At 63.1% G+C, this 57,671-nt stretch carries 46 protein-coding genes and 1 pseudogene (1 of these 47 running past the window's edge); 25 read left to right on the top strand and 22 right to left on the bottom strand.

What is annotated here, in order from left to right:
• From PQR67_RS34000 to PQR67_RS33985, 4 genes are all read left to right on the top strand, one after another.
• Positions 1-256 carry the 3' portion of an acyl-CoA dehydrogenase C-terminal domain-containing protein gene (locus tag PQR67_RS34000; protein ID WP_408467181.1) on the top strand. It extends 1,532 nt beyond the left edge of the window, so the window shows 256 of its 1,788 coding nt (coding positions 1,533-1,788); its start codon lies off the left edge, out of view; its stop codon occupies positions 254-256.
• 123 nt (positions 257-379) lie between these two features.
• Positions 380-2,815, top strand: a complete 2,436-nt coding sequence (locus tag PQR67_RS33995) for a 3-hydroxyacyl-CoA dehydrogenase/enoyl-CoA hydratase family protein (protein ID WP_408467180.1) — start codon at positions 380-382, stop codon at positions 2,813-2,815.
• Between the two features lie 118 nt (positions 2,816-2,933).
• Positions 2,934-4,133 (top strand): acetyl-CoA C-acyltransferase, encoded by a 1,200-nt coding sequence (locus tag PQR67_RS33990; protein ID WP_408467179.1) that lies wholly within the window; start codon positions 2,934-2,936, stop codon positions 4,131-4,133.
• Between the two features lie 125 nt (positions 4,134-4,258).
• Positions 4,259-5,029: an enoyl-CoA hydratase gene (locus PQR67_RS33985; protein ID WP_408467178.1), complete on the top strand. Its 771-nt coding sequence runs from the start codon at positions 4,259-4,261 to the stop codon at positions 5,027-5,029.
• Positions 5,030-5,087: 58 nt separating this feature from the next.
• On the opposite strand, the gene fdhD is transcribed toward PQR67_RS33985, so the two are convergent.
• Positions 5,088-5,927: a formate dehydrogenase accessory sulfurtransferase FdhD gene (fdhD, locus tag PQR67_RS33980; protein ID WP_408467177.1), complete on the bottom strand. Its 840-nt coding sequence runs from the start codon at positions 5,925-5,927 to the stop codon at positions 5,088-5,090.
• 158 nt (positions 5,928-6,085) lie between these two features.
• Here fdhD and PQR67_RS33975 point away from each other — a divergent pair, with 158 nt between their 5' ends.
• The gene (locus tag PQR67_RS33975) at positions 6,086-6,562 is read left to right on the top strand and encodes a nitrate reductase associated protein (protein WP_120347551.1); all 477 of its coding nucleotides are present in this window, start codon (positions 6,086-6,088) and stop codon (positions 6,560-6,562) included.
• Between the two features lie 223 nt (positions 6,563-6,785).
• Complete coding sequence (locus PQR67_RS33970) at positions 6,786-9,896, top strand: sensor domain-containing protein (protein ID WP_408467176.1); 3,111 nt, start codon at positions 6,786-6,788, stop codon at positions 9,894-9,896.
• A gap of 33 nt (positions 9,897-9,929) precedes the next feature.
• On the opposite strand, the gene PQR67_RS33965 is transcribed toward PQR67_RS33970, so the two are convergent.
• On the bottom strand, positions 9,930-10,826 hold the full coding sequence (locus tag PQR67_RS33965; RefSeq protein WP_408467175.1) for a LysR family transcriptional regulator: 897 nt from the start codon (positions 10,824-10,826) through the stop codon (positions 9,930-9,932).
• A 78-nt stretch (positions 10,827-10,904) separates the two neighbouring features.
• On the opposite strand from PQR67_RS33965, the pseudogene PQR67_RS33960 reads away from it, so the two are divergent.
• Positions 10,905-12,246 (top strand): annotated as a pseudogene (locus tag PQR67_RS33960) (MFS transporter).
• Positions 12,247-12,380: 134 nt separating this feature from the next.
• Here PQR67_RS33960 and PQR67_RS33955 read toward each other — a convergent pair.
• On the bottom strand, positions 12,381-12,995 hold the full coding sequence (locus PQR67_RS33955; RefSeq protein ID WP_408467174.1) for a glutathione S-transferase: 615 nt from the start codon (positions 12,993-12,995) through the stop codon (positions 12,381-12,383).
• Positions 12,996-13,154: 159 nt separating this feature from the next.
• Between PQR67_RS33955 and PQR67_RS33950 the strand changes: the two genes are divergently transcribed.
• On the top strand, positions 13,155-14,060 hold the full coding sequence (locus tag PQR67_RS33950) for a LysR substrate-binding domain-containing protein (RefSeq protein ID WP_408467173.1): 906 nt from the start codon (positions 13,155-13,157) through the stop codon (positions 14,058-14,060).
• A gap of 226 nt (positions 14,061-14,286) precedes the next feature.
• Entirely contained in the window at positions 14,287-14,613 is a 327-nt protein-coding gene (locus tag PQR67_RS33945; RefSeq protein ID WP_120347557.1) for a DUF4148 domain-containing protein, read from the top strand.
• A 164-nt stretch (positions 14,614-14,777) separates the two neighbouring features.
• On the opposite strand, the gene PQR67_RS33940 is transcribed toward PQR67_RS33945, so the two are convergent.
• Positions 14,778-15,173, bottom strand: coding sequence for an acyl-CoA thioesterase (locus tag PQR67_RS33940; RefSeq protein WP_120347558.1), 396 nt, complete (start codon positions 15,171-15,173; stop codon positions 14,778-14,780).
• A 270-nt stretch (positions 15,174-15,443) separates the two neighbouring features.
• Here PQR67_RS33940 and PQR67_RS33935 point away from each other — a divergent pair, with 270 nt between their 5' ends.
• On the top strand, positions 15,444-17,336 hold the full coding sequence (locus tag PQR67_RS33935) for an ABCB family ABC transporter ATP-binding protein/permease (protein WP_408467172.1): 1,893 nt from the start codon (positions 15,444-15,446) through the stop codon (positions 17,334-17,336).
• A gap of 42 nt (positions 17,337-17,378) precedes the next feature.
• Here PQR67_RS33935 and murU read toward each other — a convergent pair whose 3' ends face one another.
• Complete coding sequence (murU, locus tag PQR67_RS33930; RefSeq protein ID WP_408467171.1) at positions 17,379-18,092, bottom strand: N-acetylmuramate alpha-1-phosphate uridylyltransferase MurU; 714 nt, start codon at positions 18,090-18,092, stop codon at positions 17,379-17,381.
• Positions 18,093-18,095: 3 nt separating this feature from the next.
• Positions 18,096-19,175, bottom strand: a complete 1,080-nt coding sequence (locus PQR67_RS33925; RefSeq protein WP_408467170.1) for an aminoglycoside phosphotransferase family protein — start codon at positions 19,173-19,175, stop codon at positions 18,096-18,098.
• Between the two features lie 223 nt (positions 19,176-19,398).
• Here PQR67_RS33925 and PQR67_RS33920 point away from each other — a divergent pair, with 223 nt between their 5' ends.
• The 4 genes from PQR67_RS33920 to rsmA all read left to right on the top strand — a co-directional run bounded on the left by PQR67_RS33920 (position 19,399) and on the right by rsmA (position 25,236).
• The gene (locus PQR67_RS33920) at positions 19,399-21,765 is read left to right on the top strand and encodes an LPS-assembly protein LptD (protein ID WP_408467169.1); all 2,367 of its coding nucleotides are present in this window, start codon (positions 19,399-19,401) and stop codon (positions 21,763-21,765) included.
• Between the two features lie 67 nt (positions 21,766-21,832).
• Positions 21,833-23,197, top strand: a complete 1,365-nt coding sequence (locus tag PQR67_RS33915; RefSeq protein ID WP_408467168.1) for a peptidylprolyl isomerase — start codon at positions 21,833-21,835, stop codon at positions 23,195-23,197.
• A 5-nt stretch (positions 23,198-23,202) separates the two neighbouring features.
• Complete coding sequence (gene pdxA, locus PQR67_RS33910) at positions 23,203-24,213, top strand: 4-hydroxythreonine-4-phosphate dehydrogenase PdxA (protein ID WP_408467167.1); 1,011 nt, start codon at positions 23,203-23,205, stop codon at positions 24,211-24,213.
• Positions 24,214-24,363: 150 nt separating this feature from the next.
• Positions 24,364-25,236 carry a 16S rRNA (adenine(1518)-N(6)/adenine(1519)-N(6))-dimethyltransferase RsmA gene (gene rsmA, locus PQR67_RS33905; RefSeq protein ID WP_408467166.1) on the top strand — a complete coding sequence of 291 codons (873 nt, stop codon included), beginning with the start codon at positions 24,364-24,366 and terminating at the stop codon, positions 25,234-25,236.
• 65 nt (positions 25,237-25,301) lie between these two features.
• On the opposite strand, the gene PQR67_RS33900 is transcribed toward rsmA, so the two are convergent.
• The gene (locus PQR67_RS33900) at positions 25,302-26,240 is read right to left on the bottom strand and encodes a DMT family transporter (RefSeq protein ID WP_408467165.1); all 939 of its coding nucleotides are present in this window, start codon (positions 26,238-26,240) and stop codon (positions 25,302-25,304) included.
• 365 nt (positions 26,241-26,605) lie between these two features.
• On the opposite strand from PQR67_RS33900, the gene PQR67_RS33895 reads away from it, so the two are divergent.
• Entirely contained in the window at positions 26,606-27,715 is a 1,110-nt protein-coding gene (locus PQR67_RS33895; protein ID WP_408467164.1) for a porin, read from the top strand.
• Between the two features lie 4 nt (positions 27,716-27,719).
• On the opposite strand, the gene PQR67_RS33890 is transcribed toward PQR67_RS33895, so the two are convergent.
• Together PQR67_RS33890 and PQR67_RS33885 are read right to left on the bottom strand one after the other, a co-directional pair.
• The gene (locus PQR67_RS33890) at positions 27,720-30,701 is read right to left on the bottom strand and encodes an autotransporter family protein (RefSeq protein ID WP_408467163.1); all 2,982 of its coding nucleotides are present in this window, start codon (positions 30,699-30,701) and stop codon (positions 27,720-27,722) included.
• A gap of 330 nt (positions 30,702-31,031) precedes the next feature.
• A complete protein-coding gene (locus tag PQR67_RS33885; RefSeq protein ID WP_408467162.1) occupies positions 31,032-32,378 on the bottom strand; it encodes an MFS transporter in 1,347 nt (448 codons plus the stop codon).
• A 102-nt stretch (positions 32,379-32,480) separates the two neighbouring features.
• On the opposite strand from PQR67_RS33885, the gene PQR67_RS33880 reads away from it, so the two are divergent.
• The 6 genes from PQR67_RS33880 to PQR67_RS33855 all read left to right on the top strand — a co-directional run bounded on the left by PQR67_RS33880 (position 32,481) and on the right by PQR67_RS33855 (position 38,951).
• Entirely contained in the window at positions 32,481-33,437 is a 957-nt protein-coding gene (locus tag PQR67_RS33880) for a LysR family transcriptional regulator (RefSeq protein WP_408467161.1), read from the top strand.
• Positions 33,438-33,612: 175 nt separating this feature from the next.
• Positions 33,613-34,302, top strand: a complete 690-nt coding sequence (locus PQR67_RS33875; RefSeq protein WP_408467160.1) for a TetR/AcrR family transcriptional regulator — start codon at positions 33,613-33,615, stop codon at positions 34,300-34,302.
• 111 nt (positions 34,303-34,413) lie between these two features.
• Positions 34,414-36,234 carry an alkyl sulfatase dimerization domain-containing protein gene (locus PQR67_RS33870; protein ID WP_408467159.1) on the top strand — a complete coding sequence of 607 codons (1,821 nt, stop codon included), beginning with the start codon at positions 34,414-34,416 and terminating at the stop codon, positions 36,232-36,234.
• Positions 36,235-36,339: 105 nt separating this feature from the next.
• Complete coding sequence (locus tag PQR67_RS33865) at positions 36,340-37,992, top strand: long-chain-fatty-acid--CoA ligase (protein WP_408467158.1); 1,653 nt, start codon at positions 36,340-36,342, stop codon at positions 37,990-37,992.
• A gap of 146 nt (positions 37,993-38,138) precedes the next feature.
• A complete protein-coding gene (gene gloA / locus PQR67_RS33860) occupies positions 38,139-38,525 on the top strand; it encodes a lactoylglutathione lyase (protein ID WP_408467157.1) in 387 nt (128 codons plus the stop codon).
• A 27-nt stretch (positions 38,526-38,552) separates the two neighbouring features.
• Positions 38,553-38,951 (top strand): hypothetical protein, encoded by a 399-nt coding sequence (locus PQR67_RS33855; protein WP_408467156.1) that lies wholly within the window; start codon positions 38,553-38,555, stop codon positions 38,949-38,951.
• A 133-nt stretch (positions 38,952-39,084) separates the two neighbouring features.
• On the opposite strand, the gene PQR67_RS33850 is transcribed toward PQR67_RS33855, so the two are convergent.
• The 9 genes from PQR67_RS33850 to PQR67_RS33810 all read right to left on the bottom strand — a co-directional run bounded on the left by PQR67_RS33850 (position 39,085) and on the right by PQR67_RS33810 (position 49,214).
• Positions 39,085-39,975 carry a M48 family metallopeptidase gene (locus PQR67_RS33850; protein ID WP_408467155.1) on the bottom strand — a complete coding sequence of 297 codons (891 nt, stop codon included), beginning with the start codon at positions 39,973-39,975 and terminating at the stop codon, positions 39,085-39,087.
• Between the two features lie 44 nt (positions 39,976-40,019).
• Positions 40,020-40,778, bottom strand: coding sequence for a lysophospholipid acyltransferase family protein (locus PQR67_RS33845; protein ID WP_408467154.1), 759 nt, complete (start codon positions 40,776-40,778; stop codon positions 40,020-40,022).
• A 40-nt stretch (positions 40,779-40,818) separates the two neighbouring features.
• Positions 40,819-41,373: a D-glycero-beta-D-manno-heptose 1,7-bisphosphate 7-phosphatase gene (gene gmhB, locus PQR67_RS33840; RefSeq protein WP_408467153.1), complete on the bottom strand. Its 555-nt coding sequence runs from the start codon at positions 41,371-41,373 to the stop codon at positions 40,819-40,821.
• 10 nt (positions 41,374-41,383) lie between these two features.
• Positions 41,384-43,483 carry a glycine--tRNA ligase subunit beta gene (glyS, locus tag PQR67_RS33835; RefSeq protein WP_408467152.1) on the bottom strand — a complete coding sequence of 700 codons (2,100 nt, stop codon included), beginning with the start codon at positions 43,481-43,483 and terminating at the stop codon, positions 41,384-41,386.
• Positions 43,484-43,498: 15 nt separating this feature from the next.
• Positions 43,499-44,506, bottom strand: coding sequence for a glycine--tRNA ligase subunit alpha (glyQ, locus tag PQR67_RS33830; protein ID WP_408467195.1), 1,008 nt, complete (start codon positions 44,504-44,506; stop codon positions 43,499-43,501).
• Positions 44,507-44,714: 208 nt separating this feature from the next.
• Positions 44,715-45,566 carry an FkbM family methyltransferase gene (locus PQR67_RS33825; protein WP_408467150.1) on the bottom strand — a complete coding sequence of 284 codons (852 nt, stop codon included), beginning with the start codon at positions 45,564-45,566 and terminating at the stop codon, positions 44,715-44,717.
• Between the two features lie 161 nt (positions 45,567-45,727).
• Positions 45,728-47,338 carry an FMN-binding glutamate synthase family protein gene (locus tag PQR67_RS33820; RefSeq protein ID WP_408467149.1) on the bottom strand — a complete coding sequence of 537 codons (1,611 nt, stop codon included), beginning with the start codon at positions 47,336-47,338 and terminating at the stop codon, positions 45,728-45,730.
• Positions 47,339-47,461: 123 nt separating this feature from the next.
• Entirely contained in the window at positions 47,462-48,607 is a 1,146-nt protein-coding gene (gene mnmA / locus PQR67_RS33815; protein ID WP_408467148.1) for a tRNA 2-thiouridine(34) synthase MnmA, read from the bottom strand.
• A gap of 124 nt (positions 48,608-48,731) precedes the next feature.
• Positions 48,732-49,214 carry an NUDIX hydrolase gene (locus PQR67_RS33810; protein ID WP_408467147.1) on the bottom strand — a complete coding sequence of 161 codons (483 nt, stop codon included), beginning with the start codon at positions 49,212-49,214 and terminating at the stop codon, positions 48,732-48,734.
• Positions 49,215-49,497: 283 nt separating this feature from the next.
• On the opposite strand from PQR67_RS33810, the gene PQR67_RS33805 reads away from it, so the two are divergent.
• From PQR67_RS33805 to PQR67_RS33795, 3 genes are read left to right on the top strand one after another with little or no spacing between them, the layout of a single operon-like run.
• Positions 49,498-50,640: a Re/Si-specific NAD(P)(+) transhydrogenase subunit alpha gene (locus PQR67_RS33805; RefSeq protein WP_408467146.1), complete on the top strand. Its 1,143-nt coding sequence runs from the start codon at positions 49,498-49,500 to the stop codon at positions 50,638-50,640.
• A 12-nt stretch (positions 50,641-50,652) separates the two neighbouring features.
• Positions 50,653-50,979 (top strand): NAD(P) transhydrogenase subunit alpha part 2, encoded by a 327-nt coding sequence (locus PQR67_RS33800; RefSeq protein WP_097391320.1) that lies wholly within the window; start codon positions 50,653-50,655, stop codon positions 50,977-50,979.
• On the top strand, positions 50,979-52,433 hold the full coding sequence (locus PQR67_RS33795) for an NAD(P)(+) transhydrogenase (Re/Si-specific) subunit beta (RefSeq protein WP_408467145.1): 1,455 nt from the start codon (positions 50,979-50,981) through the stop codon (positions 52,431-52,433). The genes PQR67_RS33800 and PQR67_RS33795 overlap by 1 nt, the downstream gene beginning before the upstream one ends.
• 111 nt (positions 52,434-52,544) lie before the next feature.
• On the opposite strand, the gene PQR67_RS33790 is transcribed toward PQR67_RS33795, so the two are convergent.
• The 4 genes from PQR67_RS33790 to PQR67_RS33775 form a co-directional block, all read right to left on the bottom strand.
• Positions 52,545-53,285, bottom strand: a complete 741-nt coding sequence (locus PQR67_RS33790; RefSeq protein WP_408467144.1) for a helix-turn-helix transcriptional regulator — start codon at positions 53,283-53,285, stop codon at positions 52,545-52,547.
• Positions 53,286-53,352: 67 nt separating this feature from the next.
• Complete coding sequence (locus PQR67_RS33785) at positions 53,353-53,736, bottom strand: VOC family protein (RefSeq protein ID WP_408467143.1); 384 nt, start codon at positions 53,734-53,736, stop codon at positions 53,353-53,355.
• Positions 53,737-54,014: 278 nt separating this feature from the next.
• Positions 54,015-55,310 (bottom strand): THUMP domain-containing class I SAM-dependent RNA methyltransferase, encoded by a 1,296-nt coding sequence (locus tag PQR67_RS33780; RefSeq protein ID WP_408467142.1) that lies wholly within the window; start codon positions 55,308-55,310, stop codon positions 54,015-54,017.
• 115 nt (positions 55,311-55,425) lie between these two features.
• Positions 55,426-57,525 (bottom strand): site-specific recombinase, encoded by a 2,100-nt coding sequence (locus tag PQR67_RS33775; RefSeq protein WP_408467194.1) that lies wholly within the window; start codon positions 57,523-57,525, stop codon positions 55,426-55,428.
• Here PQR67_RS33775 and PQR67_RS33770 point away from each other — a divergent pair.
• Positions 57,409-57,671 (top strand): hypothetical protein (locus PQR67_RS33770; protein ID WP_408467197.1); only part of this gene is annotated, 263 nt, incomplete at its 3' end. The two genes, PQR67_RS33775 and PQR67_RS33770, sit on opposite strands and share 117 nt — an antisense overlap.

The raw sequence follows: 57,671 nt of genomic DNA, 5'->3' as shown, positions 1-57,671 counted from the left end.
GCAGAACCCGGACGAAGTCGGCGCTGCCGCCGTGCCGTATCTGCGCACCGTCGGCCACCTGGTGTTCTCGTACTTCTGGGCGCGCATGGCACGTATCGCGCTGGATAACGAAGCATCGGGCGATCCGTTCTACAAGGCGAAGCTGGCTACCGCACGCTTCTACTTCGCGAAGCTGCTGCCGGAAACGGCGATGACGATCCGTCAGGCGCGCGCCGGTTCGAAGTCGATGATGGACGTCGAAGAGTCGCTGTTCTAAGGCACCTACCTTACGGCAAGCGCCACGCCCTCAAGCGGCGTGGCGTCTTCCACCGCCACCAGCCACACATCGCGAACGTAAGAGACCCATTCGCGACACCGCATAACTCCCCGGAGGAACAACGTGAGCAATCTGATCATTCGCAAGGTAGCCGTGCTCGGCGCCGGCGTGATGGGCGCGCAGATCGCCGCGCACCTGATCAACGCCAAGGTGCCCGTGCTGCTGTTCGACCTGCCTGCAAAAGAAGGCCCGAAGAACGCGATTGCCCTGAAGGCGATCGAGAATCTGAAGAAGCTGTCGCCCGCGCCGTTCGGCGTGAAAGACGACGCGCAATACATCCAGCCGGCGAATTACGACGACGACATCGAGAAGCTCGCCGAGTGCGATCTCGTGATCGAAGCGATCGCCGAACGCATGGACTGGAAGCACGACCTGTACAAGAAGGTGTCGCCGCACATCGCACCGAATGCGATCTTCGCGACCAACACGTCGGGTCTTTCGATTACCGAACTGTCGAACGGGTTCTCGGATGAACTGAAGGCGCGCTTCTGCGGCGTGCACTTCTTCAATCCGCCGCGTTACATGCACCTGGTCGAACTGATCCCGACCGCGACGACGCGTCCGGAAATTCTCGATCAACTCGAATCGTTCCTGACGAGCGTGGTCGGCAAGGGCGTTGTGCGGGCGAAAGACACGCCGAACTTCATCGCCAACCGCGTCGGTATTTTCTCGATCCTCGCAGTGATTACCGAGGCCGCGAAGTTCGGCCTGCGCTTTGACGAAGTGGACGATCTGACGGGCTCGCGTCTGGGCCGCGCGAAGTCGGCAACGTTCCGCACGGCGGACGTGGTCGGTCTCGACACCATGGCGCATGTCATCAAGACGATGCAGGACACGCTGAAAGACGATCCGTTCTTCCCGGTCTATGAAACGCCGCCCGTGCTGGCCGAACTCGTGAAGAAGGGCGCGCTCGGTCAGAAAACCGGCGGCGGTTTCTACAAGAAGGAAGGCAAGGCGATCAAGGTGCTCGACCCGAAGACGGGCACGTATGTCGACGGTGGTGCGAAGGCGGACGAACTGGTCGGCCGTATTCTGAAGCGCCCGCCGGCAGAGCGTCTGAAGCTGTTGCGCGAATCGGAGCACCCGCAGGCACAATTCCTGTGGTCGATTTTCCGCGATGTGTATCACTACATCGGCGTGCATCTGGAGTCGATCGCCGACAACGCGCGCGACGTCGATCTGGCGATTCGCTGGGGTTTCGGCTGGAACGAAGGTCCGTTCGAAGGCTGGCAGACGGCCGGCTGGAAGCAGGTCGCCGAATGGGTGCAGGAAGACATCGCGGCGGGCAAGGCATTGTCGAACGTGCCGCTGCCGTCGTGGGTGCTGGAAGGCCCGGTTGCCGAGAAGGGCGGCGTGCATACGAACGAAGGTTCGTGGTCGCCGGCTTCGAAGACGTTCGTGCCGCGTTCGTCGCTCTCCGTGTATGACAAGCAGGTGTTCCGTGCGCCGCTGGTTGGCGAAACGGCAGCCGATCCGAAGACCTACGGCAAGACGCTGTTCGAAACCGACGCCGTGCGCGCGTGGGTCGACGACCGTGCAGGCGAGAACGACGTGCTGATCGTGTCGTTCAAGAGCAAGATGAACACGATCGGACCGTCGGTGATCGACGGTCTGACGCAAGCGATCGACCTGGCTGAGAAGGACTACAAGGGTCTGGTCGTGTGGCAGCCCACGTCGCTGAAACTCGGTACGCCGGGCGGCCCGTTCTCCGCGGGTGCGAACCTCGAAGAAGCCATGCCCGCGTTCATGATGGGCGGCGCGAAGGGCATCGAGCCGTTCGTGAAGAAATTCCAGCAAGGCATGCTGCGCGTGAAGTACGCGAGCGTGCCGGTCATCTCGGCGGTGTCGGGCATCGCGCTCGGCGGCGGCTGCGAACTGGCCTTGCATAGCGCGAAGCGCGTGGCGCACATTGAAAGCTATATCGGTCTGGTCGAAGTCGGCGTGGGTCTCGTCCCGGCCGGCGGCGGTCTGAAGGAAGCGGCACTGCGCGCAGCGGAAGCCGCGACCGCAGCCGGCGCGACCAACGACCTGCTCAAGTTCGTGCAGAAGTCGTTCGAAAACGCGGCGATGGCGAAGGTCTCGGCCTCCGCACTCGACGCCGGCGCCATGGGCTACCTGAAGCCGTCCGACACGATTGTCTTCAACGTGTTCGAACTGCTCGACATCGCGAAGAAGGAAGCGCGTGCGCTGTCCGCCGCGGGCTATCGTCCGCCGCTGCGTGTCACGCAGGTGCCGGTGGCCGGTCGTTCGGCGATCGCAACCATCAAGGCTTCGCTCGTCAACATGCGCGACGGCCGTTTCATCAGCGAGCACGATTACCTGATTGCCGGCCGTATCGCGGAAGCGGTGTGCGGTGGTGATGTGGAAGCAGGCAGCCTCGTCGACGAAGAATGGCTGCTCAAACTCGAGCGTCAGGCGTTCGTCGATCTGCTCGGCACGCAAAAGACGCAGGAACGGATCATGGGCATGCTGCAAACCGGCAAGCCGGTGCGCAACTAAGTGCAATAAATTGCATGGGACGGGAGTAAGAGCTTTGCATGGGACCAGAGTAACGCGCTAAAGCGCGAACTCTGGTCGACAGCTAAAGCGCTAACTCCCGTCGACAAAGGAGCTTTAAATGACAAAGCAATTGCAAGACGCATACATCGTCGCCGCGAGCCGCACGCCGATCGGCAAGGCGCCGCGCGGGATGTTCAAGAACACGCGCCCGGACGAACTGCTGGTGCACGCGATCAGGTCGGCCGTGGCACAAGTGCCGGGCCTCGATACCAAGGTGATCGAAGACGCCATCATCGGCTGCGCGATTCCGGAAGCGGAACAAGGGTTGAACGTCGCGCGCATGGGCGCACTGCTGGCGGGCCTGCCGAACACGGTGGGCGGCGTCACGGTGAACCGTTTCTGTGCTTCGGGCCTGACCGCGCTCGCCATGGCGGCTGACCGGATTCGCGTGGGCGAATCGGACGCGATGATCGCAGGCGGCTGCGAATCGATGAGCATGGTGCCGATGATGGGCAACAAGCCGTCGATGTCGCCGCATATCTTCGATCGCAATGAAGACATCGGCATCGCCTACGGCATGGGCCTGACGGCAGAGAAGGTCGCCGAGCGCTGGAAGATCAGCCGTGAAGCGCAAGACGCGTTCTCGGTCGAATCGCATCGCCGTGCCATCGCCGCGCAGCAGGCCGGCGAGTTCAACGACGAAATCGCGGCGTACACGATTACCGAACGTTTCCCCGATCTCGCCACGGGCGAAGTGAAGGTGAAGACGCGTGAGGTCGCGCTCGACGAAGGTCCGCGTGCGGAAACGTCGCTGGAAGGTCTGGCGAAACTGCGCGCGGTGTTCGCGAACAAGGGTTCGGTGACGGCGGGTAACAGCTCGCAGACATCGGACGGCGCGGGCGCGTTGATCGTCGTGTCGGAAAAGATGCTGAAGGAATTCAACCTGACGCCGCTCGCCCGTTTCGTCAGCTTCGCCGTGCGCGGCGTGCCGCCGGAAATCATGGGTATCGGCCCGAAGGAAGCGATTCCGGCCGCGTTGAAGGCCGCCGGCCTGAAGATCGAGGACATGGACTGGATCGAACTGAACGAAGCGTTCGCCGCGCAATCGCTGGCGGTGATTCAGGACCTCGGTCTCGATCCGTCGAAGATCAACCCGCTTGGCGGCGCGATCGCTCTCGGCCACCCGCTGGGCGCGACGGGCGCGATTCGTGCGTCGACGGTTGTGCACGGCCTGCGCCGCCGCAACTTCAAGTACGGCATGGTGACGATGTGCGTCGGCACCGGCATGGGTGCGGCGGGCATCATCGAACGTCTGTAAGCGTGTTTGCCCAGGTCCTGACAGTGATCCTTGCAGCGACCCCTTAAGGACCGCGGAAACGGTTCGCAGGCCACCCGGCTTGCGAACCGTTTTTTCCATTCAGCAGCAATGAGGAGTACGAGGAGATGACGATGGATATTCTGGTCGAGCGCGCCGACGGCGTGCTGACGATTGCCTTCAACCGTCCCGACAAGAAAAACGCAATCACGGCCGCGATGTATCAGACGATGGCCGACGCATTGGTCGAAGCACACGGCGACACATCGATCCGGGCGATTTTGATTCGCGGCAGCGCCGGCATCTTCAGCGCCGGCAACGATCTCGAAGACTTCATGAAGACGCCGCCCGGCGGCGAAAACTCGCCGGTATTCCAGTTCCTGCGCGCCATCAGCTCGGCGGAAAAGCCGGTGGTGGCGTCGGTGGCGGGACCGGCAGTCGGCATCGGCACGACGCTCCTGCTGCACTGCGATCTGGTTTATGCGGCCAATACGGCGAGCTTTTCGCTGCCGTTCAGCCAGCTCGGGCTGTGTCCGGAAGCGGCGTCGAGTTTGCTGTTGCAACGCGTGGCCGGTTATCAGGCCGCGGCGGAAAAGCTGCTGCTCGGCGAAGCATTCGACGCCGCCGAAGCGCAGCGCATGGGCTTCGTGAATCGCGTGCTGCCCGCGGCTGAACTCGAAGCCTTCGCCGTCGCGCAGGCGGCAAAGCTGGCTGCGCTGCCGGCTTCGTCGCTGCGGGTGACGAAGAGTCTGATGAAGCGGGCGAGCCAGCAGGAACTGCAAACGCAGATGGCCGAGGAGGCGGTGCACTTCGGCAAGATGCTGCTCGCGCCGGAAGCGCGCGAGGCGTTCAAGGCGTTCTTCGAGAAGCGCAAGCCGGACTTCCGGCAGTTCGACTGAACGGGTTGCGCGGCGGGTGGATTCAGGCGCCTGAAAATAAGTCAGGCGCCTGAGGCGCTCAAGGTTGTGCCGACAGCGCGGTGTCGTAATCGACGTAGCTGGTTTCCCGGCAGAAGCTGACAAGCCGTACGCCCGCTTTGCGGGCAATCGCAATCGCCAGCGACGACGGCGCCGAGATCGTCGCGACCATCGGCACGTCGACGCGCGCCGCCTTGCGCACCAGCTCGTAGCTGGCGCGGCTCGACAGAAACACAAAACCTTCACGGGTATCCGCGCGGTCGAGCACTAACTGGCCGATCAGCTTATCGAGCGCGTTGTGACGGCCAACGTCTTCGAACGCGTAGCGAATCGCGCCTGCCGCGTCGCACCATGCGGCGGCATGCAGGCCACCGGTCAGACGCGTGAGCGCCTGGTGTTCCGGCAACTCGCGCGCGGCACGAGCGATCGCATCCGGCGCAAGCCGTTGCAGAAAACCCGTGTCCGGCACGCGTTCCGGTTCCAGATCCAGCAGATCGATGCTTTCGATCCCGCATACACCGCAGCCGGTGCGCCCGGCGAGCGCGCGGCGTTTTTCCTTCAGCGCGACGAAGGCCTGCTGCACGACCTTCAATTGCACTTCGGCATGCGGCAATTCGTCATCGTCGTGCAGTTCGACCTCGATGTCCTGAATGTCGCTGCCCCGTTCCACGATCCCTTCCGAAATCGCAAAACCGACCGCGAACGCTTCCAGATCGCGCGGCGTGCACATCATCACCGCGTGCGAGATGCCGTTGAAGACGAGCGCCACCGGCCATTCCTGACCGACGTGATCGGTGACGGTTTCGACCGCCGCGCCGCGATGCCGGCGCACCTCGCGCTCCACGGCGCCGGGCTGTCCGGCTGTTTCCAGTTCGTTCAAGCGATTTCACTCCTTTCATGCCGCGCGCGTTCGAGCGGCTTGCAGCCTTGCCCGGCGGCGCGAAGCAGCACCAGACCACACCGCTATCGTGCGAATAAGGTTCTAAAATACCTCAAGCTGGGCTTGCGTGTCGCCCGCCACCAAAGGGGAATACTGTCATGGCACTCAACGAAGCACCGCTTCTGTTCAACTTCGAAGTCGCGTCTTCGGAGAATTTCACTTTTATCCCGATGTCGGTGCGTTTCAATCTCGATCGTTTCGGGTTGCGCATCACGCTTGAGCAATGGCAGTTGCTGCCACTCGAAGACCGCAAGCTGCTGGCGCGATTTCCTGTCGAGGAAGACACGGAAATCGAGCCGAATTTCGACCACGCGCTGTTCGAAATGCTGCGCACGCACGCGAATGTCGAGCCCGAGTGGTTCACGCCCGAGGCAGCGCCCGTCTGGCGCCGCACCGATGCCGTACCCGAGGGTGTCGCGCATCAGGCCGGACTGGCCGGCATGGCCGTGCCGGGTGTTGCTCAGTGGGCCGAACTCGAGCCGTTCAAGCGCTATGTACTGGCCAAATTGTCGCGTAAGCCCGAAAGCAACCACGACTTCGTTCCCGCGATGAAGGAATTTGGCGCGGCCGGCTAGGCGCGGCCGGCCAGGTGCGGCCGGCCAGGGAGGGGCTCGCCACGTGGCCCCAACCACGCGCCCCCAACCCAATCCCCTAATTATTTCTCCTCCACCCCTCAATCTGTTCCGAGCCCTGCCGTTATCCATGGGTTGGCGCGTAAAAAGATTCGACCCGGTGTGATCCGACACACCGAAAGCGACCTCGCGCTCCCGCCCTCAGAACGATTGACGTTCGGAACCCATGACTCCTTTTCTATCGAAGCGGCTGCTGATCAATCTGGCAGTCGTCGCCGCGGCGGTCGGCGCGAATGCGTTCGTCGCCTATACGCAGATTTGCGGCCAGCGTGACGCCGACGCGCGCATGCTGCGTTCGACGAGCGTGCGTCAGAATCTCGACGCCTACCATACCGCACTGGACAGCGGGCTGGCCGCGCTCGGCCGTTTCGAAGCCTCGGGCGAGGCTGCGCCTGTCACCGAGGCCGCTGCCATGGCGAGCTCGCTGGCCAATGTGGAGCGCGCGCTGCGCAAAGAGCTCGCCGGCGAACCGGCTCTGCTCGGCACGCTCGCCAAACTGAGCACGGACAGCCACGCGCTGCAACACGATATCGACGATGCGCTGTTGAAGAGCGCCAACGCCACGCCAAACGAGTCGCGCGCGTGGGCGGCGTCGACCTATACACACCTCGGGCTGGGGCTCGGCCGTGTGGAGGCCAGTCTCGCCGCGCTGCGCAAGCAGGAAAACGACCTGTTGCAGGCGTCGCTTGTGGCGTCAGCGAACGAAACCCAGCGCGCCATGTTCCTGCTGATCGTGACGATGCTGGCCGGCAGCGCGCTCCTGATCTTCACGTTCGGCGCGCGCGAAAGCCGGGCGCGCGAGAAGCTGCGTACCGTCCGCGCGCTTAGTCGTAACGACGAACGTTTTCGTGGCCTGTTCGACGATCATCCGGTGCCGATGTACATTTTCGACCGCGAGACGCTGCGCTTTCTCGCCGTCAATGCGGCTGCGATCCAGCAATACGGCTACTCGGAAAGCGAATTTCTTGGTATGACGATTCGCGCGATCCGGCCGCAGGCGGAAATCTCGCGCCTCGAATCGCACCTGCAGCGCAGCGACGTCCTGCACCACGGCCGCACGATGGCGGGGGTCTGGCATCACCGGCGCAAGGACGGGTCGATGATCAGCGCCGACATTTCGTATCACGCGCTCAACTTCGTGGGCCGTGCAGCTTTTTTCGTGCTGGCTGACGACGTCACCGAACAGATCAACGCCGAAGCCGAGGCGCAGCGTTCGAACCAGATGCTCGAAACGGTGATCGACAACATTCCGCAGCGGATTTTCTGGAAGGATCAGGAGTCGCGCTATCTCGGCTGCAACATGGCGTTCGCGCGCGACGCGGGACTGTCTTATCCAGAGCAGGTGGTCGGCAAGAGCGACAACGACATGCCATGGCGCGCCTTCGCCAGTCTGCTGAACGAGCACGATAAGGAGGTGGTGACCACCGGCGTGCCGAAAATGAATTTCGAAGTCGACCTGGTGATCGACGGCGTGCATCGCACCACGGTCACGAGCAAGCTGCCGTTCACCGACGGCGACGGTCGCGTGATCGGCGTGCTCGGCTCCTACACGGACATTACTGAACGCAAGCGCGCCGATCTGGCCTTGCGTTTGCAAAGCCGCGCGCTCGATGCCAGCGTCAACGCAATTCTGATTACCGCGCCGTCGCCGTCGGGCAATCTGATCGAATATGTGAACCCCGCGTTCATGCGCATCACGGGTTACGATCCCGCCGAGGTGATCGGCCACGATTGCCGCGTGCTGCAGCGCGACGACCGCGACCAGGAAGGCGTGGCCTTGATCCGCCAGGCGCTTGCCGCGAACCGCGAGGTGAGCGCCGTGGTGCGCAACTATCGCAAGGACGGCGCACTGTTCTGGAATCAGCTGTTCATTGCGCCGGTACCGAACGCGGAAGGCGTGATCACGCATCACATCGGCGTGATCAACGACGTGACCGATCTGATCCGCTATCAGGAGCAGCTCGAATACCAGGCCAACTACGACAGTCTTACGCGGCTGCCGAATCGCAACCTGTTGCGCGATCGCCTGCAGCATGCGTTGATCGTCGCGCATCGGCATCACAAGGGTGTCGCGGTTGTGTTCATCGATCTCGACGGTTTCAAGAACGTCAACGACAGCCTTGGCCATAGCGTCGGCGACCGCTTGCTGGGCGTGGTGGCGGAGCGGCTCGCGCGTTGTACGCGAACCAGCGACACGGTCGCGCGGCACGGCGGCGACGAGTTCGTGATCGTGATGACCGACACCGTCGACGAGCAGTCTCTGATCGCGTGGATGGAGCGGGTGCGCGCGTCGATTTCCGAGCCGGTGTGGCTCGACGGCACCGAGTTGTACGTGGGCTGCAGCATGGGCGCGAGCCTCTTTCCGCAGGATGGCGAAGACGCGGAAACGCTGATGAAAAAGGCCGACCTCGCGATGTATCGCGCGAAGGACATGGGCCGCAATACGTTCCAGTTTTATCAGCCGGAGATGAATGCGAGCGCCGGTGCGCGCCTGAATCTCGAACGACGTTTGCGCCGCGCCTTGCGCGACAACGAATTCCTGCTGCACTACCAGCCGCAGGTGGATATCGGGAGCGGGCAGATCGTCGGCACCGAGGCGCTGGTGCGCTGGCACGATCCGGAAGTCGGCCTGGTGCTGCCGTCGCTGTTCATTCCGGTCGCCGAGGAGAGTGGCCTGATCGGGCCGCTGTCGGAATGGGTGTTGCGCGAAGCGTGCCGCCAGAACAAGGCGTGGCAAGACGAAGGCTTACCGCCGGCACGGGTGTCGGTGAATCTGTCGGCGCGTGTCTTCCAGCAGCGCGATATCGCCAAGCTCGTCATGCAGGTGCTCGCCGAGACGGGGCTCGAGCCGCAGTACCTCGAACTCGAGCTGACCGAAAGCACCATCATGCGCAATGCCGAAGAAGCGGTGTTGATGCTCAACGAGCTGCACGCGCTCGGCATCGGTCTTGCCATCGACGACTTCGGCACCGGCTATTCGAGCCTCAGTTATCTGAAGCGCTTCCCGGTCGACCGTTTGAAGATCGACCGCTCGTTCGTGTCGGATATCGGCGTGTCGGGCGACGACGAAACGATCACCTCGGCGATCATCGCGCTCGCGCATTCGCTGAAATTGCAGGTGATTGCGGAAGGGGTGGAGACGTCGGCGCAACTCGACTTCCTCAAAGAGCGTGCGTGCGACGAGATGCAAGGTTTCTATTTTGCGAAGCCGTTGTCGACGGATGCGATTTCCGCGTTGTTCCAGGGTGGCGCCGCGCGAGAGCCTGTGGCCGTGTAATTTACTCACGCGCTACGTGAGACGCGCTCATCGTCACGGCGCGCCATCCGCGAGAAGTCGCGCGGCCATGAAATCGATGAACACCCGCAAGCGGGGCGGCACGCTCCGTCCGGCCGGCCAGACGATGCTCAGGTCGATCACCCGCTCCACGTAGTCGTCGAGCACGGTGCAAAGCACGCCGTCTTTCAGCGCTTGCCGTACCGAAAAATCCGGCATGCAGGCGATTCCCAGGCCGCGCATTGCGAAGCACACGCGCGTTTCGACGTTGTTGCAAACCATCGAAATAGGCAAACGCACCTCGCGCTCGCCCGCTTCGTGCCGCAACGGCCAGATTTCCAGCTTGCCGTTCGTCGGATAGCGATAGTGCAGACAAACATGGTCCGCGAGATCGGCAGGTTTTTGCGGCGTGCCGTGCCGGGCAAAGTAGGCCGGTGCGGCGACCAGCACCTCGCCGAACGAACCGATCTGCCGCGCGGCGAGGCGTGAATCCGCCAATGTGCCCGTGCGCACAACCACGTCGAAACCTTCATCGATCACATCGACCACGCGGTCGCTGAAGTCCAGATCCAGTTCGATCTCCGGATACGCCACCATGAAATCGGCGAGCACCGGCAGCACCAGCGAACCGACCAGCGGCAGACTCACGCGCAAGCGGCCGCGCGGCGAGCCGGCGCTTTGCGACATCTCCAGTTGCGCCGCTTCGATCTCGGCGAGGATGCGCCGGCTGCGTTCGAGAAATTGCATGCCGTCGGTGGTGAGCGTGATGCTGCGCGTGCTGCGATGAAAGAGCCGCACGCCGAGACGTTCTTCGAGACGCGCGATGCGCTTGCCGACCGCCGACGCCGACACGCCGAGCAGCCGCCCGGCGGTGACGAAGCTGCGTGTTTCGGCCACCTGCACGAATACCAGGAACCCGCTCAGACTTTCCACCGTTGCCTCCAATTACGGACATAAATGTCCGCAGACTGAGGAACTCTATCCCAGTTTTTCTCCGGTTGCCGGATTCGTATGATGACCGCACCCCCCTTTATTGGAGCCGCCATGTCCGAATTGTCCGAGCCGTCCCGCTCTTCTCGCCACGCTGCGCCGCTTCAAGCGCAATCGGCGCAATCGACGCCATCTGCACCGTCAGCGCAAGAGGCTGAGCGCTTGCCGCTGTCGGGTTTGCTCGCGCTCGCCACGGCCGGTTTCATCGATCCTCACCGAGGCCTTGCCCGCCGGCCTGCTGCGCGAAATGAGCGGCGACTTCGGGGTGTCGGCGGCGCTGATTGGGCAACTCGTCACCGTGTACGCCGCAGGGTCCTTGCTGGCGGCGATTCCGCTCGCAATCGCGACACGCGGCTGGCGCCGTCGTCCGCTGCTGCTGATGGCGATCGCGGGCTTCATCGTCGTGAATACGGTGACGACGCTGTCGACGAACTACACGCTCACGCTGGTCGCGCGATTCTTTGCCGGCGTGTCGGCCGGTCTGTTGTGGGCGCTGCTCGCCGGCTACGCGGCGCGCATGGCGCCCGCGCGTCTGCAAGGCCGGGCCATCGCGGTGGCGATGACGGGCGTGCCGGTGGCGTTGTCGCTCGGCATTCCGCTTGGGACGCTGATGGGCGCTGCGATTGGCTGGCGCTACACGTTTGGCGCGATGAGCGTGCTGACGATCGTGCTACTCGGCTGGGTACGCTGGCAGGTGCCCGATTTCGCCGGTCAGGCAGCCGGACGGCGCACCACGTTGAGCGGCGTGCTCGCCTCGCCAGGCCTCAAGGCAGTCCTCGCGGTGATGTTCGCTTACGTGCTCGCGCACAACATTCTTTACACCTATATCTCGCCGTTCCTCGCGCTCGCGCATTTGCAGCAGCGCGTGGATGCCGTGTTGCTCGTGTTCGGCGTGATGGCGCTCGTGAGTATCGCGATCGTCGGTGTGCTGGTGGACCGGCATCTGCGTCGGTTAACGCTGATCAGCGTCGCGCTGTTCGGCGTGGCAGTGGTGATGCTCGGTCTGACGAGCGATCTGCCGGCGGCTGTCTATCTAGGCGTGGGGATGTGGGGGCTTGCGTTCGGCGGCGCCGCCACGCTCTTTCAAACGGCGTCGGCGCGTGCCGCGGGCGAGGGCGCCGACGTCGCGCAATCGATGATCGTCACGGTCTGGAATCTCGCGATCGCGGGCGGCGGGGCGTTTGGCGGCATTGCGATCGACCGGTACGGCGCGGTCTCGCTGCCGCGGGTGGCCGCAGCGCTGTTGATCGGCACGCTGCTGTGCATCGGCTTCAATGCGGGTATCAAAGCGCTGCGCGGCCGTCGTACGCGCCGGGCGGCCACCACCTCAGCCGCGCGTCTCGATCTCTGCAGCCGCCAATGAGAGCGTGGATCGGTGGCTGAGTCGCTGGGCGTTGCGCCGCGTGATGTTCTAACGCGGCCGTGCGAACAGCGCGTGATGTGCCGCGCCATCATTCGGCGATCGATACCGGCTCCCGCTTCCGCCCGGCGGGTATCTCAGACGGCAGGTGTGTCGAGGAAAACCGGCAGTTGTTCCGCCACCTCGGAAAATGCCTGCAAGTGGGGATGCGCCGCCTTGGTGACGATCTCCGGCAAGAACATCTGCGTGAAATTCCACGCGATGGCCACCGTCACGTCCACCGCGCCGAAATGGTACGGCTCGACCGGCAGCGGGGCCGACGCGAGCTCCTCTTCGATTTCTCGGTAAGCGGCGTGCAATTGCTCGCTCACCCGATCGATCCACGGCTCATGCTGCTTCTCAGCCGGGCGCAAGTTGCGTTCATAGACGATCTGCACGGACTTTTCGCAAGCTGCCAGCGCGAGGCCCGTTAGGCGCGCCGCGCGCAGGCAGTGTTCCGGTTGCGTCGGGAAGATCCGTTGATCCGGCGCGGCGAGCGTGGCGACGTATTGCAGAATCACGGTCGAGTCCATCACGCTCTGGCCGTTGTCGAGGATCAGCGTCGGTGCCTTCACGACCGGATTGATCTTCGCGAACGCGTCGTACGTGCTGAACACGGAAATCGACTGGTGCTCGAAGTCGAGCTTCAGCAATTTCAGGCAGATGGCGACGCGCCGCACGTAGGGCGAATCCAGCATTCCGATCAGTTTCATCACATTCCCGTTAGAAGATCTATATGGCTGCCCCGCGCGGGCGGTATGCGGCTGCTTGCTTGTCAGGCGGTGCTTGTGGAGCATAAGGCTGATAGCCTAACTGTCTTTCCATGGCAAAAAAAGCGACATTATTCGACGGTTTACGTCAGAATTTCTTACATGAAGCCTATTCCGCCGCTGACCGCTTTACGTTGCTTTGAAGCTGTCGCCCGGCTTGGTGGTGTCACGCCTGCCGCGCGGGAGTTGCACGTCACGCATTCGGCCGTCAGTCAGCAGATCAAGGTACTGGAAGAGTCGATGGGCGTCGCGCTGTTCATGCGCGAGGCACGTGGCTTGCGGCTCACCGACGACGGCCGGCTCTACGCGCTCGAAATACGCTCGGCGCTACGCGACATCACCCAGGCGACCCGCCGTGCGCAGGCGCGCCCGCACGAAAGCGAACTGGTGATAGCGACCTTGCCGTCGTTCGCACAACATTGGCTCGTGCCGCGCCTCGCGAGTTTCCGTGAGGCGCATCCGTACTATCGCGTGCGCCTTTTGACGAATCTGCAGATCGAGGATTTTCGCCAGGGCACCAGCGACATCGGCATTCGCATGGGGCAGGGACATTGGCCCGACGTCGCGCAACAGAAACTATTCGACGACGACATGCTCGTGGTCGCGGCACCGCATTTCGCGCTCGGGCCGGGTGGCCGTTTTCCACGCACGGCCGAGGACGTGCTTGCCTGTCCGCTGATATCGAGCCCCGACGCGCCATGGAGCGACTGGTGCCAGGCGGCACAGGTGGCCGAACCGGCTGCCGAAGCGGCCGTATTGTCGGCGAACGATTCGAACATCGTGATCGGCGCCGTGCTGCTTGGGCAGGGCGTCGCGCTCGAGCGGCGCAGCCTCGTCGCGCATTTGCTCGCGCGGGGCGAACTGGTGCAGATTACGGACATTCGCGTGCCGTATCGCTATCCGTACTGGCTGGTCTGGCAGCAACGCGAGATCCTGAACGCGAAACAGGCGCATTTCGCCCAGTGGATCGATGCGCAGGTCGACGCCTATTTGCGTAGCGGTGGGTGAAGCGGTGCGTGAGATTGCGCGCCGATTGGCACCGACGGGGCGCCGCTCGCGGGGGATTACGGGTTTGCGGGCGCGTGACAGTCGTATATATTCGTGATTCCCGTCTCAGACTTCGCCGGGAACCACGAAGCATCGATTCACGTGGCGTTGCGCCCGCCTTTCGCTGCTCGCACTCCGTCAAGGGCGTTCCGCCATCGAATATCTACCAATACGACTGGAGAGAAAAATGACTTCTTCACCTGCAAAGAAATGGGCTGTGCTGCTGGCATCGGTTGTACTGAGCGTGGCTTCGGTTGCACCGGCGTTCGCGCAAACCGACGCAAGTGCTCCGGCGGCCGATGCCACCAACGCCGCCAAGCCGTCGGCTGCATCCAAGGCCGCCGCCAGGGCGCAACGCAAGGCCGCCCGCAAGGAGGCACGCGCGAAGAAAAATGCAGAGTTGAAGCAATTGGAGAGCAACGGGTATAACCCGTCGCGCAACGATCCGAACTATCCGACGAATCTGCAGAACGCGCAGAAGAAAGCGGCGGCTGGTGCGGCGGCGAGCCAGTAAACGGCTGCGGGCCGGACGGAGATTGCAGGTCTCGCCGTGTTCACGCTGGAGATCGGTGCGAATGCAAGCGGGTCAATGAGGTCTGGAAAATACGACCCGGCAAACACAGCATATGAAGCTCAACGAGGCGCCCAGGCGCCTCGTTTTCGTTCAATCTCTGCGGCTCATTCCAGCACCGGCAGCGCGCGTGGGCGCCGGTCGCTATCGGTCGCGACGTAGGTGAGCGTTGCTTCGGTGACCTTCACGACGTCTTCGGTCAGGCTCATGCGTTGCGCGTAAACCTCGACCGCCACCGTCACCGACGTATTGCCCGTCTTGACGATGTCCGCGTAAAAGCTCAACAGATCGCCGACGAACACCGGCTGTTTGAAGACGAACGAATTGACCGCGATGGTCGCCACCCGGCCATTCGCGCGGCGGCTTGCCGGAATAGAACCGGCGATATCCACTTGCGCCATGATCCAGCCGCCGAACACGTCGCCGTGGACATTCGCGTCCGACGGCTGCGGCACCACGCGCAGCGCGCAGTGCTTTTGCGGAAGTTGCAGGAGATTGGTCATCGGGGCACCCTTGAAATTCGTAATGGCTCGGTCGGCTCGACAGGCAGGCGGGGGGATTTCACGACAACAGCACCGTGCAGCGCAACCGGCGGCCGGTCAGCCCAGGAAAAGCGGCGCCCGCCAGCTTCTGCGACAATAGAAAGATCAGGAATTGTACGGGAAAGCGCCCAGCCGGGTCGCGCGACATGGAGCAGGACGCGGAGTTCGCGCGCTGCCGGTCGGCGCGCCGCTGCGAACTCCGTCGCTTCCATACTCTCCCCAGCCGATCCCATGCGCCGTACGCCCTCGTCCGAACCTTCCCCGATCTCGACCCAGCCGCGCAATGACTGGCAAACGATCCTGTCGCTGCTGCCTTACCTCGCCACCTATAAATGGCGCGTCGGCTTCGCGCTGAGCTGCCTGATCGGCGCGAAGGTCGCCAACCTCGGCGTGCCGATCGTGATGAAGCGGATCATCGACGGCCTCTCCTCGGTGCAGCATCTCACCGCACTCGGCCGCGCGCATGATTCGCCCGGCATCGTGCTGCTGGGCGGCGTCGGTTTGATGGTGGTCGCGTACGCGGTGGTGCGGCTGTCCACCTCGTTGTTCACCGAGCTGCGCGAGATCCTGTTTGCGAAGGTGACCGAAAGCGCGGTGCGGCAGCTCGCGCTGAAAGTGTTCCGCCATTTGCATGCGCTGTCGCTGCGGTTTCATCTCGACCGGCAGACGGGCGGCATGTCGCGCGATATCGAACGCGGCACGCGCGGCATCACGCAATTGATTTCGTATTCGCTCTACAGCATTCTGCCGACACTGGTCGAAGTCGGTCTCGTGCTGGGATTTTTTGTCGTCAAATACGAGGCGTATTACGCGATCGTCACGTTCATTGCGCTCGCCGCGTACATTGTATTCACCGTGAAAGTCACCGAATGGCGCACGCATTTTCGCCGCACGATGAACGATCTCGATTCAAAGGCGAATTCGCGCGCGATCGATTCGCTGCTCAACTACGAGACGGTGAAGTACTTCGGTAACGAAGAGTGGGAGGCGCACCGTTACGACGAAAATCTTAAACGCTATCGCACGGCCGCGATCAAATCGCAGCGTTCGTTGTCGGCACTGAACTTCGGGCAGCAGGCGATCATCGGCACAGGGCTCGTGTTCATTCTGTGGCGCGCGACCGAAGGCGTGATGGCCGGACGCCTCACGCTCGGCGATCTGGTGTTGATCAACACCTTCATGTTGCAACTCTACATACCGTTGAATTTTCTTGGCGTGGTGTATCGGGAGCTGAAGCAAAGTCTCACCGATATGGACCGCATGTTCACGCTGCTTGGCGCGGCTCAGGAAGTGCCCGATATGCCGGACGCGCCCGAGTTACAGGTGAGCGGTGCGCAGGTGCGTTTCGAACGCGTGAACTTCTCGTACGAGCCGGCGCGGCAGATTCTGCACGACGTGAGTTTCACGATTCCGGCGGGTAGCACCACGGCGGTGGTCGGCCATAGTGGCTCGGGTAAATCGACGCTCGCGCGGCTGATGTTCCGCTTCTACGATCTGGATCGCGCAACGGGCGGTGCGATCACCATCGACGGTCAGGATATTCGCGACGTGACGCAGGATTCGCTGCGTGCCTCGATCGGCATCGTGCCGCAGGACACCGTGCTGTTCAACGATTCAATCTATTACAACATTGCTTATGGCCGCCCGTCGGCCACGCACGAGGAAGTGATCGCGGCGGCGCGCGCGGCGCATATTCACGACTTCATCGAAGGGCTGCCGAAGGGCTACGAGACTCCGGTCGGCGAACGTGGGCTGAAGCTGTCCGGCGGGGAAAAGCAGCGCGTCGCGATTGCGCGGACCATTCTCAAGAATCCGCCAATCCTGCTGTTCGACGAAGCGACTTCGGCACTCGATTCACGCTCGGAGCGCGCGATCCAGCATGAGCTCGATCAGATCGCCCGGGAGCGCACGACGCTGATCATCGCGCACCGGCTTTCGACGGTGGTGCACGCGCAGCAGATCATCGTGATGGACAAGGGGCGCATTGTCGAACGCGGGACGCATGCCGAATTGCTGAGTGCGAACGGGTCGTTCGCGCAGATGTGGGCGTTGCAGCAGCAGCGTGCCGCGGAAGCGCCGGAGTCGGCGGAGACGATTGGGGCGGGAGAGAGCGGGGGGCGTTGAGCGGCGCGCTATCGCGCGGTGCTGCCCAACGCCGTGCTTTATTTAGCGTGCGCGCAAGCGCTGATCCAACGCGTCTAGCTGCGCCGGTGTGCCGACGTTTTCCCACAGACCCTCATACAACTCGCCGCTCGCGAGACCACGCGCAATCGTTTCCAGGTAGTAAGGCTTGAGCGCGCGCCGCGTGCCGCGTGGCAGATCGCGAAACATGCGCGTGTCGTACAGACCGATGCTGCTGAACGTAAAACGTGGCTGCGCGTCGAGCGACAGCATGCCGTCGACCAGACCGAAGTCGCCGTGCGGATGAAACGCCGGATTCGGCACCATCACCAGATGCATACCCGCCTCGGGCAGCGCCTTGAGTGTGCCGGCATGCGCATTGAGCGTGGCGTAGTCGAAATCGGCGTACACGTCGCCGGCGATTGCGGCGAACACTTCGCTCGTATCGTCTTCCTCCAGCAACGGCAACGCCTGCGCGATGCCGCCCGCGGTCTCCAGCGCTTCATGCTCGGCCGAGTAACGCAGTTGCACGCCCCAGCGCGAACCGTCGCCGAGCGCGGTTTCGATCCGCTCGCCGAGCCATGCGTGGTTGATCACAATGGTGCGAAAGCCGGCGCGCGCGAGTCGTTCGATCTGCCACACGATCAACGGCTTGCCGTCCACTTCGAGCAAAGGCTTGGGGCATGTGTCGGTCAACGGACGCATGCGCTCGCCGCGCCCGGCGGCGAAAATCATCGCTTTCTTCAGAGACATCGTCATCGGTCAGAACGTGTAGCCAACTTCATTCGCGCGGCCTTCGAGATCGTCGAGCAGCTTGGCGAACGGACGCAGCGGCGCATAGCGTTCGGCGACCTTGCGGGCATAACCGATGAAACGCGGCAGATCTTTCATGTAGTGCGGTTTGCCGTCGCGGTAGTTGATCCGGCAGAACAGCCCCAGCACCTTGATGTGCCGTTGCAGCCCCATCCATTCGAGCTGACGGTAGAACTCGCCGAAATCCGGATCGACCGGCAGGCCGGCTTTTTTCGCGCGTTCCCAGTAGTACACGAAGCAATCCAGCTCGAATTCCTCGTCCCAGCCGAGGAAGGCGTCGCGCAGCAACGAGGCGGCGTCGTAGGTGATCGGGCCGTACACCGCGTCCTGGAAGTCCAGCACGCCGGGATTCACGGGGTTGGGCTCGGCCGCGACCATCAGATTGCGCGGCATGAAGTCGCGCAGCATGAAGACCTGCGGCTGCGCCCGCGCGCTCGCGATCAACAGCGCGAAGGTGCGATCGAGCACCCCGCGGGTCTTTTCGTCGACCTCACGGCTCAGATGGCGGCCGAGGAACCACTCCGGCATCAATTCCATCTCGCGGCGCAGGAAAGCTTCGTCGAACGCCGGCAGGACGCCTTCACGCGAGGTGAGCTGCCAGCGGATCAGCGCGTCGAGCGCGTCGCGCATCAGCGAGCGGGCACGGTGAGGGTCACTGCCGCTTTGCGCCCCGGTCAGCGCGCCGAGGTACGAATCGGTGCCCAGATCGGTGACGAGCATGAACCCGGCGTCGAAGTCGACCTCCAGGATGCGCGGCACATGCACGTTGGCGGCCTCGAGCAACTGCGCGACCTGCACAAATTCGCGGCACTTTTCGGGCGGCGGGGCGTCGACGGCGATCAGGGTGCCGGCGCTTTCGCCTTCCGCCGCCTTACCGGTGAGCCGGAAATAGCGGCGAAAACTGGCGTCGGACGAAGCCGGGGCCAGTGTGTCGAGTTCGAGCGCATAGCGTGCCGCGTGGGCGTTCAGCCAGGCCTCGAGCAGTTCGAGGCGGGTATCGGTGGAGTCTTTGGAAAGGGGCAGCGTCATGAAAACCGGCGGCAAATTCAGAGGGGCAACGTCTTGCCATATAATACCCCACGACTTTTTTGACGCGACTCACGCCGGCTTTTCGCGTGTTCCGCTTTACCGCCCGCCTCATCGTTCGACAGATTGTAAATATTGATGTGCAGCCGACTGTCACGGTCGGGGTGTGCAGGCGGTGGATCGTGACTGCAGAAGCTGACGGACGGGCCGATTCGCCAAACGATACATGCCGCCTAGACAGCTTTCCCAAACGACTCCCTCTTGTGCCGTAGTGCCGCGCAAAAGGCGGCTCGTAGCGGCGTTGATCGCCGTTCCGGGCCTGATGCCCGCGCTCGCCCACGCCCAGCTAGTGGGGGAAGCCGCGCAGCCGCAACCTATCGACGCGCCTTGGGGTATGCAACTCGCCCCGCAGCTTGAAGAGCATCCATTGCAGGCCGGCCAGAAGCCGGCCACTTTCGTGCTTGGCGACACGACGAGCGGCACCACCGATCAGGACATGGCCGCGAAAGGCTCGGCCGAGGTGAGGCGCAATACCTTCGTGATCAAGTCAGACGCGCTGCACTACGATCAGGACACGGACATGGCCGACGCATATGGCCAGGTTCACCTGAACAACAACGGCGCCGTCTTCGCCGGCCCGGAAGCCCATATGCGGGTGGACTCGAGCGAAGGCTACATGTCGGCGCCGAAGTACCGCTTCAACGTGACGGGAGGCTCGGGCAGCGCGGAGCGTGTCGACCTCCTCGACAGCGAGCGCTCGGTTTTCACGAAAGGCACCTACACGGCTTGCGCGTGCACGGACAACCCGGCCTGGTACCTCAAGGGCACTGAATTCGATTTCGACACCGGCGCGGACGAAGGCGTCGTGTACAACAGCGTGCTGTTTTTCCAGGGCGTGCCGATATTCGCTTCGCCGTGGATGTCGTTCCCGCTGTCGGGCGAGCGGCGCAGCGGCATTCTGCCGCCCACGTTCTCGCTGAGTTCGTCGAACGGCTTCGAACTGGCGTTGCCGTACTACTTCAACATCGCGCCGAATCGCGATCTGACGCTCACGCCGCGCCTGATCTCGAAGCGCGGCGTGCAGTTGCAGGCGAACTTCCGTTATCTGTCGCCCACGTATTCGGGCTCGATCACCGGTGAATACCTGCCGGACGACCGCCTGACCCACACCAACCGCTACGCGCTGTACATCCAGCACAACCAGAACTTCGGCAACGGGTTCGGCGGTTACATCTACTACAACAAGGTCTCGGACAATACGTATCCGGAAGACCTGTCGTCGTCGGTCAGTCAGTTCATGAACGGCACCCAGCTCCTGTATCAACAGGAAGCAGGGTTGACCTATAGCAATGGCCCGTGGTCGGTGCTCGCGCGCGAACAGCACTGGCAGACGCTGACGCCGTCCGTTGCGCCGTACGGCCGTGAGCCGCAGTTGAACGTGAAGTACGCGAAGTACAACATCGGCGGTTTCGACTACGGCGCGGAAGCCGACTACACGAATTTCCGCATCACCACCGCGGACCTGACCCAGGGTCAGCGGGTGATGTTCAACCCGTACCTGTCGTATTCGGCGGTCGGGCCCGGTTACTTCGTGACGCCGAAGGTGCAGTTGCACCTCGCGTCGTACAACCTGAACAACATCAGCAATGACGTGCCGGTCGGCACGCCGAAGAATTTCACCGAATCGATCCCGACGTTCAGCTTCGACACCGGGTTGATTTTCGACCGTTCGGTGCGGCTGTTCGGCCAGGATTACATCCAGACGCTGGAACCGCGGATTTACTACGTCTACACGCCGTACCGCAACCAGGCGTTCGCGCCGCTGTTCGATACGGCCGAGTCCGACTTCGGGCTGGCGGAAATCTTCACGCCGAACACGTTCGTCGGCAACGACCGGATCGCCGACGCGAACCGTCTGACCGCGGCGATCACCACACGCTTCATCAACCCGGAAACGGGCGACGAACGCGCGCGCTTCGTGATCGCGCAGCAGTATTACTTCCAGGATCAGCGCGTCACGCTGTCGCCGACCCAGACCAGCGCACAGGCCACGCACTCGGACCTGATCCTGGGTGCGTCGCTCAAGCTCGGCGCCGGTTTCGCTTCGGAAACGGCGTTCCAATATAATGCCGACAACAACCAGTTGGTGAAGACGAGCGTGGGCTTCGGCTTCAGCCCGGCCTCCGGCAAGGTGATCAATGTCGCGTATCGCTACACGCGCGCGAACACCACGCTGGATAACCAGCCGATCAATCAGGTGCTGATCTCGGGGCAGTGGCCGCTGTCGCACCATGTGTACGGGGTAGGCCGTTTCAATTACGACCTGGGCGGGCACCGGATTGTCGACGGCCTGATCGGTTTGCAATACGACGCCGACTGCTGGACGCTTGGCGCCGGGATCCAGCGCTATGCGAACGGTCTGAATACGTCGGGGCAGAATCAGTCGAGCACGCGGTTTCTCGCGCAGCTGACGCTCAAAGGCTTGTCGACCGTCGACAACGGGCTGATTCCGGCGTTCCGCGCCGGCGTGGCGGGCTATACCCCGCTGCCGCCGCCACCGCCGCCGGAAGCGCGTTTCACCAATTACGAATGACGCTCGCCCGATCATTTATTGCATGCGAAAAGACGGGCCAGGCGCGCCCGACATCATTGGAGTATCTGTGGCAATCATGAAAAAGCTTCGCTTGGCAACACTTGCGGCCGGTCTTGTCGCCGCAGCGTCGTTCCTGTCGGCTGCGCCCGTTCAGGCGCAGGCACTGTCGTCCGGCAAAAGCGGCCAGACGGTCGACACCATCGCCGCAGTGGTCAACAACGGTGTCATCACACGGCGCGAGCTCGACGATCGCATCGGCCTGATCACCCGCCGGCTGAACCAGCAGAACGCGCCGGTGCCGCCGATGGACCAGTTGCGCCAGCAGGTGCTCAACCAGATGGTGCTGGAACGCATCCAGTTGCAGAAGGCGAAAGAAGACAACATCAATATCGACGACGCCGCTGTGCAAAAAACGCTCGAGCGGCTCGCGCAGGCGAACAACCTGACACTCGACACGTACCGCGCGCGTATCGAGGCGCAAGGCGTGCCTTGGGCCACCTTCACGAAAGACGCGCGCACCGAGCTCACGCTCTCGCGTTTGCGTGAGAAGGAAGTGGACAGCAAGGTCACGGTGTCGGACGCCGAGGTGGCGAACTACATCGCCAGCCAGCGCGGCCCGAACGCCGGCCTGGCGAGCGATCTGCACCTTCAGCACATCTTCGTGAAGGCGCCGCTGAACGCCTCGGAAACCGACATCGAAACCGCGCAGAAAAAGGCCCAGGCCCTGTTGGCCGAAGCCAAGGGCGGCGCCAACTTCGAAAAGCTGGCGAAGTCGAATTCGCAAGCAGCGGATGCGTCGAAAGGTGGCGACACGGGTTTCGTGTCGCCGTCCAAGCTGCCGCCTGAGTTCGTCAAGGCCGCCTCGAATTTGCGCCCGGGCGAGATCAATCCGGACCTGATCCGCACCAACGACGGCTTCGAAGTTGTGCGCCTCGTCGATCGCCGCGCCGGCCAGGGCGCCAGCTCCGACGCACCGAAGCTCGTGCAAACGCACGTTCGCCACATTCTGTTGCGCGTCGGCGACGGCATGTCCGAGCCGCAAGCGCGCCAGAAGCTGCTCGAAATCAAGAACGAGATCGCCGCGGGCGGCGACTTCGCGAAGTTCGCCCACACCTACTCGCAAGACGGTTCGTCGTCGCAGGGTGGCGACCTCGGCTGGATCAGCCCGGGCGAGACGGTGCCGGAATTCGAGCGCGCCATGAACAGCCTGCAGGACGGTCAGATCAGCGACCCGGTGCGCAGCGAATACGGTTATCACCTGATTCAGGTGCTGGGCCGCCGCGAATCGGAAGGCTCGGTTTCGCAGCAGATGGATCTGGCGCGTCAGGCGATCGGTCAGCGCAAGGCGGAACAGGCTTACGCCGACTGGCTGCGCGAATTGCGCGACACCGCCTACGTGGAAGTGAAGCCGACTGTGTCGAGCATGCAATAAACACCATGACAACCGCCGTGCAAGCCACCAGCCTTCCGTTGCAGATCGCGATCACGACCGGCGAGCCTGCCGGCGTCGGCCCCGAGCTGACCGCGCAGGCGCTGGCGGGTGCGGCGACGCATTGGCCTCACGCACAGTTCACTGTGCTGGGCGATGCGGATTTGCTGGCAGACCGCGCGCGCGCGGTGGGTGTCGATTGGGCCGCGCTGCTGGCGGACGGCAAGCGCGTGCGGGTGCAGCATCGGCCGCTCGGCGCACCCTCGCTAGCCGGCAAGCTGGACGCCGCGAACGGCCGCTACGTGCTCGATCTGCTCGACAGCGCGATCGACGGCGCCGTGGCCGGCGCGTTCCACGCGATCGTCACCGCGCCGCTGCAAAAAAGCACGATCAACGACGCCGGCGTGCCGTTCACCGGGCACACGGAATATCTGGCCGAGCGTACGCATACGCCGCGCGTGGTGATGATGCTGGCGGGCACCGGCAAGCGCCCGTTGCGCGTTGCGCTCGCTACCACGCATCTGCCGCTCAAAGACGTCTCCGCCGCGCTAACGATCGAAGGCATCGTGGAGACGCTGCGCATCGTCGATCATGATCTGCGCCATCATTTTGGGTTGCCCGCGCCGCGTATTCTCGTGACGGGTTTGAACCCGCACGCGGGCGAAAACGGCTATCTGGGCCGCGAAGAAATCGAGGTGATTTCTCCGGCACTAAAGCTCGCGAACGCGCAAGGGATCGACGCGCCCGGCCCCTATCCGGCGGACACCTTGTTCCAGCCGCGTTATCTGGAACAGGCCGACTGCGTGCTGGCCATGTTCCACGACCAGGGGCTGCCGGTGTTGAAGTACGCGACCTTCGGCGAAGGCATCAACATCACGCTTGGCCTGCCGATCATTCGCACCTCGGTCGATCACGGCACCGCACTCGATCTGGCCGGTACCGGCCGTGCCGACGCGGGCAGCCTGATCGCCGCGATCGATACGGCGGTTTCGATGGCGCAGCACCGCCGCGCGGGCTGATCCAGCAGCCGCGCCGAACGAGCGTACGCGCTTCTCGCCGCCTGCTGTTTGCGTGTTCGTTGCGCGTATTGGCGGTTTGTTGCCGGGTTGTTCCCGGTTGCTCCCCGTTGCTCCTATTCTTAAGCAGTTCTCTTTCAAAGCGTTTCTTCGATGTCCACCAGCAGACAGCAACAGGGCCGGCACCAAGGTCATATCGCGCGCAAGCGTTTCGGACAGAATTTTCTGGTCGACATGAGCGTGATCGATTCGATCGTCGACGTCATCCGGCCGCAGCGCGGCGAGCGCATGGTCGAGATCGGGCCGGGGCTCGGCGCGCTCACTGAACCGTTGATCGAGCGCCTGGCGACGCCGGAAGCGCCGTTGCACGCCGTCGAGCTGGACCGTGATCTGATCGGCCGTCTCAAGAAAAAATTCGGCGACCTGCTCGAGTTGCATGCGGGCGATGCGCTCGCGTTCGACTTCGGCACGCTGGCAGCACCGGGTGAGAAGGCGTCGCTGCGCATTGTCGGCAATCTGCCGTACAACATTTCGAGCCCGCTGCTGTTTCATCTGACCGCGTTCGCGCATCGCGTGATCGATCAGCATTTCATGCTGCAGAACGAAGTCGTCGAGCGCATGGTCGCGGAGCCGGGCACCAAGGCGTTCAGCCGCCTCTCGGTCATGCTGCAATACCGCTATGTGATCGACAAGCAACTCGATGTGCCGCCCGAAGCCTTCAACCCGCCGCCGAAAGTCGATTCGGCGATCGTGCGGATGATCCCGTACGAACTGCATGAACTGCCGGCCGTGGACGAGCGCGTGCTCGGCGAAGTGGTGACGGCGGCTTTCTCGCAGCGGCGCAAGATGCTGCGCAACACGTTGGCCGCGTTTCGTGATTCGGTGGATTTCGAAGCACTGGGTTTCGATCTGCAACGCCGCGCGGAAGATGTGCCGGTGGCCGAATATGTGCATGTGGCGCAGATCGTTGCGGCTTCGCCGGGGCGCGGTGCCGCAGCCGCGGAAACTGGGACTGACGACGCCTGAGTCGCCTTGCAAGGTCGTGAAGGAAGCGCGCTGCGTCCTGCAGCGCGTGCAAAACACGCCACGCTTTAAGCAGCAGCCCGTCGCTTGGTCGGCGCATTGACCAGCGCAATGCCGACGAGCACCAGCGCCGCGGCCACCAGAAAGCGCGAGCTGAACGATTCGCCGAGCAGCAGCACGCCGAAGGTCACGCCAAACAACGGTGTCAGGAACGAGAACACCGACAGGCGCGACGCGATGTAGCGCGTCAATAGCCAGAACCACACCAGATAGCTGACGAACGCCACGATCACCGCCTGATACGCGAGGCTCATCATCGCCACCGGCGTGACGGCGTCCACGCGTGCCTGGCCGAGTCCCGCCGCGAGCGCGAGCAGCACGATGGCCGATACCGCCAATTGATAGAACAGCGTCTTGCTGGCGCTCGAGTGGGCGAGACGCGTGGCGCGCACCACCACGGTGGTCGCGGCCCACGCGGCGCCGGCCAGCACGCCGAGCGCGTCGCCAGCGAGGCCCTTCAGGGGCGAGTCCTGAGGCGCATGGCCGTGCAGGAAGCCGTCCGCAAACGCCAGCCCCATGCCCGCGAACGCCACCAGGATGCCGAGCCATTGAATGCGCCGCATCCGCTCGCCGTCGGCGAACCAGTGCAGTCCGAGTGCCGTGAAGCACGGCGCGGTGTAGAGAAAGACCGCCATGCGCGAAGCGCTGGTCAGTGTCAGGCCGAGAAAAATACACACGAACTCCCCGGCGAACAGCATGCCCGCGAGTAAGCCGGCGCCTAGCGTGCCGTCGTCGCGAAACAGCGGGGTGCCGCGCGAGCGCGCCCAGCCCCAGACCAGCACGGCCGCGATCGCGGAGCGCAAACCCGCCTGGAATATGGGTGGCAGGGCCGCGTTGGTGCTCTTGATGGCGACCTGCTGGAAACCCCAGATGGCGCACAAGCCGATCATCAGCAGGATGGCGAAGCTATCCGGGGTGCGGCGCGTAGTCAGGGCGGTGGCGCTCATGGGTCTCGTGGGGTGGCGGGTATAGGTCATACGATATCAAATCCGTCAGCGCCGCCATGCGATGACCCCACCGCCTACGCGTGCTTCTTACAAGCTGCAAGCGTTTCGATGGCAGAACAACACTTATGTCAGTCTATTTTCTTACAGCCCCGATTTCGCGCTAAGGTTCACCCCACGCGCGTTTCGTCAGCTTATTCAAACAGCCTGCGTTAGCCGTCATGCAAGGTTCCGCCGTGGACCCGGCTGCGTGCCTGTCGATTTGCGCGGCCTTGACCGAGCGGCGCGCCGAACCTTTGCAGCAGACATGACGGCGGCGAGTACCCGTGAGTACCTGCGACAAGCGGGAACCTGTACGAGGAGACGAAATGAAGAACGTAAGCAGGTGGGCGATGGCCGCCGTGCCCGCGGCGTTGGCATGTCAAATGGCGCACGCCCAATCGAGCGTGACGCTTTACGGCGTGATCGACGAGAGCGTGCGATATCTGACCCATGCAAACCAGGCCGGCGATTCGTCGACCGGGCTCGGTAGTGGAGGCATGACGGAGAACCGCTGGGGCATCAGGGGCACCGAGGATCTGGGTGGCGGCTGGTCGACGTTCTTCAAACTCGAAAACCGTTTCTACATGAATAGCGGGCAAAGCGATCCCACCTTGCCGTTCTTCAATGAAGCGCAAGTGGGCATTCGTTCGGATTCCTATGGTCAGGTGATCTTCGGCCGTCAGTACAACGCGATGATCGAGGGCGTGACCATCGGCGGCTACGGCAGCAATCTCTGGATTCCCTACGATTTCAGCTTCCAGCCGGAAGTGACAATGACCGGCGGCATCTGGACCAGCAACCAGGTGCAGTACCAGGCGAAATATGACGGTGTCCATCTTGCCGCAGGCTACGCATTCGGCGGCAACGCGGGTAATTCATACGGCAGCCAGGTCGGCGTGGCGCTCGCTTACGCACCGGGTGGTCCTTTCACCTTCGGCGGTGCGTATCAGGAGTCGAAAGATTCGGTCAACGGCGCCGCCGCGAAAGCGTGGACCTTTGGTGGGTCGTACACATGGAACCTGACGCGGTTCTCCGCCGGCTATATCGTCAATCAGAATGACGCCGGTTTTTCGAATTTTGCCAACGGGCCGTTCACTGCGCCCGCGTTGGCCGCGCTCAAGTACACCGACTTTTCGCGGCGTCGCATGATCATGGGCGGCATCACGCAGCAGGTCGGCCGTGCGTGGCACTTTGCGGCGAACGTCTGGCGCACCCTGCAGGACGGCAAAACCGCCGCGCAGGACGGTTCTGCATGGCAGTATCAGCTGGTCGCCGACTACAACCTCTCCTTGCGCACCGATATCTATCTGGAAGGCGATTACTCGCTGTATCGGGGCGGCCTGATCGGCGCACAATTGCAGGGCGTCAATGGTGTCGGGCTTGCGCAGAAGGGCAGCCAGATCGGCCTGATGGCCGGCATGCGGCATCAGTTCTGAGCACTTACCAATTCCAGCGCGCGCCCAGATTGCCCTCCACCGTGCTGCGGTGTTCGCCGTTCACGTTCATGGTGTAACTCGCGGTGGCGAACACGCTGCCGCGCGCGCTCAAATGCGCAACCATGCCGATGCCGAACTGGGCGGCCGTGGCGGCGACATCGCTGGGAATCACGGTTGTGCCGGCGAAGGTCGTGCTATCGGTACCATTGAAATAGCGCCACAGATTCGCGCGCAGATACGGTTGCCACTGCGCGCCCGCGCCTTCGAAACTGCCTTGCAGGCGTAGGCCGAGCCGGCCCACCAGGCCATCCGCCGCGTGAAACGACACGGTTGAAATGCCGTCGTTGAGATCGTCGATCGATGCGTGCTGCCAGATCAATTGTGCTTGCGGTTCGAGACTGAGGTTGGCGCGTAGTGGAATCGGCAAGCCGGCTTCCAGCGAGGTTGTGACCGCATGTCCGTGCGTGCTCGCGCCGATGCCCTGATTCGACGACGGGTTGATTGTGAGTGAGCTGCCCATCACGACCGCATCGGTGTACCAGCCGCCCGGACCGATGTGCGTCCAGTAAAGACCTGCGCTGTATGCATTGATCGACAGCCGCCCGGCCGACAGGTCGGGGAAGCCGAGCGCGAAACCGTTCACGTCGCCTTGGGCGCGGGCAAAGCCGATGAAGAAGCCATAGTGATTGCGCTGGCCGCTTGCGCTGCGATCCGCGTAGATGTCCTGTCCCACCTGCACGCCGGCCATCGTGCCGCTGAATTCGGGGTTGGCGCCGCCGCTGCTGCTTTGCGAGGCGTGCTCGCCCCAGACACGCGCCCATGTGGCGGCTAGCGGACCGCTTTCGTTCAGTAGCGCCTGCTCGCCCTGTCGGTCGTGGAAGGTGCCGATTTGCGCGATACCGAGTTCGCGCGTGAGAACCGGGATCTCGGCGTAGACCGGCACCTCCATCCGGTAGAGCGGTATCGGCGCTGAGCCTGCAGGCGGCGGGGCGGGTAAGGAAGGGGTACCGGCAGCGGCAATGGGGCCCGCTTGTGCGGGTGTCGGCGTTGGTGTTGGTGTAGGCGTTGGTGTAGGCGTTGGTGTAGGTGTAGGTGTAGGTGTAGGTGTAGGTGTAGGCGTAGGCGTAGGAACCGCAGCCAGGCTCGAGCGTAAATACCAGTTGTCCGCCGTTCCCGCGCTCACTCCGCCTTTGAAAAGGTAGTAGGTGTAAGCGCCGGCGACCATTGGCTTCGGCAGCGTGAATGCGCTCGCAGTCGTCGTAGCACCGTTGGTTGCCTGCACAACCATGATGCCGTCCGCGAGCGTCGCCGCACCGACCCCGCCGATATTCGTGATGCCAAGCGTAGTCTTTCCCGAGCCGACGCCTTGCATGATCACCAGCTTGTCGCTTGGCGAGCCGTCGCCATTGAGTACGCTCTGCAGTAAGAGCTTGCCGTTGAGTCCCACGTAATTGCCATTCACCACCAGCGCATCGCTCGTGCTGTTACCGCCGTTGGTGAGGTCGATCGTGCCCGCGTTGCTGACGGTGACAAGTTGCCCGCTTACCGCGGGCGTGATCGCGGGGTCACCCAGACCGCCGGCGAACAGCGTGCTGGTCGAATCGAGCGTGAGCGTGCCGGTCAGCGTGCCGCTGTTGCCGAGCGTCAGACCGTTGTTGTCGAGCGTGAGCTGGCTGCCGTTCGTTGCGTTGATGGTCGACCAGTTCGTGAAGCGGCTCAGCCCGCTTGCCTGAGTGTTGACGAAGTTGAGAACACTCGAGACGTTGCCGCCTGCAAGTAGCGGCACGCCGGCGAGATTGGTGTCCGTCAGCCCGGTCAGCGTAGCCGTATCGTGACCTGTGCCGAGCCGGATAAAACCGGTGATCGTACCGGCACTCCAGTTGAGCGTGTCGTTGCCGGTATCCGTATAGATCCCGCGACCGTTGCTGCCCAGCATGTTGCCCGTGTTATTGATGGTGATGTCGTACGGGCCGAATGAGGCAATGACCTCCGTGGTGGCCGATTCGAGCGTGCCGGTATTGTTGATGGTGGTGTTGGCGTTGGAAATCGAAAGCGTGACGTTGCTCGCAGAGATGACGCCGGCATTGTTGAACGTGCCGCCGTCGTTCGCGTCGATGCCGTTGCCCCCTTTGCTGACGATGCTTGCGCCCGCTTCGTTGTTGAACGTGACGCTGCCCGTAATGTAGGCGCCGAGGCCGTTGGTGGTGATCGTTCCGGCATTGGTGATCACGCCCGGTGACGCAGCCTCCGAAACAATGCCATGCGAGCCTGAGCCCGAGGTGCTGATCGTGCCCGTGTTCGTGATCGAGGTGCTGTACGTATAGATGCCGGGCGCGCTGATGCCCGTTGTCGTGATCGTGCCGTTGTTGACGAGCGTGCCGGTACCCGCCTGCGTGGATATGCCGGCGGAACTGTCCCCGGTGGTTATCAACTGGCCGTTGTTGATGAGCGAGCCTCCGCCAGTGCTGGCGGTGTCGTGCATCGCGGCGGCATTGGTACCGCTGGTCTGAATAACGCCGGTCGTGTCGTTGAGCATCGTGACCGCGGACGCGCTGTTGAACATGCCGTCCGATCCGGCGCCGGTCGTTGCGATCAAGCCGCGGTTGGTCAGCGCGTTCTGGCCGGCGCCTGTTCCCTGCGCCGAGATGCCGTAGAAGGTGTCGCCCGTGACGCGGATGGTCCCGAGGTTGGTGACCGTGCTGCGGTCGTACACAAGGATGCCGTTGTTGCCGCTCACGTCCAGTTCGGCGCCCGCTTGCACGTTCACCGTGACGTTGCTGCTGCCGGTCACTGCCGCTACCGGTGCAGTGGATGGATTGGGGGCAACGCTGCTACAGGTGACGGTCTGGCCGCCGACCGGCGCAGTGTTGTCACAGGCGGCGAACGCAGGCTCGCATGGCAGAGTGAGCGCTATTCCGAGCGCGGACGAAAGAGCTTCGAGTAGACGCAAACGAACAGGCAGATGCCGCGAGCATGCACGACGCATACTGTGGTCCTCCAGTAGAACAGGCTTGGTCAGTTCCTGCTGGGTTCGCTCTGTGTGCTGCGCCGTCTCTTGGGATGTCGCGATCGGACGGTGTGCGAAAGAATGTACCGTCAGACGAATTTAGTCAACGACTCGAATGGTGCTGAGAAGAGGGCAAGCCGTATAACCGCACGTGAAGGAAGCGGCCCGGGTGATGGGCGCAAAGGGGACGTGAAAGCCACGCATAAGCCACGCATAAGCCACGCAAAAGGCATGCAAAAGGCATGCAAAAGGTGCGCACAAATCACGCACGAGCGACGCATAAATCACGTACAAGCGTGGCCGCGAGTTTTATCCAGGCATGCCTTCCATACGCCGCTTCGACCGCTGCGGATCGATCAATGCAAAACCCGCTATGCCGACGATCAGCAGCAACGCGCCGGTTACCGCAAAGCCGATCTCATAGCCGCGCACGTCGCCTGCCGCACCGAGCAGCTTGCCCATCGCGACCGGTCCGATCAGTCCAGCGGTGGTGACGATCGAGTTGGTGATCGCGAGCAGGGCCCCGCGCCGTGCTGCTGGCGCGACTTCGGCAACCAGCATCGGACCAAAGGTGAACGTCTGGATCGCCAACGCGCTGGCAAGCCCCATCAACGCGACTTTGACGAGCGGCGGGGCACCGAACAACAATGAGCCGTACGCGAACCCACTCACTACGCATGCCGCGCTGATCAGCCTGCCGCGCGCCACCCTGGACGGCACACCGCGTTTGAGCATGCGATGCGAAGCCATCGCGAGCGCGATGCCGAGCGGGATCTGCGCCGCGACTTGCAGCGCGAATAGCCAGCCGGCCTGGGTCGCACCAAAGCCGAGGCCAAGCCGGAAATATGCGGGTACCCAGGTAAAGCCGATCGCAATTACCGCATAGCCGACAAAGCATTGCAGCATCACCCCGATGACCGTGCGGTCGCTCAGCATGCGTCGAAAGCGCAATGACGCCGTGCGCGGACCCGCCGCCTCGAGCGCAAACGCGGGTGTCGAGTTGTGCTGACGATTGCCCGTCTTGCCCAGACACAGCCACAAGACCGTCCAGCCGATGCCGACCGCGCCGAGCGTCAGAAACGTTGCGTGCCAGTGCCACCGCTGCGAGATATAGGTGAGCAGCGGCCCTGCGATGATGACGCCCGCGGTCGCCCCTTGTTGCACGATGACCGTGGGGAGATTGCGCTCGTGGTCGTCGAACCAGGTGTAGACCACATGCAGCGCGAGCGGCGAGGCCGGTCCTTCGCCCGCCCCTAGCAGCACGCGGCACAGCAGCAACACGGCAAAGCTGGTCGGCCATGCGAGCGGCAACTGCGCTATCGCCCAGATCAGCGCGAGCGCGGCGAGCAGCCATTTCATATTGACGCGGTCGGCGAACAGGCCGACCGCGATGCCCGAGATCGAGAACAACGCAAAAAACGCGCTACCGACGAGACCGAATTGACCATGCGTCAGTTGCATGTCATGCATCATTGGGATCGCGACCAGACCGAGCACGGCTTTGTCGGCGAAATTGATCAGCATGAACAGGAACAGCGAGGCGACGATTACCCAGCGGCGGCCCTGTGCGGCCTCGTGTGCGTGGGCGGGTTGAACCGGCGCCGTGTCGCCGGTAAGCGCCGTGCAGCGCTTCGTGCTGCTGAGGATGGTGGGCAAGTCGTGTCTCCGTTTCTTGAGCGGGGCGCTGGGTTTTCGTCCATTTGAGGTGGTATAAGTGAATTGTTCAAGTGCATTCTCGTTATCGGGAGCTTGCAAATCATGCATGAGGTCAATTCCCGCCGCCTTGGCCATCTGGTTGCGCTGGCCGAGGAGGGCAGTTTCGCGCGTGCGGCTGAGCGCGTTCATTTGAGCCAGCCGGCGTTGAGCCGCAGCATCCAGGCGCTGGAGGAAGAAGTCGGCATGAAGCTGTTCGACCGTGCCGCGCGCGGCGTCGCGATGACAGCGGCTGGGCGGCTACTGGTCGAACGCGCCCGGCGCGTGCTGTTCGAAACGCGCTGCCTGTTTCGCGACGTCGAACTACTGAAGGCACATGAACTCGGCGAGGTGCGTATCGGCCTCGGACCCTACGCGGCCGTGGTACTGCTGCCGGACTTGCTGGTGGAGTTCGCGCGGCGCTTTCCGAAGATCAAGGTGTCGATCGAACTCGGCGAAGGCGATGGGCTGCTTGCAAAGCTGCGTGCCGAGCAGATCGATTTTCTCGTCACCGATCGCCGGGTGCCGCCCGTCACGCCCGATGTCACCTTGCAGCGGCTGCCGCGTCACGAGGGCGGCTGGTTCGCGCGGCCGGACCATCCCCTGTTTGCACGCGATACCGTGCAGCTCGCGGCGTTGCGCGAGTTCCCGCTAGTCTCGGTGAGCTTGCCCGCATTCATGAAGGACGCCCTGCATCGCCTGCTGAAGTATCGCGCTCACGAACAGATTCCGTTGCAGATCGAATGCAACGACGTGGCAGTGCTGAAGGACGTCGTGGCCCAGACCGATGCCGTGCTGTTCGCCACGGCCTCCGCCGTGCGGCGCGATCTGGAAATGCATCGGCTCGCGCGCATCCCGCTCATCAATCCGCCGCGTCTCGCACTGGAATTCGCGCTGGTTTATCTGGCCGAACGCACACCTTCGCCCGCTGCCTATTCCGCGCTGGGACTTGCCGAGCAGGTGATGGAGGACGCCAACCGCGCTGCGCAGGGGCTGCTGCACCCCGGCGCATTGACGGCATAGTAAGCGGCTGAATGGACGGCCGCGTGATCGCATGACCGCCTCCGTGATTACCCTCGATGCAGTTGACACGGCGATCCCGATCGCGGACGATCCGGAATCCAGATTCCGGTTTTGATGAATCCTCCTCCATGAATCCTCCTTTTTATCGAAGCAGCGAATCGAGGCTGAACTGCGCATGACGACGACTTCATCACGCGGCCGCGAAACACCGCCCAGCACCGTCGCGGCGCCGCGTCAGACGCGCAGTCAGCAGGGACTCGTTCGCATGCTGCAAGCCGGGCGCGAGTTGATCGAAGCGAGCGGCAATCTCGACGATCTGTCGATCAACGACATCGTCGAGCGCGCGGGTACGTCGATCGGCGCGTTCTATCGGCGCTTCGACAACAAAGAGGCTTTCTTCGATGTCGTCCAGGACGCGGCGATGGAAGAGGGGCTCGCGCACGTACGCGAAACCGTCGAGCGCGACCCGGCCTGGCGTTCGAACGATGCGGGCACGCTCGCCGATGCGGTCATTTCGTTTTACATCGTGACGTTCCGGCGTAATCGCGGGCTCTATCACGCGTCATTGCTGCGGGCGTCGCAGCGCAAAGCCAGTTGGGACGTCGTGAAATCGGCCAATCACGAAGTTCTGGCCATGATCGTGCCGCGTCTCGTCGGCGCGTTGGCGCAGTCGCGCGGCATCAGGGCCGATCACGACATGACCCAGGCGCTCGAATTCGAAGTGCGCGCCACCTTGCAGATGATTCTCGGCATGCTGGTCAACAGCGTGCTGAACGACCCCGGCCCTTTGTCGCTGTCCAGCCGGCAACTGCGGTCGTGGCTGCAGATCCGGCTGCGGCGCTGCCTTGGGCTGCCTGACGGTTGATTTTTTTTTGCCTAAAAATCGGAATCGGAATTCCGGTTTTGAATACCAGAAACCTATCCTGTTGCCACGCGATTTCCGTTACGCGCGGCCGAACATTCAAGGAGACACCGCATGAACTCATGTTGTCCGGAACGGGTCCGCAACCCCGCCTTCGACGCGCCGCATATCGGCGAACCGCTCGATGTCGCGTTCGACGCCGGCGTGAATCTCGCGTTCGCCGTCGCCGCACCGACCGTGCCACCGCGTCTGACCGAACACTCGCAGCGCATGGCGCAGCGTATCTATCGCGTAGCCGAGCGCGTGTATTGCGCGGTCGGCTATGCGATCGCGAACATCATCTTCGTGGTGGGCGACGACGGCATCGTGGTAATCGATGCGACCGAGGCGGTGTCCGCTGCGAAACGCATCTATGAGGATTTCTGCGCGATCGATCCGCGGCACGCCGGGCTGCCGATCAAGGCCGTGGTCTACACGCACAACCACACGGATCACACTGGCGGCGTGCGTGCTTTCGTCGATGAAGCCGCGCTCGAGGCGGGCAGCGTCGAGATCATCGCGCACCGCTCCCTGATGGACACGGTGATCAACAACGCGAATCTCGTGGCGCCGATTCTCGCCACGCGTTCGGCCTACAGCTTCGGCACATTGCTGCCGGCCGGCGCGACCGGCAAGGTCAATGCGGGTATCGGACCGGTGCTGATCGCGGAGCCGGCGAGTTTCTTCGCGCCGACCCGCGTGTTCGACGACAGGCTCGACATCGTGCTGGCGGGCGTGCGCTTCGAGTTTCGCTACGCACCTTCCGAAGCCGACGACGAGATCGTCATGTGGCTGCCCGAGCTTGGCGTGCTGCTGTCGGCGGAAGTCATCCAGGGCGAATGCCTCGCGAACGTGCATACGTTACGCGGCACGCGTTATCGCGATCCGGTGCGCTGGTATCAGACGATCGACATGATGCGCGGCTTCAATGCGGCGCACATGGTGCCGGCGCATGGCCGGCCGGTATCGGGCGCGCAGTATGTCGCCGAGGTGCTGTGCGTATATCGCGACGCGATCCAGTTTATCCACGACCAGACCATTCGCCACATGAACTTCGGTCTGAGCCCGGACGAACTCGCTGAGGCGATTCCGGCACTGCCGCCTCATCTCGCGGAGCACGCGTGGCTCGGCGAGTACTACGGCACGGTCAAGCATTCGGTACGGCAGGTGTATAGCGGTCAGCTCGGCTGGTTCGATGGCGATCCGGCGTCGCTCGATCCGTTGCCGCGCGCTGAACGTTCGCAGCGCATGGTGAAGATGATGGGCGGTGTGGAGGCGGTGCGCGCCGCTGCGCGCATCGCTTTGGGCGACGGCGACTGGCGCTGGGCCGCGGAACTGGCCACGCTGCTGGTGCGGCTCGATACGACCGACGCCGACGCCCGCAACATCAAGGCGAGCGCGTTACGCGAACTGGGCTACCGCACAGTGAACACCAACTGGCGCAACTGGTATCTGAGCGCGGCACGCGAACTCGAACACGCCTACGACGAACTGCCGTTTGCGGGCAGTTCGAGTCTCGCCTCGGTGGATGTGTTGCGCGCCCAGCCGTTGCGCAACGTGTTCCAGCGCTTCTGTGTGAACGTCGATCCGCAACGTTGCGCCGATGTGCAGATGACGCTCGCATTCCGCGTGACCGATCGCAATGAAACACACACGCTTGAACTGCGGCGTGGCGTATTGCAGATTCACGAGCGCACCCCTGCGACGATCGACGTTCAGCTCGCACTGGAAACCGGCACCTTGTACGGCATGCTGCGCGACATGGCGACGCAGTTGCCGGCGTGCCTCGAGAACGGCACAGTAACACTCGAGCGCGGCACGGCCGGGCAGTTGCGCGAATTCTTCGATTGCTTCGACCGGCCGGCACGGCGGATGCCCGCGCTGACTACGCGATAGAGGCAGGATAGACCCAGGATAGAAGCCGCACGGTCCACGTCGGCGCGCAGACGCAGCGGCACATCGTGAATTGGCGCATCGCGATGCGAAACTCAGGAAAGAGATATGGAAAGAATCTGGTTGAAGTCCTATCCGCCGGGCGTTCCGGCAGAGATCGACGCTACGCAGTTCAGCTCCGTTGGCGACTTGCTGGAGCAGAGTTTCGTGACGCACGCGGCCGAGCGCGCGTTCGTCTGCATGGGGCGCGAGCTGACTTACGGCGAGCTCGATGCGAAGTCTCGTCATCTTGCGGCGTGGTTCCAATGGCTGGGCCTTGCGCGCGGTGCGCGTATCGCCGTGATGCTGCCGAATGTATTGCAGTATCCGGTGGTGATGGCGGCCATCCTGCGTGCCGGCTACGTGGTGGTGAACGTCAATCCGTTGTACACGCCGCGTGAACTGGAGCATCAGTTGAACGACAGCGGTGCGGAAGCGATCGTGCTGCTCGAGCCGTTCACGAAGACGCTCGAGGCCGTGCAGGCGCATACGTCGATCAGGCATGTCGTACTGACTTCGATCGGCGAGATGCTCGGTGCGGGGAGCCCTGTGGTTGCCGACAATGTGCCGCCAACTTCATGTATCGCGCTGGACGATGCGATCGCGCGTGGTGCGGATGCGGGCTTCACACCCGTCACGCTCACTCAGGGCGATGTCGCGGTGCTCCAGTACACCGGCGGCACCACCGGCGTGTCGAAGGGCGCCACCTTGCTGCACGGCAATCTGATTGCCAACGTCCTGCAATCGGCGTTGTGGCGCGAACCGGTTTATCGTGGGCGCAGCGATATCAAGCAGTACATCACGGTCGTCGCGCTGCCGCTTTATCACATCTTCGGACTGACGGTCTGCGGCTTGCTGACGATGCGCTGCGGCGGTCTGGGCATCCTGATTCCGAATCCGCGCGATCTGCCGGGGATGATCAAAGCGTTGCAGGGCTTCGCGATCAACTCGTTCCCTGGCGTGAACACCATGTACAACGCGCTGCTGAACGAACCCGATTTCAAAACGCTCGACTTCTCGAAGCTGGTGCAATCGAACGGCGGCGGCATGGCGGTGCAACAAGCCGTCGCGCAACGCTGGCAAGCGTTGACCGGCGTGCCGATCGTCGAAGGTTATGGGCTCTCGGAAACTTCGCCGTGCGCCACCACCAATCTGCCCACGGCGACCGCATTCACCGGGACGGTCGGCTTGCCGTTGCCGTCCACCGATATCTCGATTCGCGATGACGCAGGCCACGAAGTGCCGCTCGGCGAGCGCGGCGAAATCTGCATTCGCGGGCCGCAGGTGATGGCCGGCTACTGGAACCGTCCCGATGAAACGGCAAAGGTGATGACGCCGGATGGATTCTTCAAATCCGGCGATATCGGCGTGATGACGGAACAGGGTTTCGTGAAGATCGTCGATCGCAAGAAAGACATGATTCTGGTGTCGGGCTTCAACGTCTATCCGAACGAAATCGAGGATGTGGTGGCGAAGCACCCGGGCGTGTTCGAAGTCGTGGCGGTTGGCGTGCCGGACGCGGAGGCGGGCGAGGTGGTGAAGCTTTACGTGGTCAAGAAAGACCCGGCGCTCACCGAGGCGGATATTCTCGCCTTCTGCAAGGAGCTGCTGACAGGCTACAAGCGGCCCAAGATCATCGAGTTCCGCAGCGAACTGCCGAAGACTAACGTCGGCAAGATTTTGCGGCGAGTATTGCGCGACGAGGTGAAGAGCGCGGGTTGAGAACGGGCGTGCCACGCTTCCTGGCAGACTCCTTGCCACGCGTTCGCCGCGTGTTCACCCCATGCCGCCACGTTGGCACGCCGCTGCAGCGCGGCGTGATTCGGGGTACATTCTCGTTCTCGACATCACGCACCAGGGAATACACAATGCGCCTCCTCCACACCATGCTCCGGGTCGGTAACCTGGACCGTTCGATTGCGTTTTACACCGATCTGCTCGGCATGAAATTGCTGCGCAGGGACGATTACCCTGAAGGCAAATTCACGCTGGCGTTTGTCGGCTATGAAGACGAACGCAGCGGTACTGTCCTCGAGTTGACGCACAACTGGGATACGCCGTCGTATGACCTCGGCAGCGGCTTCGGGCACCTCGCGGTCGAAGTCGAAGACGCCTACGCGGCATGCGACAAGATCAAGGCTCAAGGCGGCAAGGTCGTGCGCGAAGCCGGCCCGATGAAACACGGCACGACCGTGATCGCTTTCGTCGAAGATCCGGACGGCTACAAGATCGAGTTCATCCAGAAGAAAAAGTGACGTAAGCGGCAGGGCGAGGAACACGCAATGAATAACAGCAATCCCTACTTCAAAGAACTGGCCGACATCCACGTCGAAATTCAGACGTTGTTCGACGGCTCCGCGGATCACGGCGCGCTGGAGCGCATCATGGCGCGCTTCGCTCCGCAATTCACGCTGGTCATGCCGTCTGGTCTCGCGCTCGACCACGCGGGCCTGCGGGCGATTTTCACGAAACTGAACGGCGCGCGTCCCGGCTCGCAGATCACAATCCGCGATATGGAGATCGTGTCCGAGTATCCGTCGGGCGCCGTGGTCAAATATCGTGAGTATCAGCGCGACAACGCGGGCAACGCGAATGTGCGGCGCTCAACAGCGGTGATGGATCTGGACGCGAACGGCAAGGTGACGTGGCGTCACCTGCAGGAAACCTTCTGCGCGGAATGAGTAGCGGGTTTCAGAAGGCCGGCGCTTCGGGTCGAGGTGCCGGCTAGAGGCCTAGTGACTTCAAGGCCTGGCGACTTCACGGCCTTACGGCCGAAGACCGAAGCCTTGCAGAGCCGGAGAAGATCCGAAGGCTCTACAGCGTCGGCAGTAATTCCGGCGGATGCGACTTCAGCGTCTGCCGCGCTTCGCGGAACTCCGGAAAAATCGATTCGACCGTCTGCCAGAAGCGCGGGCTGTGATTCATCTCGCGCAGATGCGCAAGTTCGTGCGCAACGACGTAATCGATGATCGACAGCGGGAAGTGAATCAGCCGCCAGTTCAGACGAATTTTGCCGTCGCTCGAACAACTGCCCCAGCGCGTGGCCGCTGAAGAGAGTGCGTACGCGCGATAGTTGACGCCGAGCTTCTCCGCGTAGATCGCGAGGCGCTCGCCGAACAGGCGTTTTGCTTCGCCTTGCAGCCAGCCTTGCACGCGATCCTTGATCTGCTGCGGGTCGGCTTGCAGCGGCAGCGGCACTTGCAGGACGGCTTCATCCGCGTCGAACGCGAGCGTGCCCTGCGGCGAGCCGAGCTTCACACGCACAGGCTGGCCGAGATACGGCACTTGCGCGCCATCTTTCCAGTCGACCTTAGGCAGCGCGCGCTGTTCGACACGCGTTTGCCATTCGATCAGCTTTGTGAAAATCCAGCGCTGCTTTTCGGTGATCGCGGTCTCGATATCGGCGAGCGTGACCCAACGTGGTGCGGTAATCATCAGCCCGGTACTGTCGATCGCAAAGCCGATCGAGCGGCGTGCCGAGCGCTTGAGCACATAGTGCAGCGTGCGCGAGCCGATGGTGAGGCTGCGCAGCTTGGTGCCGTCCGGTGCGAGCGGCACGGCCGGCTGTTGCCCGCTCTGCGAGCCGGCCAACGGAGCGGAGGGTGTTGGGGACGACGACGTCGACCCCGGCTCGGCGAAGAGCGGGAGATCGAGCTGCCGGTTATCGAGCGCCGCAGCGGGCTGCGACGTAGGAGACTTCTGCATCGGATTCGGCTTCGCGCAAATGCGCCTTCGAGGGCGCGGGCGCGTCAGATTGGTGCGGCGGCGGAGGTGCTATCCGCCGCGCGGTACGCAGTAGGATCGATGCGACGCATTTCAGCTTCGATCCACTGTTCGACGCGCGTGTTCACTTCATCGGGCGTGAGCCCCGTCGTCTCGATCGGCTTGCCGATCGACACTGTGACTATACCCGCATATTTGAGAAACGAGTTGCGTGGCCACACACGTCCGGCGTTGTGCGCGATCGGCACGACCGGCGCGCCAGTCGCAATCGCGAAACGCGCGCCGCCGGTTTTGTACTTGCCCTGCTTGCCGGTCGGCGTACGCGTGCCTTCCGGAAACATGATCACCCAGGCACCCTCCGCCATGCGCTGCTTGCCTTGCTTGATGACCGAATCGAACGCGTACTTGCCTTCCTTGCGGTCGATGTGAACCATCTTCAGCATGCCCAATGCCCAGCCGAAGAACGGCACATACAGCAGCTCGCGCTTGAACACGTAGCACAGCGGCCGTGGCATCAGCGCCGGAAACGCCAGCGTTTCCCATGCCGATTGATGCTTGGACAGCAGCACGGCCGGACCATCGGGCAGGTTCTCATATCCTTCGATCTTGTAGCGGATGCCGTTCAGCCAGCGCACCGTGTGGAGCGTGGCGCTGCACCAGCCCGCCGCCATCCAGTAGCGGTTGTCGGCGCGCATGAACGGAAACGCGATGAAGCACGCGGTTGCGTACGGCACCGTGAAGAGCACGAAGTAGATCAGCAGCAGCAGGGAACGAATGAAGCGCATCGGCGTGGTCTGTGAGGGTTGGTGACGCGCGTGGTGCGTGTCACTCGTGAGCGTCGGAAAGGAAGTCGAGTGCGAATGCGCGCAGGTCGTCGTGCACGCGCGCGCCTTCGGGCAGACCACCGGCCTGGAGCGTCTTGCGGCCCTTGCCGGTCAGCACCAGATGAGTCGGATGTCCGAGCGACGCGCCCGCTTGCAGGTCGCGCATCGCGTCACCGACCACCGGCGTATGCGCCGGATCGACTTCGAATCGTTCGGCGATCATCTTCAGCATGCCGGGCTTCGGCTTGCGGCATTCGCAGTGATCTTGCGCCGTATGCGGGCAGAAGAACACCGCGTCGATGCGCCCGCCGACTGCTGCCGCCATGCGATGCATTTTCAGATGCATCGCGTTGAGCGCGTTCATGTCGAAGAGACCCCGGCCGATGCCAGACTGGTTGGTCGCGACAGCAACGCGATAACCCGCCTGGTTCAGCCGCGCGATCGCTTCGAGCGAACCGGGCAGGGCGATCCATTCGTCCGGCGACTTGATGAACGCGTCGGAATCGACGTTGATCACGCCGTCGCGGTCGAGGATCACCACTTTTTTGGTCGGCATGGTGGGGGGCTCAGGCGGCGAGTCGGGAGATGTCGGCGACGCAATTCATCTGCTGATGCAGCGCGCCGAGCAAAGCCAGACGGTTGGCCCGCAACGCCGGATCTTCGGCGTTGACCATCACGTCGTTGAAGAACGTGTCGACCGGCTCGCGCAACGCGGCGAGCGCGGTCAGCGCACCCGTGTAGTCGCGCACGGCGAGTTGCGATTGCACGCGCGGTGCGACCTGCTCGAGTTGCGCATGCAAGGCTTTCTCCGCCGCTTCGGTCAGCAGCGTGACCTGCACACCGCCGGTCGTCGCGCTTTCCGACTTCTTCAGGATGTTCGAAATCCGCTTGTTGGCCGCCGCGAGCGATGCCGCTTCCGGCAAGGCCGCGAATTCGCGCACCGCATCCAGACGCGCGACGATGTCGTCGAGGCGCGTTGGGTTCAGCGCCAGCACCGCGTCGATTTCGCCCGGCGCATAGCCACGTTCGCGCAGCAAACCGCGCAGGCGGTCCATGCTGAATTCGTAAATCGCCTGCGTCGAATCGGCGACGCCCGGCACGGCGGCGAATTGCGCGTAAGCGGTGCGCAGCAGTTCGATCAGATCGACCGGCAATTGCTTCTCGACCAGAATCCGCAGCACGCCCAGCGCATGACGGCGCAGCGCGAACGGGTCTTTCTCGCCGGTCGGTTGCAGGCCGATGCCCCAGATGCCGACCAGCGTTTCGAGCTTGTCGGCAAGCGCGACGACGGTGCCGGTTGCCGTGGCCGGCAATGCATCGCCGGAGAAGCGCGGCTGATAGTGCTCCGAGCACGCCCGCGCAACTTCTTCCGGCTCGCCGTCGTGGCGCGCGTAGTACGTGCCCATCGTGCCTTGCAGCTCGGGGAATTCGCCGACCATGTCGGTGATCAGATCGGCCTTGGAGAGACGCGCGGCGCGCTTCGCGAGCGCGGCATCCGCGCCGATCAGTCCGGCAATCGCGCCGGCCAGCGCTTCGACACGCTCCACGCGTTGCAGCGCCGAACCCAGCTTGTTGTGATACACGACATTGGCGAGCAGCGGCACGCGCTCGGCGAGCGGCTTCTTCTTGTCCTGCTCGAAGAAGAACTTCGCATCGGCCAGACGCGGACGCACCACCCGTTCGTTGCCTTCGACGATATCGCCAGGCGTCTTCGTTTCGATGTTCGACACGATCAGGAAGCGCGAGCGCAGCTTGCCGTTCGCATCCGTCAACGCGAAGTATTTCTGGTTCGTCTGCATGGTCAGGATCAGGCATTCCTGCGGTACTTGCAGGAATTCGTCCTCGAAGCGGCAGGCGTAGACCACCGGCCATTCGACCAGCGAATTCACTTCATCCAGCAGCGCTTCCGGCATCACGACCTGGTCGCCGTCGGCTTGCGCGAGCAGGTGCGTGCGGATGGTTTCCTTGCGGTCGGCGAAATTCGCGACCACGTGACCTTTGTGCAGCAACGTGTCGGCGTACGAATCCGCGTGCTGGATCTGCACCAGGCCTTCGGACAGGAAGCGATGGCCGAGTGTGGTGTCGTCAGCGTCGACGCCCAGTGCCGTGACCGGCACGACCTCGTCGCCGTGCAAGGTGGTCAGGCGATGCGCCGGGCGCACGAACTGCACACTGGTGCCGTCCGGGCGCTGATACGTCATCGGTTTCGGGACCGGCAACTTGGCGAGCGTTTCGTCGAGCGCGGCTTGCAGGCCTTCGGCGAGCGTGGCGCCCGGCGCGGCGTAGCGCAGGAAGAAGGCTTCGGCCTTGCCGTCCTGCGCGCGTTCCAGGTCGTTCACCGAAAAATCGGGGAAGCCGAGCGCGGCCAGTTTCTTGGCGAGCGGCGCGGTGGGCTGGCCGTCTTTATCGAGCGCGACGGAAACCGGCAGCACTTTTTCGCGCACGTGTTTTTCCGGCGCGACCGCACGCACGTTCCTGATCGTGACGGCGAGGCGGCGCGGCGTGGCGTAACGTTCGAACGACAGTTCGCCTTCGACCAGATCGCGCGCCGCGAGGCGCTGCGCAATGCCTTCGGCGAACGCGTCACCCAGACGCGCGAGCGCTTTCGGCGGCAATTCTTCGGTCAGCAGTTCGACGAGCAGGGTAGCTTGATGGGGTTGAGTCATTTCTTGATGGTCTCGTCAGTCCGGATCGATCTTGCGTTCGATTTTCAGCGGCGGCGCCCATGCGGGCATGGCGGCGTCTTGCTCGTCGGTCGTCAGGCCGGGCACGCCATGCACCGGATTACCGAGCATCGGGAAACCGAGTTTTTCGCGCGACTCGTAGTAGGCCTGGGCGACCAGACGCGACAGCGCGCGAATCCGGCCAATATAGGCCGCACGCTCCGTGACGGAGATCGCGCCGCGGGCGTCCAGCAGGTTGAACGTGTGGCCGGCCTTCAGCACCAGTTCATAAGCGGGCAGCGCGATCTGCGCTTCGATCATGCGCCTGGCTTCCGCTTCATAGCTGTTGAAGAACGTGAACAGCAGATCGACGTTCGCGTGCTCGAAGTTGTAGGTCGACTGTTCGACTTCGTTCTGGTGATACACGTCGCCGTACGTCAGGCGACGAAGCTCCGGGCCGTTCGGGCCTTGCTCTTCCCATTCGGTCCAGACCAGGTCGTAAACGTTTTCGACCTTCTGCAGGTACATCGCGAGACGCTCGAGACCATAAGTGATTTCGCCGAGCACCGGCTTGCAATCCAGACCGCCGACCTGCTGAAAGTAGGTGAACTGGGTCACTTCCATGCCGTTCAGCCACACTTCCCAGCCAAGGCCCCACGCGCCGAGCGTGGGGTTTTCCCAGTCGTCTTCAACGAAGCGCACGTCGTTCTGCTTCAGGTCGAAGCCGAGGGCTTCCAGCGAGCCGAGGTACAGGTCGAGGATGTTTTCCGGCGCCGGCTTGAGCACGACCTGGTACTGGTAGTAATGCTGCAGGCGGTTCGGGTTCTCGCCGTAGCGGCCGTCTTTCGGGCGGCGCGACGGCTGCACATAGGCGGCTCGCCACGGTTCCGGACCGATTGCGCGCAGGAAAGTATGGACGTGGGACGTGCCCGCGCCGACTTCCATGTCGATCGGCTGGAGCAACGCGCAACCCTGCTTATCCCAGTAGGACTGCAGGGTCAGGATGATTTGCTGAAACGTGAGCATGAAGTGCCTTTCGGGCATGGGGCCGCGCCGTAAGCGCCGAAGCGCGCCGGGTGGCCGTGGAGCGAAGTGCTAAACCTTGGATTTTAACGGAAAGGGAGGGGGGTGTCCGTTTTGCGGGGTCGGACGGGAACCGGCGTGTTCTCCAAACGGAAAAAGGCCGCGTCGGGCGGCCGATTGTCATTCCTTTTCCCAGGAGGTGTCCCGTGGGCTACGTGAGCGCGCCCATCAACACATGCGTGGCGGAATCCGAATTCGTCACCTCCACAAATCCCTCCATCTCCATCTCGAGTTCCCGCGGCAGCGCGAGCATATTGCACGACACTATGCGGCCGTAGATGTTCTCCGCGCGCCCAAAGAAATTCCCCGAATTGAACAAAGGCGGCAAGTGCCACCACATCCGGTATTCCTTCGACCACAGCCACTCGATCAATGCCTGGGACTGATCGAGCCGGTCGTTCTCCACATAAATCACCGGACGTGAGCGGGCGATCGTTTCCTCCGCGCCCAGCAGCGCGTTCAACTCGAACCCCTCCACGTCGAGCTTCAGCAGCCCGACCGTATGCGAGCGCAATACATCATCCAGCCGGACGCACGGAACCGGGATCGTGTTCGCCGCAGCCTCGGTCTGCATCGACACCCCGCCAAAGTTGCCCGGCGAATCGTAGTCGGGCCGTTCAAAATGCAGCGTGCTCGCACTTGCCCCGCATGCGTACGGCCACGCCAACACGTTGCGCACGCCATTGGCCGCCAGATTCGCGCAGAGGTTCTGAAAGATCACCGGCTGCGGCTCGAATGCAACCAGCACCTGACGCCGCGCCAGCGCCTCACGAGCCAGCATGACGGTATGCACGCCGATATTCGCACCGACTTCGACAACGATCCCCGGCTGCACCAGCAACTGCCGCAACACAGCAGATTCAAGCTCGCTGCATTCACCGTATTCGATGAGCGCCCGGCCTAGATAGAAGTCGTTGGGATTGGCAAGCATCCAGCCGTGGCGGGTCTGGACCAGTTGCGTATGAGCACCAAGCTGAAGCGGAGCAGGAGAGGATGTGAGCATGAACGTTAAGCGGGTGCAGAAGACCCGCCAATGTACGGCCCGGTGCAGCGGTTGTATATAAGACGGGTTCCTAAGGATTCTTATTTTTCTGCAAGAACTCGCCGTCAAAATTTAAGACTTAGGCGGCGATCGGCCCAGGCTCCATCGCCGCCACAACCGGCTTATGTAGCGGCCAGCTCAACTTTCGGTGCAAACGAGTGGCTTTGGGCCATGGGCCAATATTTCTCGTACAGCGTGTAGCGATAGTTGCCGTTCAGCAGATCGTTCGGATCGAGGTACTTCAGCAACTCGGACATCAACTGCACCTCATGCGACGACACGCGCCGCACAATGTGATGCGCGCGCAATTCCGCCGGATGCTTGAGCCCCGCGGCCTGAATGATTTCCTTCAGCGCATGCAAGGTGTTGTGATGGAAGTTGAACACGCGATCGGCTTTGTCCGGCACGACCAGCGCACGTTGACGCACCGGGTCCTGCGTTGCGACGCCCGTCGGGCAGCGGCCGGTGTGGCAGGTCTGCGCCTGAATGCAACCGACCGCGAACATGAAGCCACGCGCCGCGTTGACCCAATCCGCGCCGATCGCGAGCGTCTTCGTAATGTCGAATGCCGTGATCATCTTGCCGCTCGCGCCGATGCGAATGCGCTGACGCAAGCCGATACCGACCAGCGTGTTGTGCACCAGCAGCAGGCCTTCCTGCAACGGCACGCCGACGTGATCGGTGAACTCCAGGGGGGCCGCGCCCGTGCCGCCTTCCGCACCGTCGACCACGATGAAGTCCGGCAGAATGCCCGTCTCCAGCATCGCCTTCGCAATTCCAAAGAATTCCCACGGATGCCCGATACACAGCTTGAACCCGGTCGGCTTGCCGCCGGACAGCGTGCGCAGCCGGTCGACGAATTCGAGCAGGCCGCGCGGCGATGAGAATTCGGAGTGGGTAGCGGGCGAGATGCAATCGCGACCCATCGGCACGCCGCGCGTTTCCGCGATCTCGGGCGTGATCTTGGCGGCCGGCAGCACGCCGCCGTGACCGGGCTTCGCGCCTTGCGAGAGCTTCACTTCGATCATCTTCACTTGCGGCTCGGCAGCCTGCTTGGCGAATTTCTCCGCGCTGAAGGTGCCGTCGTCGTTGCGGCAGCCGAAATAGCCCGAGGCGATTTCCCAGATGATGTCGCCACCATGTTCGCGGTGGTATTTCGACATCGAGCCTTCGCCCGTGTCGTGCGCGAAGTTGCCTTTCTTCGCGCCGAGGTTCAGCGCCATGATCGCATTTGCCGACAACGAGCCGAAGCTCATCGCGGAGACGTTGAAGATCGACATCGAATAAGGCTGCGCGCGGTCGGGGCCGACGACAATACGGAAGTCGTGGCTATCGATGCTGGTCGGTGCGAGCGAGTGGCTGATCCATTCGTGCGCGACGGCCTTGACGTCGAGTTCGGTGCCGTAGGGGCGGCTGTCCACGTCGTTCTTGGCGCGCTGATAGACGATGCTGCGTTGCGCGCGCGAGAACGGTTTTTCGTCGGTGTCGTCTTCGACGAAATACTGGCGGATTTCCGGGCGGATGAATTCGAACAGGAAGCGGAAGTGGCCCCACAGCGGATAGTTGCGCAGAATCGCATGGCGTTCCTGCGTCAGGTCGAACAGACCGAGCGCGACGAGCGCCACCGGCACGATGATCCAGAACCACGAAATGTGATGCGCCGCGGCGAGCGCCGCACAGGCTGCGAGCAGAATGACTGCGCACCACATCGCCAGATAACGTCGAGAAAACATGGGGACTCCAGTGCAGTGAGGATCGTCGCGGAGGGATCGTCGACGCTGTCGGCGCAAACGGAATCCGCCGCGAAGGGAAACGAACGACTGCTTGTTATGGTGAAGCTAGCTCAAACTCATGGTTCAACGGGCGCTTAGCAGCGCTGCCTTTTGCGGCTGACGCACCGTTGGCTGCGCGGTTACCGCGTGCTCGATGATGCCACCGCCGAGACACACGTCGCCATCGTAGAGCACTGCAGATTGCCCTGGTGTGACAGCCCATTGGGCGTCGTCGAAATTCAGTTCAAAGAGGCCTTCGTCGACACCTGCCGCGCTGAAGGAGCACGGCGCATCCGCTTGCCGGTAACGGGTTTTCGCACCGCACGCGAAACCTTCGGTGGGCGCTTCGCCCGCGACCCAGCTCGTATTGCCCGCGCTCAACGTGTGACTCAGCAGCCACGGATGCTCGTGGCCTTGCGCGACATACAGCGTGTTCGACGCAATATCCTTACCGGCGACGAACCACGGCTCGCCGCTGCCGTCCTTGCTGCCGCCAAGGCCGATACCCTTGCGCTGCCCGAACGTGTAGAACGCGAGGCCGATGTGTTCGCCGATCACTTTGCCGTCGGTGGTTTTCATCGGACCGGGTTGGGTCGGCAGATAGCGGTTCAGGAAGTCGCGGAACGGCCGTTCGCCGATAAAGCAGATGCCGGTCGAATCTTTCTTCTTTGCATTCGGCAGCGCGATCTGTTCGGCGATCTCGCGCACTTTCGTCTTCGGAATCTCGCCCAGGGGAAATAGCGTCTTCGACAACTGCGCCTGATTCAGCCGATGCAGGAAGTACGACTGGTCCTTCGTATGATCGAAGGCCTTCAGCAGTTCAAAGCGGCCGTTGTTTTCGCGCACTCGCGCATAGTGGCCGGTCGCGATGGTTTCCGCGCCGAGCGACATGGCGTGATCGAGGAAGGCTTTGAACTTGATTTCGGCGTTGCACAGCACGTCCGGATTCGGCGTGCGGCCGGCCGAATATTCGCGCAGGAATTCGGCGAACACGCGGTCTTTGTACTCGGCGGCGAAGTTGACCGCTTCGACGTCGATGCCGATCAGGTCCGCCACCGAGACGACGTCGATCCAGTCCTGCCGCGTCGAGCAGTACTCGCTGTCATCGTCGTCTTCCCAGTTTTTCATGAACAGGCCGACCACGTCGTAGCCCTGTTCCTTCAGCAGCCATGCGGTAACCGACGAATCGACGCCGCCCGACATGCCTACTACGACTTTCTGCTTGCTCATAAGGTGCTCACTGGGTACTGCGTGACTTCATTGATCGTGGGTTGACCGGGGTGCCTGCCCGCCTGCCTTGCCGCTCGTGACGGCTTACGTCAGGCGATACCAGCTTACGTCTATTTATGCCTGCTCATGCCTGTTTGCGTCCGACCGAATGCGTGTGCACGAAGTCGAGCGGGAAGCGCCGTCCCGCGAGGTAATCGTCGATACATTGCATGACGAGCGGCGTGCGGTGCCGTTCAGGGCAGGCGCGCAATTCGTCGGCGCTCATCCACAGCGTGCGGGCAATGTCGGGATCGAGCGCGCGCGCTGCATCCGCTTCGCCGCCCGTGCCGCAATAGGTGAAGCGCAGATACGTCACGCCCTCACTGCCGGGCCGCTCGAAATGCGTCATATACATGCCGACCAGCGCCGCGGGCGTGAACGGATGCGCGGTTTCCTCGAGCGTTTCGCGGATGACCGCTTCCACCAGCGTTTCGCCCGCCTCCAGATGGCCGGCGGGCTGATTCAGGCGCAGGCCGTCGGCGGTATGTTCCTCGACAACGAGAAAACGCCCGTCACGCTCGACGATGGCCGCAACGGTGACGTGCGGCAGCCAGGTTTCCGGTTTCATGGGTGCGCATTTTACCGTTTATGGGCCTGGGCTGCCGGGAAGCGGGCGACCGGCTGCGGGCGACCGGCGGCGGGCGACCGGCAGCTAAGGCGCAAGTGGCACGAGCGGTGGCCCATCGCCCGCATCCTGCAAGGCGCCCGCCAGCTCAAGACCCCCGGATTGTCCCCGATTTCGGCGCACCCCCAGGTTTCGGTTAAAGTGACGCCGTTAGCCGTTGCACTTGCAAGCCGGCGTGCCTCGTCGGCAGCTCTGTCGTAAAACAGGAAGTCGAGGAGGAACAAAGATGCACATCGGAGTGCCAGCCGAGACGCGCGCGCACGAAACCCGCGTCGCCGCGACGCCCGAAACGGTCAAGAAGTACGTGACCCAGGGCCACCGGGTCACGATCCAGAGCGGCGCCGGCACCGGCGCGAGCTTTCCTGACGATGCCTTTACAGCAGCCGGCGCGGAAATCGTCGACACGGCTGCTGCTTTTGGCGCGGATCTTGTCCTCAAGGTCCAGTCCCCGACCGATACCGAACTGCCGCTGCTCAAACGCGGCGCTGTATTGGTCGGCATGCTCGATCCGTTTAATACCGAAAACTCATCAAAGCTGGCGGCCGCGGGCGTCACGGCGTTCGCATTAGAGGCCGCGCCAAGAACCACGCGCGCGCAGAGCCTCGATGTTTTGAGCTCGCAGGCGAATATCGCGGGCTACAAGGCGGTTCTATTGGCGGCCACGCTTTATCCGCGCTTCATGCCGATGCTGATGACCGCCGCGGGCACCGTGAAAGCGGCCCGTGTGCTGATCCTCGGCGCTGGCGTGGCCGGTCTGCAGGCGATCGCGACGGCCAAGCGTTTGGGCGCGGTGATCGAAGCCTCCGACGTGCGTCCGGCGGTGAAAGAGCAGATCGAATCGCTCGGCGCCAAATTCCTCGATGTGCCCTATGAAACCGACGAAGAACGCGAAGCCGCGCAGGGCGTTGGCGGCTACGCGCGGCCGATGCCGCCTTCGTGGCTGACACGTCAGTCGGCACTGGTCCACGAGCGGGCGAAGCAGGCGGATATCGTCATCTCCACCGCGTTGATCCCCGGTCGCGCGGCGCCGACGCTGATCTCGGTGGAAACCGTGCAGGCGATGAAACCCGGCTCCGTGCTGGTGGACCTCGCGGCTGGCCGCGGTGCGGAGTACGAAGGCCAGCGCGGTGGCAATTGCCCGCTGACCGAAGCCGACAAGGTCGTGATCAAACACGGCGTGCAGATCGTCGGCTATACGAATCTGGCCTCGATGGTCCCCGCCGACGCGTCATCGCTCTACGCGCGCAACCTGCTCGACTTCCTGAAGCTGATCATCACCAAGGAAGGCGCCCTGAACATCGATCTCGCGGACGACATCGTCGCGGCCACGCTGCTGGCCCGTGACGGCGAAGTCACACGCAAGGCATAGAGGAGAACGGCGATGGAAGTCATCAACCACACCGTCATCAACCTGATCATCTTCGTGCTGGCGATCTACGTCGGCTACCACGTCGTCTGGAACGTCACGCCCGCGCTGCACACGCCGCTGATGGCCGTGACCAACGCGATCTCGGCGATCGTGATCGTCGGCGCGATGCTCGCAGCGGGCCTCACCGTGGGCGACACCGGCAAGTTCTTCGGCACGCTGGCCGTCGCGCTCGCGGCGGTCAACGTGTTCGGCGGATTCCTCGTGACGAGGCGAATGCTGGAGATGTTCAGGAAGAAAGAGCCGAAGAAGCTCCCCGCCGCTGCCAAGGAGAACGCGTAATGAGTCTGAATGTCGTCACGCTGCTTTATCTGGTCGCGTCGGTCTGCTTCATCCAGGCGCTCAAAGGGCTGTCCAATCCGAAGACGGCGCGCACCGGCAATACCTTCGGCATGGTCGGGATGGCGATTGCGATCCTCACCACCATCGCGTTGATCGTCAAACAGGCGAACGCGCTCGGCTCGAATCTCGGCCTGGGGCTCGGCCTGTTGCTGGTCGCGCTGGTGATCGGCGGCGCGATCGGCGCGTTCGTCGCGGCGCGCGTCGAGATGACCAAGATGCCGGAACTGGTCGCGGCGATGCACTCGCTGATCGGTCTTGCGGCTGTGTGTATCGCGTATGCGGTGGTGTCGGAACCGGCGGCATTCGGCCTCGTCGATCCGGAGAATGCGATTCCGGGCTTCCTGCCGTATGGCAATCGCGTCGAGCTGTTCATCGGTACGTTTGTCGGCGCGATTACGTTCTCCGGTTCGGTGATCGCCTTCGGCAAGCTGTCAGGCAAGTACAAGTTCCGGCTGTTCCAGGGCGCGCCGGTCGTCTATGCCGGGCAGCACCTGATCAACCTGTTCCTCGCGATCGGGATGCTCGGCTTTGGCGTGATCTTCTTCCTCACGCAATCGTGGCTGCCGTTCATCATCATGACGATCATCGCGTTCGTGCTCGGCGTGCTGATCATCATTCCGATCGGCGGCGCGGATATGCCGGTGGTCGTGTCGATGCTCAACTCGTATTCGGGCTGGGCGGCGGCGGGCATCGGCTTCTCGCTGAACAATCCGATGCTGATCATCGCGGGCTCGCTGGTGGGTTCGTCCGGTGCGATCCTGTCGTACATCATGTGTAAGGCGATGAACCGCTCGTTCTTCAACGTGATTCTCGGTGGCTTCGGTAACGAGGCCGGTGCGGCGGCGGCAGGCGGCGCGACGGAGCAGCGTCCGGTGAAATCCGGTTCGGCCGACGACGCTTCGTTCATGCTCGGTAATGCTGAGACCGTGGTGATCGTGCCGGGTTACGGTCTTGCGGTGGCGCGTGCACAACATGCGTTGAAGGAGTTGACCGACAAGCTGGTCGAAAAGGGCATCGAGGTGAAGTACGCGATTCACCCGGTGGCCGGCCGGATGCCTGGGCACATGAACGTGCTACTTGCCGAAGCCGAAGTGCCGTACGACATGGTCTACGAAATGGACGACATCAACGGCGAGTTCGGCCAGGTCGACGTAGTGCTGGTGCTGGGCGCGAACGACGTGGTGAATCCGGCCGCGAAGAACGATCCGAAGTCACCGATCGCGGGCATGCCGATCATCGAGGCGTACAAGGCGCGCACGGTGATCGTGAACAAGCGTTCGATGGCGGCGGGTTATGCCGGTCTCGACAACGACCTGTTCTACATGGACAAGACGATGATGGTGTTCGGCGACGCCAAGAAGGTAATCGAGGATATGGTGAAGGCCGTGGAATAACACGGGCATTGTTGTTGCGCGGCCTGCCTCGCGGTGGGCCGCGAATCGCCCGGACGTACTATCGAGTTCCCCAAGCCGCCGCACTCGCGGCGCAAAACTGCATCCACATTGTCACCGCGGCTTCGCGTTCACATGCCGCAGCCAATCCGCCAACCGTTTTCCTTCCTGATCCGGATACGTTTCGAGTACCTGAATATCCTGGATCCTCTCCAGCCCGAAATTGCGGAAATCGCCTCGCAATTCGCACCATGCGCCGAGCGTCCAGCGCGCGCCCCAATACGCCAGCGCCAGCGGCCACACGCGCCGCTCGGTCTCTGCGCTATTCGCATCGGTATAGGCAAAGCTCACTACCTGACGTGCATCGACCGCTCGATGCAGCACGTCCACCTTCGCTGAAAAATCCGCCTTGATGTGAAACGACGGCGCGAAGATCGCCAGGCGTTCGAGGGTTGCGCGCTTGTCGGCGGGCATGGCCGAGGCGATCTTCGCCAACGCGCCGCGTGCTCCGCTCGCGAAGCCGGCGCCGCCCCAGGATTCGAGCATCCGTGCGCCTGCTGCGAGCGCGGCCAGTTCGTCGGCGGTGAAGGTGAGGGGCGGCAGGCTCGCCGCGCGGCTCAAGCGGTAGCCGATGCCCGCTTCGCCTTCGATTGGCACGCCTGACAGTTGCAGATCGCGCACGTCGCGATAGACCGTACGCAGCGAGATATTCAGCCAGTCGGCGAGTTGTTGCGCGGTGGTCAGACGTCGGCCGCGTAACAGTTCGGCGATCTGGAACAGGCGGTCGGCGCGGCGCGTCATGGTGGGCGTCTTATAGAAAAGGACGGGGACAGACCCACGATGATAGCGCCGCATGCCGCGCTCCGGTCAGCGTTACGCGCGGTGTCTGCGGGCCACCGCGCTGGTGTGCTGAATCACGCGCTCAACCGTTGGTCAGCGAATGCAGGCCGAGGCGGTTGCCTTCCGTGTCGACGAAGAACGCGATATAGCCGATGTCCTGCGGCAGCTTGATCACCGGACCATCGGTCTTGCCGCCGGCCTTTTCGACGCGGGCGAGGGTGGCGTCCACGGTCGGCTGGGCGTTCAGATAGATGAGCACGCCGTCGTCGGTCGGCGTCATCGTCGGGCTATGGACGATCGCGCCGCCAGTGGCGGGTTCCTCGTAGCCGAAGATGGCGATCGGCTGGCCGCCGACTTCTTCATGGCGCAGTTTGACGTCGAGTGCGGCTTCGTAAAAACGCACTGCGCGATCGAAATCGACGGACGGAATCTCGAACCATGCAACAACTTTGGATGATGCGGACATGACACTCTCCTGTGGATGGCAGTAAGCCGTGCAAAGCGCCGGATGGCGTGAGAAGGAGTGTGCATGGGGGCTACTGACAGCGTAGTGTCAGTAGGGCGTCGCGGACGCCGCGAAAAGACGCGACGGTCGATGGGCGGGGTGACGCGGGCGCGAAGGGAGAAACGCAGACGTGGGCGTGGCAGCAGATGGGATCCGCGACACCGGCCGGTCGCCGAGTACCGGCGAAAAAAAACCGCGGATCAGGATCCACGGTTTTTTCGATGCTGCTCTGCTCCGGCTTACGCTGGCGGTGTGTCGTTGTTCTGCGGCCGTTGCCGGACGCTGCCTGCAATCAGATCGAAGCGGAACAGCCGGCATTCGAGCGCACCGTTGAAGAGCGGCGTTTTGGTCGATTCGCGCAGACGCATCTGACCCGGCAGCTTGCGATCCGAGGTCAGAATAAACGCATGCCAGCCGGTGAAGCGCTGCTTCAGCGCATCGCCGAGCGACTGGAAAAACTCGCTATCCGGCGCTTCTTCCTGAGCGCGGCGGAAGCTGTCGTCCTCACGGCCTTCACGCGTGGCGCGGCCTTCGCGGATTTCCCCACGTGCGTTGCGGCCGCGCACTTCGATCCGCTCGCCATACGGCGGATTCGCGACGAGGATGCCCGGCTCAGCCGACGGCGCCGTCATGCCGCGCGCGTCGACCTGCTTGAGCGGAATTGACGGCAGACCGGCGCGCTGGAAGTTCGCACGTGCCTTGTCGAGCATGTCGCCGGAAATATCACTGCCGAAAATTTGCAGGTCGGCGCGCGAGTTGCGGGCGGCGTGCTTCGCGTCGAGCGCGGCGGCCTTCAGCGGTTGCCAGGTCTTGGCGTCGAACTGCTTGAGCCTTTCGAAGCCGAAGCGGCGCTCCGCGCCCGGCGCGATATTCAGCGCCACTTGCGCAGCTTCCGCGAGGAAGGTGCCGCTGCCGCACATCGGGTCGTACAGCGGCGTGCCGGCGCTCCAGCCGGTCAGGCGCAGGATACCCGCCGCGAGATTCTCGCGCAGCGGCGCCGCGCCCTTGTCGAGGCGCCAGCCGCGCTTGAAGAGCGGGTCGCCGGAGGTGTCGAGGTAGAGCGTGCAATCGGTGGCGGTGAGGAACGCGAACACGCGCACGTCGGGCGTGGCGGTGTCGATGCTCGGACGCGCGCCGCTGACTTCACGCAGACGGTCGCAGATGGCGTCCTTGACACGCAGCGTCGTGAATTCGAGGCTGCGCAGCGGCGATTTGATCGCGGTGACGTCCACGCGCAGCGTTTCGTTCGCCGAGAACCATTGCTCCCAGCGCTGTTCGAGCGCGAGCGCGTAGATGTCCTGTTCGCTGCGATACGGCCGATGCGCGATTTTCAGCAGCACGCGGCTCGCGAGGCGCGAGTGCAGGTTGGCGGCCATGCCGGCGGCCCAGCCGCCGCGGAAATGCACGCCGCCGGGCACTTGCGCGCCGGCCGTGAACGGCGCGCCGTTCAGGTGCTTCGCGGAAATTTCGGCGAGCTCGGTGGCGAGCGAGGCTTCGAGGCCGCGCGGACAGGGAAGGAAGAAATCGAAGGACATTGAGGTTGCCGGAAGGCGTTAGATAAGGCGCTATTGTACGCGGTCGGGGTGTCGGGTCCGGCGGAGCTGTCGCCAGGGGCGCGGCAGCGACCCCCGGCGACCTTGCGGGTGGCCGTTACCTGTCCTGAGGTGCCGCCTTGGCCGGCCATACCAGTTCGAGCGGATGTCTGAACACCCGCTGCCAGATCGCGCCACGCAGCGAGCGCACCGCATTGCGGCGCAGGTCGCGCGATTTCACCGCCATGTAGAAGGCGAGCGCGAAACTCACGGCCACGTTGAGGATCGCCATGCTGCCGACCCCCGCGACCGCCCACCATAGCTCCGGCAGCTTCAACGCGTCCTTGCCGAGCACGCCGAGCGCGACACCGATCGAGCCGGCGCTGAGCGTCACGTGACGCACCTCGAAAGTGAAGGCGAAGGCGGTCAGGATCGCCGGGACGAGCCCGAGCATCAGGCCAAGCGTGATATTGCCCACCACGCCCGCCACATTCGACCGGCAAAACGCGGCCAGCCGCGCGGTGCCGGCCACGCCGAGCGTCATGCGCAGACGCCGGTTGTAGGCAAGCGCATCCGCCACGCGATGCAGGACGAACCAGTTGTCCGCCCAACCCGACAGCAAACTCGACGACCACAGCAGCACGCCGGTCAAGGCGGCATAGAACGGCGTCGGCCCGAGCAATGAGAAAGAGTGCAGCGTGGCGTGCGCCTTCTCCGGCGAAATGATGTTGGCGTTGAAGAGCGTGTGCCACAGCAATTGCACGCCGAGGCACACGGGAAACACCAGCAGCACGTTGCCGAGCACCGCGGCGGCCTGCGTGCGCATCAGCGCGGTCACCGAACTCACGAAGCTGTCGACGCCTGTCGGCGTGCCGACGCCGTCCAGCTCACGGGCAAGGGTGGGCGCGGTCATCGCCGGTTGCTTGGTGGCGAGCGAGAAGTGCAGGAAGTGAATCAGCAGGAAGCTGGCCGAGTAGTTGATGCCGGCGAGCAGACCTTCGAACATCGCTTGCAGATGCACGCCGGTGATGGCGAATTTCACGCAGACCGTCACGACGGTGACGAGCCCGCCGCCGGCCGCCATGCGCAGCATCTTCAGGTATTCGGCGCGATCGCGCGCGATGTAGTGTTCGCCGGTATCGGCGCTGTACTCGACGACCTTGCGCGCCAGCAACGAGAAATTGCTACGCACGAGATGGGTGACGCTCTGACTCGCGCGATTCGCGTTCACCAACTCGGCGGCCAGACGCGCGCCGGCGTGCGGATCGTCCTGCGTCATCCAGGCGTTCAGCAGATGTTCCGCGCGCACGATGCGCATGCGCATCCGTTCGACCTGGAAGACGATGTCAATACTGACGCCGTTGCGGTAGAGGTGGGCGAAGACGTTGTCGGTGGCGCTGCGGCATTCGTCGAGCAGCAGGCGTAAATAGTTGACCTCGTGCAGCAGCTTGTCTTGCGGGCCGCCTGCGCTGACTGCCTGATGGGCTGCTTCGACGGCAAGCATGGCGCGCGTGAGCCGGTAGAACGGTTGCTTTTCCATGGCGACGCGTACACCGCCGGTGTCGGGGGCGTCGACTTCGCCGAGACGGCTGCGGACGATTTGCGACAGACCGGTCGAACTGATCTGGCAGGTGAGGTTGTGCAGCGCGGCCAGCAGGTCGAGCGAGAAAGGGGTGCTGTCGCGTGGTTCGCTGTCGTCGTGTTCGAAGTTGAAGAGGGCGTGGATGCGGGTGAGCAGATCGGTTGGCAGATTGGCGATCCATTCGGCGTCGCGTTCCTGGCTGAACATCAGTGTGACGATCGCTCTGAGGTCGCGCCGGTTCGGTGCGGGCGGGATCAGAGAGGCTTCGAGGCGCTCGAAGAGTGCGCCGAAGAAGCCTGAGTGAACGGGCATGCCTGCATCGCAGAGAAGCGAGAGGCCGTCGCTTTCACGAAGGAGCGCGCGGAGAATGCCGGCGACGTTGGCTTTCCAGGCCGGGTTGCGGTCCAGCACGTGGAGGAGATAGCGGATTCTTGCGTGTGCTGGGGTTGAGCGTGATGTGTTGTCTTCGACGGTGTTGTCGAGTTGTTCGGGTTGGACTGCGCGGCCGCGGTGGATCCAGTGGGCGAGTTCGATCAGCCATTCACTGCGGTCCGGGTAAGGGGCGGTCTGATCTGCGATCGCCAGCAGTGCGTCCAGTTGGTGGCCGCCGTCGCGGGAGGCGCGCCATTTTTTTATGAATCTTTTGATCGAGTTGAACATTTTTTGGGTTTTTTGCCTGCGGCGCTTGGTTGTGTGCCTACGGTGTTGGCCTTTCCTTGTTTTCTTAGTGGTTTATTAGCGTTGCCCCTGTGCGGGGCGGCACCTACTTTTCTTTGCCTGCC

The sequence above is a fragment of the Paraburkholderia fungorum genome, assembly GCF_046026025.1.
Lineage (GTDB): Bacteria > Pseudomonadota > Gammaproteobacteria > Burkholderiales > Burkholderiaceae > Paraburkholderia > Paraburkholderia fungorum_E.
This window is presented reverse-complemented; position numbering and strand designations above follow the sequence as displayed.

What these genes read in the sequence shown, in the direction of transcription:
- PQR67_RS33990 (WP_408467179.1), top strand. Translation starts at nt 2,934, where the DNA reads ATGACAAAGCAATTGCAAGACGCATACATCGTCGCCGCGAGCCGCACG.
- PQR67_RS33985 (WP_408467178.1), top strand. Translation starts at nt 4,259, where the DNA reads ATGACGATGGATATTCTGGTCGAGCGCGCCGACGGCGTGCTGACGATT.
- PQR67_RS33975 (WP_120347551.1), top strand. Translation starts at nt 6,086, where the DNA reads ATGGCACTCAACGAAGCACCGCTTCTGTTCAACTTCGAAGTCGCGTCT.
- PQR67_RS33970 (WP_408467176.1), top strand. Translation starts at nt 6,786, where the DNA reads ATGACTCCTTTTCTATCGAAGCGGCTGCTGATCAATCTGGCAGTCGTC.
- PQR67_RS33955 (WP_408467174.1), bottom strand. Translation starts at nt 12,995, where the DNA reads ATGAAACTGATCGGAATGCTGGATTCGCCCTACGTGCGGCGCGTCGCC.
- PQR67_RS33950 (WP_408467173.1), top strand. Translation starts at nt 13,155, where the DNA reads ATGAAGCCTATTCCGCCGCTGACCGCTTTACGTTGCTTTGAAGCTGTC.
- PQR67_RS33945 (WP_120347557.1), top strand. Translation starts at nt 14,287, where the DNA reads ATGACTTCTTCACCTGCAAAGAAATGGGCTGTGCTGCTGGCATCGGTT.
- PQR67_RS33940 (WP_120347558.1), bottom strand. Translation starts at nt 15,173, where the DNA reads ATGACCAATCTCCTGCAACTTCCGCAAAAGCACTGCGCGCTGCGCGTG.
- PQR67_RS33935 (WP_408467172.1), top strand. Translation starts at nt 15,444, where the DNA reads ATGCGCCGTACGCCCTCGTCCGAACCTTCCCCGATCTCGACCCAGCCG.
- murU (WP_408467171.1), bottom strand. Translation starts at nt 18,092, where the DNA reads ATGACGATGTCTCTGAAGAAAGCGATGATTTTCGCCGCCGGGCGCGGC.
- PQR67_RS33925 (WP_408467170.1), bottom strand. Translation starts at nt 19,175, where the DNA reads ATGACGCTGCCCCTTTCCAAAGACTCCACCGATACCCGCCTCGAACTG.
- PQR67_RS33920 (WP_408467169.1), top strand. Translation starts at nt 19,399, where the DNA reads ATGCCGCCTAGACAGCTTTCCCAAACGACTCCCTCTTGTGCCGTAGTG.
- pdxA (WP_408467167.1), top strand. Translation starts at nt 23,203, where the DNA reads ATGACAACCGCCGTGCAAGCCACCAGCCTTCCGTTGCAGATCGCGATC.
- rsmA (WP_408467166.1), top strand. Translation starts at nt 24,364, where the DNA reads ATGTCCACCAGCAGACAGCAACAGGGCCGGCACCAAGGTCATATCGCG.
- PQR67_RS33900 (WP_408467165.1), bottom strand. Translation starts at nt 26,240, where the DNA reads ATGAGCGCCACCGCCCTGACTACGCGCCGCACCCCGGATAGCTTCGCC.
- PQR67_RS33895 (WP_408467164.1), top strand. Translation starts at nt 26,606, where the DNA reads ATGAAGAACGTAAGCAGGTGGGCGATGGCCGCCGTGCCCGCGGCGTTG.
- PQR67_RS33890 (WP_408467163.1), bottom strand. Translation starts at nt 30,701, where the DNA reads ATGCGTCGTGCATGCTCGCGGCATCTGCCTGTTCGTTTGCGTCTACTC.
- PQR67_RS33880 (WP_408467161.1), top strand. Translation starts at nt 32,481, where the DNA reads ATGCATGAGGTCAATTCCCGCCGCCTTGGCCATCTGGTTGCGCTGGCC.
- PQR67_RS33875 (WP_408467160.1), top strand. Translation starts at nt 33,613, where the DNA reads ATGACGACGACTTCATCACGCGGCCGCGAAACACCGCCCAGCACCGTC.
- PQR67_RS33870 (WP_408467159.1), top strand. Translation starts at nt 34,414, where the DNA reads ATGAACTCATGTTGTCCGGAACGGGTCCGCAACCCCGCCTTCGACGCG.
- PQR67_RS33865 (WP_408467158.1), top strand. Translation starts at nt 36,340, where the DNA reads ATGGAAAGAATCTGGTTGAAGTCCTATCCGCCGGGCGTTCCGGCAGAG.
- gloA (WP_408467157.1), top strand. Translation starts at nt 38,139, where the DNA reads ATGCGCCTCCTCCACACCATGCTCCGGGTCGGTAACCTGGACCGTTCG.
- PQR67_RS33855 (WP_408467156.1), top strand. Translation starts at nt 38,553, where the DNA reads ATGAATAACAGCAATCCCTACTTCAAAGAACTGGCCGACATCCACGTC.
- PQR67_RS33850 (WP_408467155.1), bottom strand. Translation starts at nt 39,975, where the DNA reads ATGCAGAAGTCTCCTACGTCGCAGCCCGCTGCGGCGCTCGATAACCGG.
- PQR67_RS33845 (WP_408467154.1), bottom strand. Translation starts at nt 40,778, where the DNA reads ATGCGCTTCATTCGTTCCCTGCTGCTGCTGATCTACTTCGTGCTCTTC.
- gmhB (WP_408467153.1), bottom strand. Translation starts at nt 41,373, where the DNA reads ATGCCGACCAAAAAAGTGGTGATCCTCGACCGCGACGGCGTGATCAAC.
- glyS (WP_408467152.1), bottom strand. Translation starts at nt 43,483, where the DNA reads ATGACTCAACCCCATCAAGCTACCCTGCTCGTCGAACTGCTGACCGAA.
- glyQ (WP_408467195.1), bottom strand. Translation starts at nt 44,506, where the DNA reads ATGCTCACGTTTCAGCAAATCATCCTGACCCTGCAGTCCTACTGGGAT.
- PQR67_RS33825 (WP_408467150.1), bottom strand. Translation starts at nt 45,566, where the DNA reads ATGCTCACATCCTCTCCTGCTCCGCTTCAGCTTGGTGCTCATACGCAA.
- PQR67_RS33820 (WP_408467149.1), bottom strand. Translation starts at nt 47,338, where the DNA reads ATGTTTTCTCGACGTTATCTGGCGATGTGGTGCGCAGTCATTCTGCTC.
- mnmA (WP_408467148.1), bottom strand. Translation starts at nt 48,607, where the DNA reads ATGAGCAAGCAGAAAGTCGTAGTAGGCATGTCGGGCGGCGTCGATTCG.
- PQR67_RS33810 (WP_408467147.1), bottom strand. Translation starts at nt 49,214, where the DNA reads ATGAAACCGGAAACCTGGCTGCCGCACGTCACCGTTGCGGCCATCGTC.
- PQR67_RS33805 (WP_408467146.1), top strand. Translation starts at nt 49,498, where the DNA reads ATGCACATCGGAGTGCCAGCCGAGACGCGCGCGCACGAAACCCGCGTC.
- PQR67_RS33800 (WP_097391320.1), top strand. Translation starts at nt 50,653, where the DNA reads ATGGAAGTCATCAACCACACCGTCATCAACCTGATCATCTTCGTGCTG.
- PQR67_RS33795 (WP_408467145.1), top strand. Translation starts at nt 50,979, where the DNA reads ATGAGTCTGAATGTCGTCACGCTGCTTTATCTGGTCGCGTCGGTCTGC.
- PQR67_RS33790 (WP_408467144.1), bottom strand. Translation starts at nt 53,285, where the DNA reads ATGCGGCGCTATCATCGTGGGTCTGTCCCCGTCCTTTTCTATAAGACG.
- PQR67_RS33785 (WP_408467143.1), bottom strand. Translation starts at nt 53,736, where the DNA reads ATGTCCGCATCATCCAAAGTTGTTGCATGGTTCGAGATTCCGTCCGTC.
- PQR67_RS33780 (WP_408467142.1), bottom strand. Translation starts at nt 55,310, where the DNA reads ATGTCCTTCGATTTCTTCCTTCCCTGTCCGCGCGGCCTCGAAGCCTCG.